Source organism: uncultured Citricoccus sp. (assembly GCF_937871995.1).
GTDB lineage: Bacteria > Actinomycetota > Actinomycetes > Actinomycetales > Micrococcaceae > Citricoccus.
The window spans coordinates 1-55,039 of sequence record NZ_CALMQR010000114.1; the positions used below are offsets into that span (position 1 = coordinate 1).

Below are 55,039 nucleotides of genomic sequence, written 5' to 3' on the forward strand. Positions count from 1 at the left end.
GCCGCCGGGATCGCCCGGCGGCTGGGGCTGGACCCGGTGACCGTCGAGCGGGTCGACGTCCTCGGGACCGGTGCCGGTCCGGAGGCAGACGCCCGCACGGCCCGGTACGCCGCGCTCCGGGCCGCGGCGCGGCGTGCAGGTGCCCAGGCCGTGCTGCTCGCGCACACCCGCGACGACCAGGCGGAGCAGGTCCTGCTCGGCCTGGCCCGGGGTTCGGGGACGCGCTCCCTGGCCGGGATGCCCGCCAGCCGCGGACTGCTGGTGCGACCCCTGCTGGGGCTGGCCCGTCAGGACACGGAGGCCATCTGCCGCTGGGCCGGGATCCGGTGGTGGCAGGACCCGGCCAATGCCGACCCGGCCTTCCTGCGCTCGCGCGTCCGCACCCGCGTGATGCCGTTGCTGGAGGACCCGGTGGCGGGGATCGGCCCCGGTATCGCGGCCGCCCTCGCCCGCAGCGCGGAGATCGCGGCCGAGGACGCCGACGCCCTCGAGCAGTGGAGCCGGCGGGAGTACGACCGGCTCTCGGACACCGCGACGGTGGGACCCTCCTCCGAGGGCCCCGAGCGTGGGATCGGTCACGTCAGCCTCCCCCTCGAGGAGCTGGCCGCGTTGCCGACGGCGGTCCGGCTGCGGGTGATCGGCCTGGCCGTCGTGGCGGCCGGGGGAGAACGCCCCAGCCGGGAGCGGGTCCTGGCCGTGGAGAGGCTGGTCTCCACTCGGTCCGCGGGCGGCGGATCGGCCGGTCCTGTCGAGCTGGCCGGGGGCGTCACCGCACGCCGTCATCGTGAGGCCGGGTGTGCGAGACTGGTCCTTGACGCTGGCCGGTAGCCACCGCCGCCGACCGGCGGAGCGGTCCCGTCCGCCGCGTCCGACCGGTATCAGACACCCAGCAGGAGCAGACCGCATGGAAGCACAGGACGTGCAGGGCGACCTGGAGCACGTGCTCATGACCACAGAGCAGATCCAGTCCACCATCAAGGACCTCGCAGCCCAGATCGACCGGGACTACCAGGACAAGGACGTGCTGCTGGTGGCCGTCCTCAAGGGCGCGGTCATGGTCATGGCGGACCTGTCCCGGGCCCTGAGCTCCCACGTCACCCTGGACTTCATGGCAGTGTCCTCCTACGGCTCGGGGACCCAGTCCTCCGGCGTGGTGCGGATCCTCAAGGACCTCGACGCCGACCTGATGGGCCGGCACGTGCTGATCGTCGAGGACATCATCGACTCCGGCCTGACCCTGTCCTGGCTGAAGACCAACCTCGAGTCCCGCGGTCCCGCCTCCGTGGAGATCTGCGCGTTCCTGCGCAAGCCCGAGGCGATGAAGGTGGACATCGACGTCAAGTACGTCGGCAAGGACATCCCGAACGAGTTCGTGGTCGGCTACGGGCTGGACTTCGACGAGAAGTACCGCAACCTGGACTTCATCGGCACCCTCGCCCCGCACGTCTACTCCTGACCCCGGCCGGCGGGGAGCCCCCGCTCCTCCGGCACCCCCGGATCCGTCCCCTCGTGCCGCACGAGGGCGGAGGACCGGGGGACGGGGCCGCCGCGGGCATTCCACCGCTCGCGAAAAGCGGTCTCCCGGACCCCCGGCATAGATCGGCGCCCGGTACCGTTGAAGGGTACGGCTGTGCCCCGGGCCAGCCACACCGCCGCGGACGCCACGCCCGCGCCGCAGGCCACAGTCAGGAGAGTTGTTGAAAGCCAAGAAGGTCTTCAAGGGCCCGATCATCTGGATCGTCCTGGCCGCCCTGTTCCTGGTGCTGATCATCCCGGCCCTCACCCAGGGTTCCAGCGCACGCGTCGACACGAACGTCGGCCTGGCCCTGCTGCAGGAGAACAAGGCCGAGCAGGCCCGCATCCAGGACGGCGACCAGCGCGTCGACCTGACACTGCGGGACCCGTACACCCAGGACGGGCGCGAGCTCGGCACGGAGGTGTACTTCTACTACTCCACCGCGCGCGCCGAGAAGGTCGTGGAGGCCATCGACGCCTCCTCCCTGGACGGCTTCACGGACCAGCCGGTGCAGAACAACTGGTTGCTGTCCCTGCTCGGGTTCATGATCCCGTTCCTGCTCATCGCCCTGGTCTTCTGGTTCCTGATGTCCCGGATGCAGGGCGGCGGCGGCAAGGTCATGCAGTTCGGCAAGTCCAAGGCCAAGCTGATCTCGAAGGACATGCCGCAGGTGACGTTCGAGGACGTGGCCGGCGCCGAGGAGGCCGTGGAGGAACTCCACGAGATCAAGGAGTTCCTCTCCGAGCCCGCCAAGTTCCAGGCCGTCGGCGCCAAGATCCCCAAGGGCGTGCTGCTCTACGGTCCTCCCGGCACCGGCAAGACCCTGCTGGCCAAGGCCGTGGCCGGTGAGGCCGGCGTGCCGTTCTACTCCATCTCCGGTTCGGACTTCGTGGAGATGTTCGTCGGCGTCGGCGCCTCCCGGGTGCGCGACCTCTTCGAACAGGCCAAGAACAACTCCCCGGCCATCATCTTCGTCGACGAGATCGACGCCGTCGGTCGCCACCGCGGTGCCGGCGTGGGCGGCGGCAACGACGAGCGCGAGCAGACCCTCAACCAGCTCCTGGTGGAGATGGACGGCTTCGACGCGACCACCAACGTCATCCTGATCGCGGCCACCAACCGCCCGGACGTCCTGGACCCGGCCCTGCTGCGGCCCGGCCGCTTCGACCGCCAGATCCCGGTGGAGGCACCGGACCTGGAGGGCCGGAACCAGATCCTGCAGGTGCACGCCCAGGGCAAGCCGATGGCGCCCGGCGTGGACCTGCGCTCCCTGGCCAAGCGCACCCCCGGCTTCACCGGTGCCGACCTGGCCAACGTGCTCAACGAGGCGGCCCTGCTCACGGCGCGCTCCAACGCCCAGCTGATCGACGACCGCGCCCTCGACGAGGCCGTGGACCGCGTCATGGCCGGCCCGCAGAAGCGCTCCCGGCTCATGAAGGAGCACGAGCGCAAGGTCACCGCCTACCACGAGGGCGGGCACGCCCTGGTGGCCGCGGGGCTGCGGAACTCGGCCCCGGTCACGAAGATCACCATCCTGCCCCGCGGGCGTGCCCTGGGCTACACCATGGTGGTCCCGGAGGACGACAAGTACTCCGTCACACGCAACGAGCTGCTGGACCAGCTGGCCTACGCGATGGGCGGCCGGGTGGCCGAGGAGATCATCTTCCACGACCCGTCCACGGGCGCCTCGAACGACATCTCCAAGGCCACGGAGACGGCCCGCAAGATGGTCACGGAGTACGGCATGAGCGAGCGCGTGGGCGCCGTGAAGCTCGGTTCCGGCAGCGGTGAGCCCTTCATGGGCCGTGACATGGGCAGCGGCCGGGAGTATTCGGAGCGCGTGGCCGCCGTGGTGGACGAGGAGGTCCGCGGACTGCTGGACCAGGCCCACGACGAGGCCTACTGGATCCTGAACGAGAACCGGGACATCCTGGACCGGCTCGCCTACGAGCTGCTGGAGCGGGAGACGCTGAACCAGGCCGAGATCGCCGAGATCTTCGCGGACATCCGCAAGCGCGAGGCCCGTGAGGTCTGGCTCTCCAGCGAGGACCGGCCGGTCTCGGACCAGCCCCCGGTGCTGTCCCCGGCGGAGCGCCGGGCCCTCGCCGCGAAGAACGGGCACGACGCCGGCCCCGTCGACCCGGAGTCGACGTCCGACTCGCTGACCCCCGCCGTGGACCCGACGCCGGGCAGCCAGCTCCCCGGGGAGAGCCCCGGCGGTTCCGGCGGTGGCCCGGGGGCCGGACCCACGGACGTGCCCGCCGGGCCCCACCGCTAGGATCGGGACCGTGGACACTTCTCCTGAACGCGCACCCGAGACGGTGAGCCAACCACCCACTGACGTGGACGTGCTGGCGGCAGACCCCGAGGCGGAACTGCCCCCGGTCGGCGTGGACCAGCCGCGCATCCGGGCCGCGGTGCGCGAGATCCTCGAGGCCGTCGGCGAGGACCCGGACCGCGAGGGCCTGCAGGACACCCCGTCGCGGGTGGCCAAGGCCTACGCGGAGTTCTTCGCCGGGCTCCAGCAGGACCCGGCCGAGGTCCTGGGCACCACCTTCGACATCTCCCACGAGGAGCTCGTGCTGGTGAAGGACATCTCGTTCTACTCCACCTGCGAGCACCACCTCGTCCCCTTCCACGGCACCGTGCACATCGGCTACATCCCCTCGCTGGAGGGCCGCGTCACCGGACTGAGCAAGCTGGCCCGGCTGGTCGAGATCTACGCCCGGCGCCCCCAGGTCCAGGAGCGGCTGACCACCCAGGTCGTCGAGGCGCTCATGACGCACCTGCACCCGCGCGGGGCGATCGTGGTGGTGGAGGCCGAGCACCTGTGCATGTCCATGCGCGGCGTGCGCAAGCCCGGTGCCAAGACCGTGACCTCGGCGGTGCGCGGACAACTGCGCGACGCCTCCACCCGGGCCGAGGCGATGAGCCTGATCCTCCACGGCTGACCCCTGGAACGGGCGGCCGTGCGGCCCTCGTCCCGGACGAGGCCTGCGCGACCGCCCGGGACACCCGGCCACGCCCCGACCGACCGCAGACGAAAGGACCACCGATGGACTCGATGGCAGCACAGGCAGGGACGGGGCCGGCCACCGGACCACTCACCGTCATCCGGAAGGTGCGGCGGCGGCGGCTGGCGGACCTGCCCACGGACCGCACGCTGGTGATGGGCATCCTGAACGTCACCCACAACTCGTTCTCGGACGGCGGTGACTACCTGGACACGGAGACCGCCATCGAACAGGGCCTGCGCCTGCACTACTCGGGTGCGGACCTGATCGACGTCGGCGGGGAGTCCACCCGGCCCGGTGCGGAGCCCATCGACCCGCTCACCGAGCAGAACCGCGTGCTGCCGGTCATCGAGGCACTGCTCAAGGCCGGTGCCGTGGTCTCGGTGGACACCATGCACACCGCCACCGCGGAGGCGGCCCTGAAGCTGGGCGACGTCATCATCAACGACGTCTCGGGGCTCAACCACGAGCCGGACATGCCCGAGCTGATCGCCCGGACCGGCGCCCCCTACATCCTGATGCACAATCGCGGCAACGCCCAGACGATGGACTCCCTGGCCGTCTACGACGACGTGGTCGAGGAGGTCATCCAGGAACTGACCCGGCTCAAGGACACCTTCCTGGCCGCCGGGGTGAAGCCCGAGCAGCTCATCCTGGACCCCGGCCTGGGCTTCGCCAAGTCCGGGGAGCAGAACTGGGAGCTGCTGCGGGGCCTGCCCCGGCTGATGGCCCTGGGCCTGCCCGTGCTGGTGGCCGCCTCGCGCAAGCGCTTCCTGGGCACGCTGCTGGCCACGGACTCCGGGGCCGAACCGGTCGCCACGGCCCGCGACCACGCCACCGCCGCCGTCTCGGCGCTGTCGGCCTCGCACGGCGTGTGGGGGGTGCGCGTGCACGACGTGGAGTCCTCCCTGCACGCCGTGAAGACCGCCCAGGCCTGGGCCGGTCCCGCCGCGGTCCCGTCCCGGCGCCACCCGGGGGCGTGACCGCCGTGCCGGACCGCATCGCGCTGACCGGCCTGCGGGCCCGCGGCTTCCACGGGGTGTTCCCCGCGGAGAAGCGCGACGGGCAGGAGTTCATCACCGACGTCGTCGTGCACCTCGACGCCGCCCCGGCCGCCGCCACGGACGACCTGGCCCTCACCGTCAACTACGCCGAGGTCGCGGACGCCGTCCTCACCGTGGTCACCGGCGAGCCGTTCGACCTCATCGAGACCGTCGCGGAGCGGATCGCCCAGTCCGTCCTGGACGCGCAACCGGTGGCCGCCGCCGTCGAGGTGACCGTGCACAAGCCGGGGGCGCCGATCGAGGCCGACTTCGCCGACGTCGCGGTCACGGTGCACCGGAGCCGGGCATGAGCCTGCCGGAACCGGGTGAGCCGGCCGCGGATCCCCTGGACCGCGTCCCCGCGGCGCCCGTCCCGGCCGTCCTGGCCCTCGGCGCCAACCTCGGTGACCCAGCGGCCACCCTGCAGGCCGCGGTGCGGGAGCTGGCGGAGCACGCGGGCATCGAGCTGACCGGTGTCTCGCCGGTCGCGGTGACCGCCGCCGTCGGGGGACCGGCCGGCCAGCCGGACTACCTGAACCTGGTGCTGTCCGTGGAGACGACCCTGACCCCGCGGCAGCTGCTCGCCGCCTGCCAGGCGGTGGAGCAGGCCCATCACCGCACCCGTGAGGTGCGCTGGGGGCCGCGCACCCTGGACGTGGACGTCATCACCTACGCCGACCTCTCCTCGGATCACCCGGAACTGACCCTGCCCCACCCCCGGGCCCACGAGCGGGCGTTCGTGCTCGCGCCGTGGTCCTGGCTCGATCCGCAGGCGACCCTCGGCGGCGTGAGCGTGGCCGGGCTCGCGGCGCGGGCCGCCGACGCCGGCACGGTCCGCCGGCTGCCCGGTGCGCAGGAGACCGGGACGGGGGCGCCGACGCCGTGACCTCCATCCGTCCGCTGTGGCTGCTGCTGGTCTTCGCCGGGACCGCCGTGGTGGGCTGGCTGTCCGCGCTGGTTGCCGCCGGCGCGGGGCTGGTCTCGCCGGTGCTGGCCGCGTCATCGGCGATCACCGTGACCGCGGTGGCGGTGCTGGTGCTGGCGCTGGGGATCCGCGTGCAGCGGGACAAGAAGCGCCCGCCGGCCGCCCGGATGAATCCCGTGGCCTCGGCCCGGACCCTGGTGCTGGCCCAGGCCGGGGCGTATGCGGGAGCGCTGATCGCCGGTTGGCACGCCGGGGTGCTGGTGCACCTGGTCTCGGCCACCGGATTCGGCACGCCCACCGTCAACGACGCCCTGCTGATGATCATCGGCGGGTTGGTACTGGTTATCGTGGGATTCGTGGTGGAGCAGTTCTGCCGCCTCCCCCCTGAGGACGGAGCAGACGGGCCGTCCGCGAACGGTGGCCCGGACAAGGAGATCAATGGACCCGAACGTGGCACCGGACCCGTCTACGGCCGAGGTGCCGGACCGGGCCGTTCCCGGCCCGGTCCGGCCCGGCGGTGAGGGTCCGGCCGCTGTGGCGTCCCCGGCCGCCGACCGCCGCGCCCCGGCCGGTGACGGCCGCGGCCTGGCCCCCATCGAGGCGGCCGGGGTGGAGTGGACCGCGGTGTCCCCGCGGCTCGTCCCGGTCAGGCTGATCAGCAAGACCATCGGCTGGGTGGTGTGGCTGGCCATCGTCTCCGTTCCCCTCGTGCTGCGCCTGGGCGGCGTCTGGGAGGGCTACCCGGGCTGGCTGGCCTGGCTGCTGCCCGCGGTGATGCTGCTCTGGGCCGTCATCGACCTGGCCCTGGTGCCACGCCGGGTCCGGGCCCTGGGCTACTCCGAGCAGGACGACGAACTGCTGTTGCGCTCGGGGATCATCTCCCGCCAGATCACCGCCGTGCCCTACGGCCGGTTGCAGTACCTGGACGTGAACGAGGGCCCGTTGCAGCGCCGCTTCGGGATCCGGACGCTGACCATCAAGACGGCCTCGGGCAGCACCGACGCCAGCATCGACGGCATCGAGCCCACCGAGAGCGACCGCCTGCGCGAGGAGCTGATGGCCCGCGGCCAGGCGAGATTGGCGGGGCTGTGACGCCGCGGCCCGCGGCCGTCGACGGCGACTGGCACCGGGTCCATCCCGTCAGTCCCCTGGTGCGGGGCTGGGTCGCGCTCGTCGCCGTGCTCTTCATCATCGGTCAGAACGCCTTCGAGGACATCTACCGGGCGGCCACCACCGGTGCCCTGTTCGCGAACACCGGCGCCCTCGGGCTGGGGGCGGCGATCGTCGGGGGAGTCTTCCTGCTCATCCTCGGCGGGTTCTTCCTGTCCTGGCGGTTCACCCGGTACCGCATGGGCGCGGACAAGGTCGAGGTCCGGTCCGGCGTCGTGTTCCGGCAGCACCGCCACGCCCGGCTGGACCGGGTCCAGGCGGTGGACATCAAGCAGCCCCTGCTGGCGCGGATCGCCGGGCTGGCGGAGCTGAAGTTCGAGACGGCCGACGGCGGTGACTCGGCGATGAGCCTGTCCTTCCTGCGGATGGATGAGGCCCGGATGCTGCGCCAGGAGATCATGCGCCGGGCCGCCGGGATCCAGTCCGGACAGGACCCGGTCGAGGCCGCGGAGGCCCCGGCGGATGAGGGACCGGGCCTCGTCCCCGACGCCGCGGACCCGGCGATACCGTCACCCCCGGCACGGCCGTCAGCACCGTCTGCGGGGTCGCACCCGTCAGGCAGGCCTGGTCCCGTGGTCGCGTCCGGCATCGGCTACGACTACGAGGAGGAGACCGAACGGGTCATGCTGCGGGTGCCGCCCGGCCGGCTGATCGGTGCGACGCTGACCGGATCCGGTCTCGTCTCGGCCGTGCTGGTCTTCGGGATCCTCTACGGGGCCGGCCTGCTGGCGATCCGCTGGTGGATGCCCGAGAGCGTGGCGCAGGAGTTCTTCGCCGAGGTGGGCTCAGCCCTGAGCGTGCCGGCGCTGCTCGGCATCCTGTTCGGCGTCGGCAGCAGCATCTGGTCCTCCGTCAACGGTGGGTGGAACTTCACCGTCGCCTCGATCCCGGACGGCCTGCGCCTGCGCTACGGCCTGCTGGACACCACCTCGCAGACCGTGCCCCCGGGCCGGATCCAGGCCGTGAAGGTGAGCCGCCCCCTGCTCTGGAGGCTGTTCGGCTGGTACCGGATGGCCGTGACGGTGGCCGGGTACGGGGAGTCCCCCGACGGCACCACCGGGAAGTCCAGGCTGCTGCCGGTGGGCACCTTCGACGACGTGCTGCGCGTCCTCACGGTGGTGGCACCGGATCCCGGGGTGGGGACGGTCGAGGAGGCCCGGGAGCTGGTGCACGCGGCCCTCGACGGTTCCGGGGCTGACCACGGTTTCGTGACCACCACCCCGCGGATGCGCTGGTTCTCCCCCCTGGTCTGGCGCCGGCACGGCTTCCGTTCCACGCGGTCCCTGCTGATGATCCGCTCGGGACGGCTCAACCGCGAACTGGTCCTGCTGCCCCACGAGCGCATCCAGTCGCTGCAGTTGCTCCAGGGACCGGTCGAACGCTGGCGCGGAGCGGCCACCGTGACGTTCCACATCCCACCCGGCCCGATCAGCCCGAGGGTGGACCAGCTGGACGCGGCCGTGGCCATGGAACTGTTCCGCGCAGAACGTGAGGTCGCCGCGCAGGCCCGCCGGCTGCGGGACCGGAACGAGTGGATGCGGCCGGACGAGCTGGCCCGGTTCGAACAGCGCACCCGGCAGGTCGTCGAATGACCTCGCCGTTCAGCGGGGCGCCCGCGGGCCGTCCGGGCCGGCTGGGGATCGGGATCATCGGCGCCGGCAAGGTCGGTGCCGTGCTCGGGGCCGCCCTGCGCAATGCCGGCCACGCCGTCACGGGGGTGCACGCGGTCTCCGAGGCCTCCCGGAGCCGTGCGGAGTCCCTGCTGCCCGAGGTGCCCGTACTCGAGATCCCGGAGATCCTGCGCCGGTCCGAGCTGGTGCTGTTCGCCGTCCCGGACGACGTGCTGCCGGAGCTGATCTCCGGGCTCGCTGACGCCGGGCACTTCCAGACCGGCCACCTGGTGGTCCACACCTCCGGACGGCATGGGGTGTCCGTGCTCGATCCGGTGCGCGCCGCCGGGGCGATCCCGCTGGCCATCCACCCGGCGATGTCCTTCACCGGCCTGAGCCTGGACATCGCCCGGCTGGCGGACTGCATGTTCGGGGTCACGGCGGACTCCATCGTGCTGCCGGTCGCCCAGGCGCTCGTCGTGGAGATGGGTGGGGAGCCCGCGGTCATCGCCGAGGCGGACCGCGGCACCTACCACGCGGCGCTGGCGCACGCCTCGAACCACCTCGTCACCCTCACCGCCCAGTCCGCCCAGCTGCTGGCCTCGATCGGCGTGGAGCAGACCGACCGGATGCTCTCGCCGCTCATGCACGCCTCCCTGGAGAACGCCCTCGCCAACGGGGACGGTGCCCTGACCGGGCCGGTGGCCCGCGGGGACGTGGGGACCGTGCGGCGGCACCTGGAGGTGCTGGGCGCCGAGGGCGTCCCGGCCGACGTCGGGCAGGCGTACCGGGCCATGGCGCGGGCGACGGCGGTGCGCGCCCTGATGCGCGGTGCCCTGTCCGAGGCGACGGTGGCCGAGCTGCTGGACGCGCTGGGGGACTGAGCGCCCCCGGGCGTCCGGCAGCCGATGAGGGGTACCCACGCCCGGGGGATCCCGGGCTACAGTCGCGCCCACAGGGCCCGTCCACATCCAGGACGTCGGCCGTGAACGGGAAGGAAATTCCATGACGCTGAACCCGGATTATCCGACGACCTCCGAGGGGGGCACCAAGGAGACGGCGAGGCAGGAGGCCGGGCGCCTCGGCGCCGAGGCCCAGGGCGCCGCCCGTGACGTGGCCGGCACGGCCAGGGACGAGGCGCGGCACGTCAAGGACGAAGCGGTGGGCCAGGCCAGGAGCCTGGCCGAGTCGGCCAAACAGGAGGCCACCTCGCAGCTGTCCACGCAGAAGGACCGGCTGGCCGTCCAGTCGCGCGGGATCTCCGAGGACCTCGAGCGCATCTCCCGCGGGGAGAGGCCCGAGTCCGACCTGGTCAACCAGGCCGTGGCGATGCTCTCCGACCGGGCCCGCCGGGTCACCCACCACCTGGAGTCCCGGGAGCCGATGGACCTGCTCGACGACGTGCGCCGGTTCGCGGCCCGCCGGCCCGGGACGTTCCTGGCCATCGCCGCCGGCATTGGCCTCGTCGCCGGCCGGATGACGCGGGGCCTGAAGGACGCTCACGACGACGGCCCCCGTCACGCACCGACGCGCACCCCCACCTCACCGGGCCCGGTCCCGGTCGGCAGGGTTCCGGGCACCGTCTACCCGGAGGACGCAGCAATCACCGGCGGCAGGGGAGGCGTCGGACAGGTCCCCGTGCCTCCGGCCGTGCCGCCGACGATCCCGCCAACCGTCGCCGGGACCGACCTCGGCACCGGTGCTCCCGCAGCGGACGAGATCCTTGGCACGCCGGCAGCGCAGAGGCCCTATGACGCCGGCCGACCCGATGCGGGGGGACGCCCGTGACCACCGATCCTCACCAGCACCGGCCGACGCCCGCCGGCGCCGTCCCGGGCGCGGGAGCCGCGGGTGTCACCGGTGCCGCGGGTGCCGGCCGGCCGGCGTCGGGCACGGGGTCCACCGAGGCCCCGATGCCGGAGGCCGAGGTCCGGGCTCGGACCGAGACCCTCGGCGAGATGTTCGCCAGCTTCTCCGAGAACCTCAGCACCCTGGTGCGGCAGGAGATCCAGCTGGCCAAGGCCGAGGCGACCGTGGAGGCGAAGAAGGCCGGTACGGGGGCGGGGCTGCTCGCCGGCGCGGCCCTGGCCGCCGTCTTCGTGCTGCTGTTCCTGTCCACGGCCCTGATGTGGGCCCTGGGGTCCGTGATGCACCTGGGCTGGGCGGCCCTGATCGTCGCCGTGCTCTGGGGCGTGGCGGCCGCCGTGCTCGGCGTGATGGGCAAGAAGTACTTCGATCGGATCAAGGGTCTGCCCCAGACCCAGGAGACGGTTCAGGAGATCCCGGCGACCCTGAACCCGAACAAGGAGACCCCATGAGCAACAACCCCGATGAGATCCGCGCCGACATCGAGCGCACCCGGCACGAGCTCAGCGCCGACGTGGACGCGCTGGCCGAGAAGGCCAACCCCACCCGCGCCGTCCACCGGCAGGGTGACCGCGTCCGCGAGCGCATGACCACCGTCAAGGAGTCCATCATGGGCAGTCCCGACCCGTACGCCGCCAGGTCCGGACCCGGGCTCAAAGACCGCGCCCAGGACGTGGCCCACGACGTCCAGCACCGGGCGGAGGACGCCGTGCACGCCGTCCAGCAGGCCCCGGCACGGGTCCGCCGCGGTACGCGCGGCAATCCGCTGGCCGCCGGACTGATCGCGCTGGGTGCCGGCTGGCTGGTGGGATCGCTCATCCCGGCCTCATCGGCCGAGCAGGAGGCCGCCGAGAAGGTCAAGGACCGGGCGGCCCCGGTGGTGGACGAGGCCGAGTCCGTGGCGCAGGAGATGGGGGAGAGCCTCAAACCACAGGCCCAGGAGGCCATGGAGTCCGTCAAGGACACCGCCACCACCGGCGTGGAGCACGTCAAGGCCGAGGGACAGGACAAGGCGGGCCAGCTCAAGGACGAGTCCGCCCAGTCGGCGCGCCACGTCCAGGGAACCACGGAGCGCTATTGATCCGCCCCTGAGCCGTACGGCTCGACCCACCCGCCCCGGGGCATCGACGCCTCAGCGCCGGTGCCCCGGGGCACGTCCACGCTCCTGGCGGACGGGAGCGGCTGGATCTCACACCGGGCGGTGCCCGCTCCGGATGCTCCCGGCGCACCGGGTGTCCAGAACCTGCTGCAGCGTGCCGTCCCGCAGGGACCGGACCAGGCCGTCGACGGCATCCTCGATCTGGTCGTACATGGACACGAACGCGCTCTCGGGAAGGCCGTAGGGGTCCGGTACGTCACGGACGCCCCGGCCGGCCACGTCACTGGCGAAGGCACCGAGGCGCACCACCTTCCGCTCGTCGTCGGCGCCGCGGGCCAGCGCCCGCACGTCGCGGTCGTTGGCGCCGTCCATCACCAGGATCAGGTCGGCGGTGTCGAAGTCCTCCACCGCGAACTGGGCGCCCACGGAGGTGAACGCGTAACCGCGGGCCTCACCCTCGGTGCTGCTCATGACGTGGGGCGGTTCGCCCAGGTGGTAGTCCGAGGTCCCCGCGGAGCTGACGGTCACGTCATCCAGGCCGGCCTCGCGCAACCGGTGGACCAGCACCGCCTCGGCGGCGGGCGAGCGGCAGATGTTTCCCAGGCAGACGGTCATGAGGTGCATGCCCCCAGTCTGTCCGGTCCGCCGAGGGGTCTCCACTTTCGTAGACTCGCCTGCGTGAGCCCACTCGACCGCGTCCCCGACCGCACCCCCGTCCCCCCCGGCACGGGCCTGACCCTGGAGGACACCGCCCGGCACGCCACGGGCGACCAGGACCTGCCCGCCGTGCACCGCACCCGGGCCGGGTTCCGGGCGGCGCTCGCGGAGAAGGTGCACGCGGCCGTCCTCTCCGGGGTGCCGGCGCCCACCGTGGGCCTGGTCCCCACCATGGGTGCCCTGCACGGCGGGCACGCCGCCCTGGTCCGGCAGGCCCGCGCCGAGACCGACATCGTGGTGGCCTCCGTCTTCGTCAACCCGCTGCAGTTCGGCGACCCCGCCGACCTGGAGAACTACCCCCGCACGCTCGAGGCGGACCGGGAGATCCTCGGCGCGGAGGGGTGCGAGCTGGTGTTCGCCCCGGACCTGGCGGAGATGTATCCCGGGTACCCGGACGCCCCGATCGTCACGGTCTCGGCCGGGCGCATGGGCGAGGTCCTGGAGGGAGCCAGCCGGCCCGGTCACTTCGACGGTGTCTGCACCGTCGTCGCCAAGCTCTGGCACACCGCCCTTCCCCCGGCCCCGGCGCGGCTGCTCAGCTACTTCGGGCAGAAGGACGCCCAACAACTGGCCGTGCTGCGCCGCATGCGCGCCGACCTGGACTTCGACCTGGAGATCCGGGCCGTGCCGCTCGTGCGCTCCCCGGAGGGGCTGGCGCTGTCCAGCCGCAACACGCGACTGTCCCCGGAGGCGCTCGAGGCGGCCCTCGTGCTCCACCGCTCGCTGGGGACCCTCCGGCGGGCCGCGGAGGAGGGCCGGCCGCTCGACGTCGGCGCGGCCCGGGCGATGATCGAGGCCGAACCGCTGGCCGGGCTCGACTACCTCGAGGTGGTGGACCATGCCACCCTCGAGCCGCTGACCCCGGAGGAGTGGGGACGCCCGCTGGAGCGCGAGGCCCTCGCGCTGGTGGCCGCGGAGTTCGACCCGGTCCGGCTCATCGACAACATGGTGCTGCCCGCCTCGTCCTGAGCGCACGGTGGGCGGCCTCCGCCCCGATCCCGGACCGGGCGGCGCTCGGGCGCCGCCCCGGATAGGATCGGACGCAAGCTGCGGTCCGGTGCCCACCGGACCGGTACCCCGGCGCCGCTGGGCACCCGCTCCCCGGCGCCGCCGTCGACCCCCGACTGCCCCAGGAGCCCGCGTGAGCCAGACCGTGACCGCCACCAGCCAGCCGACCGCCCGCGAGGACCTCTACCGGCACGTCAACGGCGCCTGGATGGAGTCCACGACCATCCCCGCGGACCAGGGGACCTACGGTGCCTTCATGGAGCTGCGCGACGCCTCCGAGGCCGCGGTCCGCCGACTGGCCGAGGACGCCGCCGCCCACTTCTGGTCCGGCCCCGGGGCCGGCAGGGAGTCCGGTCCGTTCACCGCCGGCGCCGACGACGAGGGCGCCCGCCGGCGCATCGGCGCGCTCTACGCCTCCTTCATGGACGAGTCCAGCGTGGAGGACCGGGGACTGGAGCCGATCGTGGCCGACCTGGCCGAGATCGAGGCCGTGGAGGACGTCGAGGAGTTCCTCGAGCTCTCCGGCCGTCTGCAGCGCACCGGGGTCAGCGGCCTGATCCAGACCGGTGCCCTCAACGACGCCGGGAACCCGGAGCGCATGCTGCTGCACCTGCTCCAGGACGGACTGGGCCTGCCGGACGAGTCCTACTACCGGGAGGAGAAGTTCGCGGAGCTGCTGGGTGACTACCGGCAGCACGTGGGCAACCTCTTCCAGCTGGCCGGCATCGGCGGTGACACCCCGGAGACCCGGGCGTACGCGGACCGCGTGGTGGACCTGGAGGTGAAGATCGCCGCCGCCCACTGGGACGTGGTGAAGTGCCGGGATGCGGTGGCCCGCTACAACCTGCTGGACCGCGCGACCCTGCTGGAGTCCTTCCCGCTGGCCGAGCGCTGGCTGGAGGGCATCGGGGCGCAGGACTCCCGCAGCGCCGAGGTGGTGGCCTGGCAGCCGGACTTCCTGGCCGCCATGCAGCAGCTGCTGCTCGCCGAGGACCTGGAGGACTGGAAGCTGTGGCTGCAGCTGCAGGTGCTGCGCTCGGCCGCCCCCTACCTGACCGAGGCCTTCGTCAACGAGCACTTCGCCTTCTACGGCCGCAAGCTCGCGGGCACCGAGGAGGTCAAGCCCCGCTGGAAGCGCGGGGTGGCCTTCGTCAACGGGGCCGTGGGCGAGGACGTGGGCCGGCTGTACGTGGCCCGGCACTTCCCCGAGGGCCACAAGGCGACCATGGACCAGCTCGTGTCCACCCTGCTGGAGGCCTACCGCCGGTCCATCTCCACGCTCGAGTGGATGGGGGAGGAGACCCGGCAGCGGGCGCTGGAGAAGCTGTCCATGTTCAAGCCCATGGTCGGCTACCCGGTGAAGTGGATCGACTACTCCTCCCTCGAGGTGGATCCCGACGACCTGGTGGCCAACGTGCGTGCGGCCTCCGCGTTCGAGTTCGAACGGGACCTGACCAAGATCGAGACCGGCCCGGATCCCGAGGAATGGCACATGACCCCGCAGACGGTCAACGCCTACTACTCCCCGCTGGAGAACGCGATCGTCTTCCCCGCGGCCATCCTGCAGCCGCCGTTCTTCGACCCCGGCCGGGACCCGGCCGAGAACTTCGGGGCCATCGGCGCCGTCATCGGACACGAGATCGGCCACGGCTTCGACGACCAGGGTTCCCAGTACACCGGGGACGGCACCCTGCGGAACTGGTGGACCGACGCCGACCGCGCCGCCTTCGAGGAGCGCACCGCCAGGCTCGTGGAACAGTTCGAGGTGCTGCGCCCCAGCGAGGCGCCGGAGCACTGCGTCAACGGCCGGCTCACCCTGGGCGAGAACATCGGTGACCTGGGCGGGCTGGGCATCGCCTACAAGGCGCTGGAGATCTGGCGCGAGGAGAATGCCGACGCCGACCGCACCGGTGACACCGCCGGCCCGGCCCGGGCGGCGGGAGCCGAGGGGGCGGCCGCCCGGTCCGAGGCGACCGGCCGCCCGGTCGGGGCCCACCCCGAGGCCGGAGGGCCGGTGGAGGCCTCCGCGGCCGATGAGGCCCAGGTGGAGCAGGACCGCGCGTTCTTCGCGTCCTGGGCGGAGTGCTGGCGCCAGTTGTCCCGCCCGGAGACCACGATCACGCGGATCACCTCCGACCCGCACTCGCCCAACGAGTTCCGCTGCAACCAGGTGGTGAGGAACCTCGACGCCTTCCACGAGGCCTACGGGACCCGGCCGGGTGACGGCATGTGGCTGGATCCGGCCGAGCGCGTCACCATCTGGTGAGCCGTAGACTGGTTGACCGTGACGACCCAGAACTCCCCGGTCCAGCCGGCAACGGTGGACGGACAGCCCAGCGACCCCACGACCAGTGACCAGCGGCAGGTCCGCCAGGACAAGCGCGACGAGATCCTGGCCTCCGGGCGCGAGGCCTACCCGGTCGCCGTGGACCGCACGCACTCCCTGGCACGCGTCCGGGCCGACTTCCCGGACCTGGAGCCGGGGGCCGAGACCGGCCAGCGGGTCGGCGTGGCCGGGCGCGTGGTGTTCCTGCGCAACACCGGCAAGCTCTGCTTCGCCACGCTGCAGGAGGGTGGCGACGACGGCGCCGGCACCCGGCTGCAGGTCATGGTCTCGCTGGCCAACGTGGGCGAGGAGTCCCTCGCGGACTGGAAGCACCTCGTGGACCTGGGCGACCACATCGCCGTCCAGGGCGAGGTGATCGCCTCCCGCCGCGGGGAGCTGTCCATCATGGCCGACGGCTGGCAGATGGCCTCCAAGGCGCTGCGTCCGCTGCCCGTGCTGCACGCCGGACTCAACGAGGAGACCCGGGTGCGCCAGCGCTACGCGGACCTCATCGTGCGTCCCGAGGCACGGCAGATGGTCCACACCCGGGCCGCCATCATCCGCTCCATCCGCCGCACCCTCGAGGACCGCGGGTACGTGGAGGTGGAGACCCCGGTCCTGCAGCTGATCCACGGCGGCGCCCATGCCCGTCCGTTCGAGACCCACCTGAACGCGTTCGACCAGGGGATGACCCTGCGGATCGCCACCGAGCTCTACCTGAAGCGTGCCGTGGTTGGCGGGATCGACCGGGTCTTCGAGATCGGCCGCGTGTTCCGCAACGAGGGCGTGGACTCCACCCACTCCCCGGAGTTCACCACCCTGGAGTCCTACGAGGCGTGGGCGGACATGCACGTCATGGCCGAGCGGATGCAGGAGATGATCCTCAATGCCGCGGACGCCATCGGTGCGGGCCGCCGGATCGAGACGCCCCGGGGCACCATCGACCTGGACGGGGAATGGCGCTGGCTGGAGGTCTACCCCGGCCTGTCGGAGGCCGTGGGCCGGGAGATCACGCCGGACACCACGGTGGAGGAGCTGCGCGCCATCGCCGAGGAGCACGAGGTGGCCTATGACGGGTTCTGGGACGCGGAGAAGCTCGTGATCGAGCTGTTCGGCGAGATCGTGGAGCCCACGCTCATCGATCCGACCTTCGTCTACAACTACCCCCCGGCCGCCCAGCCGCTGGCCCGCCCGCACCGGTCCAAGCCCGGTGTGATCGAGGCCTGGGACCTCATCATCGGCGGCATGGAACGCGGCACGGCCTTCTCCGAACTGATCGACCCGGTCATCCAGCGTGATCGGCTCACCGCGCAGTCGGAGGCGTCCGCCGCGGGTGACGACGAGGCGATGCAGCTGGACGACGACTTCCTGCGCGCCCTGGAGTACGGCGCCCCGCCGATGGGCGGCATCGGGCTCGGGATCGACCGCCTCGTCATGCTGTTCACCGGGGCCGGGATCCGGGAGACCATCCTGTTCCCGCTGCTCAAGCCGGAGGCCCAGGGGTCGGGCAGCTGATGGACACGTTCTGGGAGTACTTCTCCGTCCTGGCCCCCTCCGTGGGGTTGGGGCTGATCTTCTGGCTCGTCATGCGCTCCCTGTTCCGGGCGGACAGCGGCGAGCGGAACGCGCGCGCCGAATTGGAGGAGCGCGAGGCGGAGGAATGGGCCCGGTTGCGGGCGGAGCGCGGCTCCCGGGACGGTGCCGGTGGAACCGCCGGCGAGACGACCGCCGGCGATGCCGGTGACGGCCGCGGGGCCGGTCCCACGACCGCTTCGTGACGGCGCCTTCCCGCATTTCATCGAGGGGATATCCCGATTCCCAAGCTGTGAGTTCGCCGTGAGAGCAGGGCACGCGTCGACCTTCAGTTGGTAAACATAATAGGGATCCGGGATACTCTGAACTGGGCGCCGGATCGGAAGAAGGCAATAGGGATTCCCTGGTTGAGGATATCCGGACTGTCGGTGCCGGGAACATCCGTTCCGAAAGCTCCGTTGACATATCGAAGGGGAATGGCCGTGGCGCAGAAAGTAGAAGTGGTCTTGGTTGACGATCTAGACGGAACACCGGCCGACGAGACCCTCCAGTTCGCCTTGGACGGCCGGCACTACGAGATCGACCTCTCGTCCGAGCACGCGAAGGAATTGCGGTCCACGCTCAAGCCGTACCTCCGCAAGGCCCGGGCCGTGGCCCCGCCGACCCCGGGGAACGAGGCCGCCAAGATCCGCGAGTGGGCTGCCGAGAACGGCTACGAGGTCTCCCAGCGCGGCCGGCTGCACCGGGACATCGTCGAGGCCTACCGCAACGCCAAGAAGTGACGCGGGGCGGCGCACAGACCTGACGGAACCGAGGCCACGCAGCGGTGCCGGGCGGTTGTTCTCCCTACGGCGAACAGCCGCCCGAACTCGTCCCCCGGTGCGTAGCATCGGAGGCACAGTCAGCAAGGAGTGTGCCCATGTTTGAGAGATTCACGGACCGTGCCCGGCGGGTGGTGGTACTCGCGCAGGAAGAGGCGCGGATGCTCAACCACAGCTACATCGGTACCGAGCACATCCTGCTCGGCCTGATCCATGAGGGCGAGGGAGTGGCCGCCAAGGCCCTCGAGTCGCTCAGCATCTCCCTGGGGGCCGTGCGCGAGCAGGTCCAGGAGATCATTGGCCAGGGACAGCAGACGCCCTCGGGCCACATCCCCTTCACGCCGCGCGCCAAGAAGGTCCTCGAGCTGTCGCTGCGCGAGGCCCTCCAGCTGGGCCACAACTACATCGGCACGGAGCACATCCTGCTCGGCCTCATCCGCGAGGGCGAGGGCGTCGCGGCCCAGGTCCTCGTGAAGCTCGGCGCGGACCTGAACCGCGTCCGCCAGACCGTCATCCAGCTGCTGTCCGGCTACCAGGGCGGTGCCGGCGGCAAGGAGACCGCGGGCGCCGGTGTGTCCTCCGGCGGCCAGTCCGAGGGCGCCCCGGCCGGCTCCGTGGTCCTGGACCAGTTCGGCCGCAACCTCACCGCCGCCGCCCGCGAGGGCAAGCTGGACCCGGTGATCGGCCGCGCCCAGGAGATGGAGCGGGTCATGCAGGTGCTGTCCCGCCGCACCAAGAACAACCCGGTGCTCATCGGCGAGCCCGGCGTCGGCAAGACCGCCGTCGTCGAGGGCCTGGCCCAGGCGATCGTGCGCGGCGACGTGCCCGAGACGCTGACGGACAAGCAGCTCTACACCCTGGACCTCGGGTCCCTCGTGGCCGGCTCCCGGTACCGCGGTGACTTCGAGGAGCGCCTGAAGAAGGTGCTCAAGGAGATCCGCACCCGCGGGGACATCATCCTGTTCATCGACGAGATCCACACGCTCGTCGGCGCCGGCGCGGCCGAGGGCGCGATCGACGCGGCCTCCATCCTGAAGCCGATGCTGGCCCGCGGCGAACTGCAGACCATCGGTGCCACCACCCTGGACGAGTACCGCAAGCACATCGAGAAGGACGCGGCGCTGGAGCGCCGGTTCCAGCCGATCCAGGTCAACGAGCCCACCGTGGAGGAGACCACCGAGATCCTGCGCGGGCTGCGGGACCGGTACGAGGCCCACCACCGGGTCTCGATCACCGAGGACGCGCTCAAGGCCGCGGCCTCGCTGGCGGACCGCTACGTCTCGGACCGGTTCCTGCCGGACAAGGCGATCGACCTGATCGACGAGGCCGGGGCCCGGTTGCGCATCAAGCGCATGACCACCCCGCCGGAGATCAAGGAGTACGACTCCCGGATCGCCGAGGTCCGCGCCGAGAAGGAAGCGGCCATCGACGGCCAGGACTTCGAGGGCGCCGCCCACCTGCGCGACCAGGAGCAGAAGCTCACGGACGAGCGCAACCGCAAGGAAGAGGAGTGGCGCACGGGCGTCACCGAGGGCATCGCCGAGGTGAACGAGGACCTGATCGCCGAGGTGCTCTCCGCCTCCACCGGCATCCCGGTGTTCAAGCTCACCGAGGAGGAGACCGACCGCCTGCGCAACATGGAGGCCGAGATCCACCAGCGGGTCATCGGCCAGGACGAGGCCATCAAGTCCCTGTCCCAGGCGATCCGGCGCACCCGCGCCGGCCTCAAGGACCCGAACCGGCCCTCGGGCTCGTTCATCTTCGCCGGGCCCACGGGCGTCGGCAAGACCGAGCTGGCCAAGGCCCTCGCGGAGTTCCTGTTCGGTGACGAGGACGCCCTCATCACCCTGGACATGTCCGAGTTCCAGGAGAAGCACACGGTCTCCCGGCTCTTCGGTGCCCCTCCCGGTTACGTCGGCTACGAAGAGGGCGGCCAGCTGACCGAGAAGGTCCGCCGCCGGCCGTTCTCCGTGGTGCTCTTCGACGAGGTCGAGAAGGCCCACGCGGACCTGTTCAACTCGCTGCTGCAGATCCTGGAGGACGGTCGCCTGACCGACTCCCAGGGGCGCGTGGTGGACTTCAAGAACACCGTGATCATCATGACCACGAACCTCGGCACCAAGGACATCTCCAAGGGCGTCATGACGGGCTTCCAGTCCGCCGCGGACACCCAGACCGGTTACGACCGGATGAAGGGCAAGGTCCAGGAGGAGCTGCGCCAGCACTTCCGGCCCGAGTTCCTCAACCGCGTGGACGACGTCATCGTCTTCCCGCAGCTGTCCAAGGACGAGATCGTGCAGATCGTCGACCTGTTCGTGGCCCGCCTGCAGAAGCGGCTGGACGACCAGGACCTGACCATCACCATCACGAAGCCGGCCAAGGAGTTCCTGGCCGACCGCGGGTACGACCCCGCGTTCGGTGCCCGACCGCTGCGCCGCACCATCCAGCACCTGGTGGAGGACCAGCTCTCCGAGAAGATCCTCTTCGGGGAGATCACCCCCGGGTCCAGCATCACCGTGGACCTCGAGGGTGAGGGTGAGACGGCCAAGCTCACCTTCTCCACCACCAGCCGTCCCGAGGCGATCGAGGCGACGCCGGTGGCCGGGGAGATCGAGGCCCAGACCACCGGCCAGTGACACCGTGACGACGCCGGCCTGCCGGGCAGGCGTCGTCGGCCCCGTGGGTCCGACGATCCGTCGGACCGGGCCCACGGGCGTCTGGGGAACAGGGCAACTGAGCCCCGCCGACCGCCCCGGTCGCCATCGACGTGCACGGACCCGTTCCCGGACAGGGGGCGGGTCCTTCGCCGTCCGGGCCCACGCCGGGTCCTTCGCCCGACCGGCCCGGTCGCGGCGCCGCCGGACCCCGGGTGGCGGGCACGGCAGAGGGGTGAACGCCGCACGGTCCTAGACTGAACCGATGGAACCCACGCAGCTGCTCATCCGGCCCGCACGGACACAGGACGTCCCGGCGATCCGTGACCACGTGGAGCCCCTGGCACAACGACGGGTCCTGCTGCAGAAGGAGGCCGTGGCCTACTACGAGTCGATCCAGGAGTTCATGGTGGCCGAGGCGCCGGACGGGTCACTGGCCGGGTTCGGCGCCCTGCACGTGATCTGGGAGGACATCGCCGAGGTCCGCACCCTGGCCACGGCCTCGGACTGGCGCGGGCACGGGGTGGGACACAAGCTCCTCGACCGGTTGCTGGACCGGGCCCGGGACGTGGGCGTGAGCCGCGTGTTCTGCCTGACCTTCGAGGTCGACTTCTTCACCCGCCACGGCTTCGAGGTGATGGAGGACCAGTCCGCCGTGGATCCGGAGGTCTATTCCGAGCTCCTCCGCTCCCACGACGAGGGCGTGGCCGAGTTCCTCGACCTGGCGCGCGTGAAGCCCAACACCCTCGGCAACACCCGGATGATCCATCACCTCTGACGGCTTGCCCTGCCGGGTGCCGACGAGGATGATTCCTGGGACAGGCCGCCGGCAGCGGGCCGGGGCCGGTGAGATCAGGGAGGGCCACATGGGCACCGGAGATCGCATGGAGAACAGCGCCGAGGAAGCCAAGGGCAAGCTCAAGCAGGGCCTCGGCGAGGCGACGGACAATGACCGCCTGAAGGCCGAGGGCAAGGCCGACGAGGTCAAGGGCAACCTCAAGAACGCCGGTGAGGACATTAAGGACGCGGCCAAGCGCGTCTTCGGCGGCGACAAGCACTGACGTCCCCTCCCGGTGCACCCCCGTCCCCGGTGACGGCCCCGCCACCGCAGGCAGGGACGGTACCCCCGGTCCGACGGCCCGGACGCCCCTCAGCGAGGCAGGCTGAGCGCGGCCTCCGGGCCGTCGTCGTCCCTGCGGGCCAGGCCGTCGGCGACGAGACCCGCCACGCAGCGCTCCCACTGGGCCTCGGCCGGGCGGTGGGCACCCAGCCGGGCGACCGCCGTCGGGTGCTGGGGAAGGGCGGCGACGAGTACGGAGCCCTGCTCGCGCAACACGGCCATCACGGCACCTCGCACCTGGCGGTCGGTGCCGGACCAGGCCTGGCCGCTCGGCCGGTAGTGGGGCTCCGGCATGCCCGCGGCGCGCCAGGCGCAGAGATCGGCCACGGGGCACTCCCCGCAGCGCGGGGAGCGGGCGGTGCAGACCAGCGCCCCGAGTTCCATGACGGAGGCGTTCCACCGGCAGGCCTCCTCGCGCTGGATCGGCATGAGGTCGCGGGCCAGCGCCGTCTCCGCTGCCGTCAGGGACTTCTCCGGCAGCGCCCGGCCGGACACCAGCCGGGCGTGGACCCGCCGGATGTTCGTGTCCACCACCACCTCGGGACGGCCGAAGGCGAAACAGGCGACGGCGGCCGCCGTGTACGCACCGACTCCCGGCAGGGCCAGCAGTTCACCCGCCGTCCGGGGGACCTCCCCGTCCGGGGAGGCGGCGATGGCGGCCGCCGCGGCCTGCAACCTCAGGGCACGGCGGGGATAGCCCAACCGGCCCCAGGCGCGCAGGACCTCGGCGGCCGGTGCCGCCGCCAGGTCGCGCGGGGCGGGCCAGCGGTCGAGCCAGTCGGTCCAGACCGGCAGGACGCGACTGACGGGGGTCTGCTGGAGCATGATCTCGCTGACGAGGATGCCCCAGGGGCTGCAGTCCGCAGCGCGCCACGGCAGGTCCCGGCCGTGGTCGGCGAACCAGTCGTTGATCCTGCGGTGGAGGGTGGCCGTGATCTCCGGCGTGGACATCGCGGAGCGGGGATCAGGCATGCGATCCACTGTACTGTCCGGGGCCCGTCCGGCGTGGCCGGTCCGGTCCACGGGGGATGGTCCTTAAGCTGGTGGCATGGCCGGCGACCCTCGAAACAGCGATCTGATGCGTCCGCAGTCCCCCGAGGTGTACCGGCGTCGCCGGATCGTCGCCCTGGTGCTGCTCGTGCTCGTGCTCGCGCTCGTGGTGGGACTGGTGGGATGGATCATCTCGCTGTTCCGGCCCGGGGGCGATGAGCAGTCGGGGAACCCCGGTGGCAACGCCAGCCCGTCCGTGACGGCCCCCGCTTCGCCCACCGGGGCCACGGGCACGGACACTCCCGCCCCCGCCTCGCCCACCGAGGCCACGGGCACGGACACCCCGGGTACCGCCGACCCGGCGAGCGGCGAGCCGACGGCGGACCCCTCGGACTCGGCCTCCCCGTCCGCGACGGCGGGATCCCTCGGCGCCACGGCGTGCCAGCCGGGCGACCTGGTGATCTCGGGGGCGACGGACCGCCAGTCGTACCCGGAGGGCGAGGACCCGGTGCTCGAGCTGCGGGTGGACAACACGGGGGATGAACCCTGCGCGGCCAACCTCGGGACCAGCCAGCAGGTGTTCACGGTGTACTCCGGATCGGACCGGATCTTCTCCACGCAGGACTGCCAGGTGGAGGGGGACGACGCGATGATGGAGATCTCCCCGGACGATCAGGAGCGGTCCCGGTTCACGTGGCCCCGCGTGCGCTCGGCACCGGGGTGCGCTGAGGTGGGATCCGAACCGCGAAGCGGGACCTACCGCCTCGAGGTGTCCCTGGGAGAGCTGCAGGCCCAGCCGGTGTCCTTCACGCTGCAGTAGCGCCGTCCGTCACGTCCCGTTCACCCAGGCGCGCATGGTGCCCAGCGCCTCGTTCAGGCTCGTCACCTCGGAGACCGTGACGTTCTCGGGCACATCACCCAGCGGTTCGGGGGAGACGGGCACCACCGCCCGGCGGAAGCCCAGCCGGGCCGCCTCGCGGATCCGCCGCCCGATGCCGGGGACCGGCCGCACCTCCCCGGCCAGGCCCAGCTCGCCGAAGGCGATCATGCCCGGAGGCACGGGCGCCTGGAGCTTGGCGCTGGCGATCGCCAGGGCTGCGGCGAGGTCGGAGGCCGGCTCCGTCAGGCGGACGCCGCCGACCGTGGCCACGTAGCAGTCGTCGTCCGTGAGCGGGAAGTTGGCCCGCCGCTGCAGGATGGCCAGGATCATGGTGATGCGTGCCGAGTCGAGGCCGCTGACCGTGCGCCGGGCCGCTCCCTGTCCGGACGGCGTCAGCAGTGACTGCACCTCGGCCACCAGGGGGCGTCGTCCCTCGAGGGTGACGGTCACGCAGGTGCCCTCCACCGGTTCCTTGGTGCCGGACAGGAACAGCCCGGAGGGGTCCTCGAGGGAGTGGATGCCGGCCTCACCGAGGTCGAAGCAGCCCACCTCGTCCGTGGGGCCGAACCGGTTCTTCACGGCCCGCACGAGACGCAGCCGCGAATGGCGTTCGCCCTCGAACTGGCACACCACGTCCACGAGGTGCTCGAGCAGTCTCGGCCCGGCGATGGAGCCGTCCTTGGTCACGTGCCCGACCAGCACGGTGGTCATGTTCCGCGACTTGGCCTCGTTGATCAGGCTGGCCGCCACCTCCCGGACCTGGGTGACACCGCCCCCGGTGCCCTCGACGGACTGGGACTGCAGCGTCTGGACGGAGTCCACGATGAGCAGGTCCGGATCGGCCTTCTCGATCTGTCCCAGTGCCCGGCCGAGGTCGGTCTCGGCCGCCAGGAACAGGGTGTCCGCCACCGCCCCGATGCGGTCGGCCCGCAACCGTACCTGGGCCGCCGACTCCTCGCCGGTCACGTAGAGCACGGTACGGGTGTCGCCCTCCGGGCGGCGGTGCCGGGCGACCTTGGCCGCCACGTCCAGCAGCAGCGTGGACTTGCCGATGCCCGGTTCGCCGGCCATCAGCACGACGGCGCCCGGTACCAGTCCCCCGCCCAGCACGCGGTCCAGCTCGGAGACGCCGGTGGTGTGGAAGCGTGCCTGCGAGGCGTCCACGTCACCGATGCGCACGGCGGGCACGGCGATGGTGGCCGCCGGGGTGCGGCCGGAGGTCGCGTCCGCACCGGTCTCGACCACGGTGCCCCAGGCCTGGCACTCCCCGCAGCGGCCGACCCACTTGACGGTGGTCCATCCGCATTCGCTGCAGCGGTAGCCGGGGTTCACGCGCTTGGCGGTCTTGGTAGCCATGGACCAAGGCTAATGGCGCGCACGGACGCGCTAGGGGCGCACCCGGTGGCCGTGGGCGCGCGGGAGCCTCACAGGGGCGGCAGGTAGGCCACCGCGTCGTCGTGGGAGGACCCGGTGGCCTCGATCAAGTCGACCATCATGGGCCGCAACAACATGACCAGGGCCTCCCCGTGCAGGGAGGTGGCGCCCAGCTCCGCGGGATCCAGGCGCCCCGCGGCGCCGCCCAGGGCGTCGCGGGCCACGGACAGGGACTTGTGCCGGCCGCGCGCGGCCGGTTCCCCGAGGGAGCGGCCGAGGATCTCGACGGCGTCGGCCGCCTCGTCGAACCAGTCGGCCAGCAGCAGGGTGCCCTGTTCGTCGAGGGAGTCGTGGTCGATGACGCTGATGACCCGCCGGGCCACGATGCGCAGGCTGCGCACCGCCAGGTCGGACTTCTCCACGGTCTGCGCGGTGGACTCCAGCACGGGCCGGGAGCGGCGCTGGGTGGGGGAGAAGGTCGCCACCTCCTGGGCATTGCGCACGTCCTTGTGCAGGTTGTCCACGGCGGACTGGGTTCCGCGGCAGGCCACCAGGGCCATCCAGGCCGTGCGGGACTCGTGGTTGCGCAGCGCCTCCGAGCAGTCGCGCAGCGTCCGGGTCACGGTGGCGTAGAGGTCCCGCAGCCCGGTGGCGGCCTCCTTCTGCAGGTTCTTCGGGTACAGCAGCGTCACCAGCAGGGCGATGAACCCCCCGACGACGGCGTCGACGCTGCGCGTGAAGGGACCGCCTTCCGCGGCGGGCAACAGGACGACCAGGATGGACTGCAGGCTCATCTGCAGGGTGAAGGCGGCCCCGGAGTCCAGGAAGCGGGCCACCATGATGGAGGTGAACACCACCAGGACGGCCTGCCAGTAGCCCTGGCCGAGGACGGCCTGCATGAGGTCGCCGACGAGGATGCCCAGGGTGCAGCCGGCCGCCACCTCGAGCACCTTGCGGACCTTGGGCTCGCGGTTGAAGCCGAGGGCGATGAGCGAGGCGGTGGCGGCGAACAACGGGTCCTCGTGCCCCAGGACGAACTCGGCGAAGGCGTAGGCCAGGACCGCGCACACCGCGCTCAGCGCCGCGGGGACCACCGCCGCGCGCGCCCGCGCGGCCCCGGTGCGGGCCCGCCGGGCGACGAAGGACCGGGCCCGGGACCAGCCCCCCCGCAGGGCGGTGGGGCCGGACGAACCGGTCGCTTGCTGGTGCATGAGACCAGAGTAGGGTGTGGACCGTTCGCCGACGACGGTCCCCGGCAGCCCACGCGGAACCACGGACGCTGCATGGTGAGGTTTCTCACGCTCCCGTGAGGGATGGGTCACGGGCTGGCGCTCCCTGCCCTGTCATCTCGTGAATGCACCGGTCCCGCAGCCGTGCGGGAGCCTGGAGGAACGGGCTCTCGTTAACGTCGCGTTAATCTTCGACCGCCCAGTGCTTCACCTTCCCCCCATAGGTTCGACCGCGGAACGAGGCCTGCGGCACCCGAATCCCGCGCCATGTGACCACTGGTAGCCGGGGGTAGGTCCTCTCCCGCACTGTCATCCATCCTGAAAGAGGCAATTCTGTGAAGGCTCTTCGCTTTGGCCGCTCCGCTGCGGTCCTCTCCGTCGCTGCTCTCGCCCTGACCGCCTGTGGCGGCAACGACGGTTCCTCGGACACCGCGGCCGAGGGCAACGGCTCCGTCGCGGGCAACCTGATCGGCGGTGGCGCCTCCTCGCAGGAAGCGGGCATGACCGCGTGGACCAACGGCGTGACCGAGGTCCACCCGGACCTCACCGTCTCCTACGACCCGGTGGGCTCCGGCTCCGGCCGCGAGGGCTTCCTGGCCGGACAGTACTCCTTCGCCGGCTCCGACGCCGCGATGGACGAGGAGGAGATCAGCCAGGCGGAGTCCGTCTGCGGACCGGAGGGCGTCTTCCACGTCCCGGCCTACATCTCCCCGGTCGCCGTGGCCTTCAACCTCGAGGGCGTCGACCAGGTCAACATGGACGCCGACACCATCGCCAAGGTCTTCACCGGCGAGATCACCACCTGGAACGACCCGGTCATCGCCAAGCAGAACCCGGACACCGAGCTGCCGGACACCAAGATCACCGTCGTGCACCGTGCCGATGACTCGGGCACCACGGAGAACTTCACCGACTACCTGGCCGCCGCCGCCCCGGAGTCCTGGACCTACGACGTCGTCGAGACCTGGCCCACCGAGATCACCGCCGAGTCCGCCCAGCAGACCTCCGGTGTCGTCTCCCTGGCGCAGTCCACCGACGGCGCGATCACCTACGCCGACGCCTCCCAGATCGGCAACCTGGGCACGGTGGCCGTGAAGGTCGGCGAGGAGTACGTGCCGTACTCCTCCGAGGCCGCCGCCCGCGCCGTGGAGACCGCCGGCGAGGGGCTCGCCGGGGCGCTCGAACTCGATCGCACCACCACCGAGGCCGGCGTCTACCCGGTGGTCCTGGTCACCTACGAGATCTTCTGCCACCAGTACCAGGACCAGGAGACCGCCGACATGGCCAAGGCCTTCGCCGAGTACGTCGTGTCCGAGGACGGACAGGCCACCGCCGCGGAGTCCGCGGGCAACGCCCCGATCTCCGACGCCACCCGCGAGGCCGCCCTGGAGAACATCCAGGGCATCACCGTCCAGGGCTGACATCCCCACTCACACCGGACGTGGGTAGCACGTGCTGCGGCCGCCGGTCCTTCCTCGTGAGGGCCGGCGGCTGTGCCATGCTGTGAACGCCATTTCCTCTTAGGACATCCATCCCCGGGATGCGGGAGCACCGCCCGCACCACGAACTCCGAAGGGAGTCACCGTGACTGACACAGCCACCGAGCCGTCCAGGAGGACGTCGCTCAAGGGCTCGCGCGGCGGCGAGGCGGGAGACCGCGTCTTCTCCGGCCTGGCGCTCACCGCCGGGATCGTGATCCTGCTGGTCCTCGCCTTCGTGGCGGTCTTCCTGCTCATCGAGTCGCTCCCGGCCCTGTGGCCCGAGGCGTTCTCCGACCAGGACAGCATCGAGAGCGCCGACACCTTCTGGCAGTACGTCTGGCCGTTGATGGCCGGCACCCTGATCGCCTCGATCATCGCCATCCTGCTGGCCACCCCGGTGGCCGTCGGGATCGCCCTGTACATCTCCCACTACGCGCCCCGGTCCATCGCGACTCCCGTCGGCTACGTCATCGACCTGCTCGCCGCCATCCCCTCCGTGGTCTTCGGCGCGTGGGGCATGACGGTCCTGGCCGGGGCGATGGTGCCGATCTACGCCTGGCTGAACGAGTACCTGGGCTGGATCCCGCTGTTCGGGGGGACCCCGACCACGACCGGACGCACCCTGCTGACCTCCGGCGTCGTCCTGGCCGTGATGATCCTGCCGATCATCACCTCCCTGTGCCGTGAGATCTTCCTGCAGACGCCGAAGCTGCACGAGGAGGCCGCCCTCGCCCTGGGCGCCACGCGGTGGGAGATGATCAAGATGACCGTCTTCCCGTTCGCCCGTGCCGGCATCGTCTCCTCGATCATGCTCGGCCTCGGCCGCGCCCTGGGCGAGACCATGGCCGTGACCCTGGTGCTGTCCCCGGGCATCTTCTCCTGGAGCCTGATCCAGTCCGGTCGCAATGCGACCATCCCCTCGGAGATCGCCCTGAACTTCCCCGAGGCCTTCGGCATGCGCCAGTCTGAGCTGATCGCCGCCGGCCTGATGTTGTTCATCATCACCCTCGCGGTCAACATGGTGGCCCGCTGGATCGTCAGCCGCCACAAGGAATTCTCGGGAGCGAACTGATGACCATCTCGAACGACACCGCCGCACCGCAGCGCACCTCCGTGCCCGGTGGGAAGAAGAAGAACTCCCTGACCGCGGGGCAGAAGCCGGGCTGGACCTGGATCGCCGTGCTGGCGGGTGCCCTCGTGGTGGCCGCCGGCATCACCGCGCTGCTGGGCGGAGGCAGCTTCAGCTGGGTGGGATGGCTGATCATCGCTGCGGTCCTCTACGTCCTCGGCATGTACCTGGCCACCCGGGTGATCGAGAACGCCCGGCGGGCCACGGACGGGCTGTGGCGGAACCTGGTCTGGGCGGCGTTCCTCCTGGCGCTGATCCCGCTGGTCTCGGTGATCTGGACGGTCGCGGCCAACGGACTGCCCACGCTCCTGGAGACCCCGCAACTGCTGTGGCGGGACATGCAGGGCGTCACCGGATCGGACGACATCGCCACCCAGACCGAGGGCGCCCCCCTGGCCGGCGGGTTCCTGCACGGACTGGTCGGCACCCTGATGATCACCCTGCTGGCCACCATCATCTCCGTCCCGATCGGCCTGCTGACCTCCATCTACCTGGTGGAGTACGGCCGCGGCGGCTGGTTCTCCCGGGCCATCGTGTTCTTCGTGGACGTCATGACCGGCATCCCCTCCATCGTGGCCGGCCTCTTCGCCTTCGCTGCCGTCCAGCTGGTCATCACCACGTTCATCGGGGACGGGCCGCGCCAGCTGCAGATGGTCAAGATGGGGCTCACCGCGGCCATCGCGCTGTCCGTGCTGATGATCCCGGTGGTCGTCCGCTCCACCGAGGAGATGCTGCGGGTGGTGCCGAACGAGCTGCGGGAGGCCTCCTACGCCCTCGGCGTGCGCAAGTGGCGGACCATCTTCAAGGTGGTCCTGCCGACGGCCATGTCCGGCATCGCCTCCGGCGTGACGCTGTCGATCGCCCGCGTGACGGGTGAGACGGCCCCGATCCTGGTGACGGCCGGGTATATCGCCACCACCAACTGGAACCCCTTCGACGGCTGGATGACCGCCCTGCCGGTGTACATCTACCGCCAGCTCATCAATCCCACCGCGCCCGCCGCGGCCGACCCGTCCGCTGAGCGTGCCTGGGCCGCGGCCCTGGTCCTCATCGTCATCGTGATGCTGCTCAACCTCATCGCCCGCATCGTCGCCAAGGCCTTCGCGCCGAAGAAGACCGGCCGCTGAGCCGAGCAGACCACAAGGAGAAGGAAAGACACATGTCCAAGCGCATCGACGCCGTCGACCTGAACGTCTACTACGGCAACTTCCGGGCTGTGGAGGGCGTCAACATCAACATCGAGCCGCGGTCCGTGACCGCGTTCATCGGGCCCTCCGGTTGCGGCAAGACGACCTTCCTGCGGACCATCAACCGCATGCACGAGGTCCTGCCCGGAGCCCGGGCCGAGGGCAGGCTGCTGCTGGACGGGGAGGACATCTACGACCCGGGCGTGGACCCGGTCACCGTCCGCACCATGGTCGGCATGGTCTTCCAGCGGCCCAATCCGTTCCCCACCATGTCCATCCGGGACAACATCCTGGCCGGCTACAAGCTGAACGGGACTCGCATGTCCAAGTCCACCGCGGACGGGATCGTGGAGAAGTCGCTGCGCGGCGCCAACCTGTGGAACGAGGTCAAGGACCGCCTCGACAAGCCGGGTTCCGGCCTGTCCGGCGGCCAGCAGCAGCGCCTGTGCATCGCCCGGTCGATCGCGGTGGAGCCCGACGTCATCCTGATGGACGAGCCCTGCTCGGCACTGGACCCGATCTCCACCCTGGCGATCGAGGACCTCATCAACGAGCTCAAGGACAACTACACCGTCGTCATCGTGACCCACAACATGCAGCAGGCGGCGCGCGTGGCGGACAAGACGGCGTTCTTCAACATCGCCGGCACCGGCAAGCCGGGCAAGCTCATCGAGTACGACGACACCTCGGTGATCTTCAACAACCCCTCGAACAAGCAGACCGAGGACTACGTCTCCGGCCGCTTCGGCTGATCCGGGCGCGACGCTCCACGGGGTGGGACCCAGGATGGGTCCCACCCCGTCGTCGTCCGCCGGCCGCTCAGAGCAGGGGGGAGCCGGCCGCGGTGATCAGCAGGGCGGCGCCGGCGCACACCAGCAGCGTGGCCACCCAGTAGGCCACGATCCGGGACACCGCGGGCCAGCGCACCGAGGTGTAGGGCTGGTTCTGCCCGGCCCCGACGATGGAGGCCACCGTGGCGTGCGTGGAGGACAGCGGGAGGTGCAGGGCATAGGCGCCCACGAACAGCAGTGCGGCGCTGACCAGGGACGCGATGCCGGCCCGCAGGGGATCGAGGTCGACGATCCGCTCCGTCAGGGTGTGGGCGATGCGCCATCCCCCGAACAGGGTGCCGGCCGCCAGGACCGTCCCGACGGACAGCGGGACCCACCAGTCCACGGCGGACGGTGCCCCGGCGCCGGCGAATGCCAGGAGCAGCACGAAGGTCATCCGCGTCCCGGACTGCACGCCGTGGCCGAGGGCGTTGGCGGCCGCGCTGACGGCCAGGGCCATCCGCGATCCGTGGTTCACCGTGCCGGGCGCGGCGTCCCGCGCCAGCCAGGTGGCCGGGGTGACGAGCAGCCAGGACAGGAACCAGGCCAGCAGGACGCTCAGGACCAGTCCCAGCATCATGGCGACGAGGAGCCCGGCCGACCAGTCGGCGTACAGTCCGAGGTCTCCGGTGATCGCCAGGGCGAGGCTGCCGCCGAGGACCGCGGAGATGATCGAGTGGGTCATGGAGACCGGCATGCCGCGGGACCAGGTGAACAGGCCCCAGCCCACCGCCACGAGGAACCCGACGCCGGCCAGCAGCAGTCCCTGCCCGCCTCCGTGCAGCTCCTCCGGGAGGCCCTGCCAGGCGGCCGTCATGAATCCGCCGGAGAGCACGCCGCCGACCAGGTTCATGGCCGCGGCGAGGAGGAGGGCCGCCCCGGGGGTCAGGGCCCGTTGGCGCACGGGGAGGGCGACGGCGTTGGGGGCGTCGCGCATGCCGTTGACGAGCCCGTAGACGACGGACAGTGCGAGGACGACGACCAGCATCATCGTCATGACCGCGGGCACGGGCTCAGGACTCCCGGACGAGGATGCTGCCGAGATGGGCGATGACCTCGCGCACGCTGGCGAGGGCGGCGTTGAGCGCGTGGGCGGTCTCCCGCTGGCGGTTGTAGTTGCGCTGCAGCAGGTCGTCGCTCATGCCGGCGACCCACTGGGTCATGAGCCGCTCGGACCGCTTGGACAACCGCTGGAGCTGGATCCACGTCTCCTCGAGCTCGTCGAGCTCGCGGAACTGTCCGGTGGCGTCGCGGAACAGGTCGGCCTGCCGGCCCAGGATCTCCAGGATGTCCAGGGGAGCCTCGGGAAGGCGGTACTGCTCGGTGAAGAGGATGAGGATCCCGGCGTTGCAGATCTTCTCCACGGCGTCGTTCAGGCCGTCCGCCAGCAGGTACAGGTCCTGCCGGGGCAGGGGGGTGATGAAGGCGCTGCGGAGGCTGGTCAGCAGGGCCATGTGACGGGCGGTGGCCTCCGTGTCGATCACGGTCAGCTCCTGGTCGGCTCCGGCCGCGGGCGCCGTGGGGGCGGCCATCAGCTGGGCCACGCGGTCGACGGCGGCGCGCATCCCCTGGGCGAGGGCGGCGAGATGCTCGAGGCTGACCGGGTCCGGTGCCAGCAGGCGCGAGAGAGAAAGGTTCATCACCGTGCAGGATATCCCGAAGGGTGGGGCGGTGCCGGACCGGGAACGCCTCTCGGCGAGTGGCCGCTCATGGCGGCAGAATATTGGAGCCCGGGGTTACCGCGGCCCGGCACCGGTATCCAGTGTGCGCGCCCCGGCCCCGGACTGTCCACCTCGGGTGCGGGGATCAGCCCGCCGCTGAACGCGGAATACTCAGTCGAGGGTTCCGGCCCGCCAGGCAGCGGCGGCGGCCTCGAGGTCCTCGGCCGTACCCAGCAACCGCTTGGCCTGGCGCAGCAGGGCCGTGGCCTGTGCCGGCTGGGCCGCGTCCAGCGCCTCCGCGTGGTGCGCCTGGCCCAGGCAGACCACGCGGCAGTAGGCGGCCGCGCGCTCCAGTGCCACGCCGAAGTCCCCCGTGAAGGCACCGGTGAGGATGTGGTCCGTGAGCAGCTGCAGTTCGCGCGCCCCGGGCGGCTCGATCGCCCCGGCGATGGCGCGGGCCACGTGGGCGTCATGACCGGAGCGGTACCAGGAGGCCCAGAGCTGGCCATTGCGGGTGGTCGCCGTCCGCAGGGCGTACAGGCGCCACAGGGCACCACCGAGGGACACGGCGGGAGCGTCGGCCCACAGCCGGGCCACCGTGTCGATGCCGGCGTCCTCGACCAGCGCGACCAGCCGCCCGACCGTCTCCTCGCTGGCACCGGACCGGCCGCCGTCGAGCAGGGCGTGGGCGAGCAGGGCCGCGCCCTCCGCGGTCTGTGCCGGGTCCGGACCCCCCTCGAAGGCCGCGAACTGCTCGGGGGCGAAGTGGCGGGGCCGATGGTGGCGGACGGTGCCGGCCGCCGTCGAGCTCGGGGACCGGCCGGAATGCCTCCGGGGGGACGTCACGGGCGGGGTGCCTCTCTGGAGAAGGGGGAAGGAAGATGCTGCCCTTCTACGGTACGCCTTGCGCGGGCGCGCGGGCGCGCGTGCGGGGCGTCCCGGGAGCCCCGGTGCAGCGCGGGACGGGTGGGATCTCGCTCCGCGATGGTGGATCTCCCCGGACCCCGCGGCCGCCGTCCGCTAGCATGGACTGCGGCCTCCTGCAGGCAGGCCGTGGGCCCTTAGCTCAGTTGGCAGAGCATCGGACTTTTAATCCGCGGGTCGTGGGTTCGATCCCCACAGGGCCCACCTGGGAAGGCCTCCGGCGCCGGGACGCGTGCCGGGGGCCTTCGTCGTCTCCACCGTGTCCCGGAGGCAAGGGGCAAGGGCCAGGGGCCAGGGCCAGGGGAACGGAACGCCGCCGAGCCGAATTGATCTCAGGAACGTCTCGAGCCCCCCCGGATGATCAAGATTCGATAACCCAACGGGGTGGCGTCCTCGGCCCCGAGGCGCCCGGATGCCCTTCAGGGCGGACCGCGATGGGGCCCGAATCCCGCGTGGCCGCGCGGTTTCCCCGCCGCGGTCGGCCTCCCCGCCGGCCGGGCGCCGGGTCGGGCGGCGGAGCAGCGGTCCCCCAGTCGTCATTCCGACAGGGCTGCGCAGGCCACCGGTCCGTGCCTACGCTGGTAGGCATGAGTGCTTCCCCTCGGGCGCTCCGTCAGCGGCTTCTGCGTGGCGGCGCCCTCGTGCCTGCTGCCGTCGTGGCAGCGGTCATCGGCGTACCCGCGGCGTCGGCGGCACCGGCGGGCGGGCTGGCCACCCACGCCGCGATGCACTCGGGCGTGGGGCCGATGGCCCTGTTCGGCGTCGACGAGTCCCTGCCGACCAACCCCGACCTGCTGCGGCACATGCTGTGGTCCCGTTCCGGGAAGGTGCCGGCGGCCACCGCCGGCGACCTGCGCGTGGCCACCTTCTCCGCCGGGCTGACCCGGTCCGCCCCGGGCCTGCTGGCCGATGAGCTCGCCGCACCCGGTTCGGTCCAGGCCCAGCGGGTCGCGGAGACCGTGCAGCGCGCCGCCCCGGACGTCGTGCTGCTGACGGACTTCGACGTGGACAGCGGTGAGGCCGCCGCGCGGTCCTTCCGCACGAATTACCTGGCCGTCGGTACCGGTGGGCAGGAGGGGATCGACTATCCGTACGTCTACACCGCGGAGGTCAACAACGGCGTGGACACCGGGGCCGACCTGGACAACGACGGCGTGATCGGCGGCCCGGGCGACTCGTTCGGCCCCGGTGAGTTCGCCGGGCAGCACGGCATGGTCCTGTTCTCCCGGCACCCGCTGGAGGAGGACGGGATCCGGACGTTCCGCGACCTGCGCTGGAACACGGTGCCCGGCAACGCGATCCCGGAGGGCAAGTACACGGAGCTCGAGCGGTCCGTGCTGCGCCTGTCCTCCACCGCCCACTGGGACATCCCCGTGAGGGTCGGCGACCGGACCGTGCACGTCCTCGCCGCGCAGCCCGAGGACCCCGGGGCCGGGACCGCCCCGGTCGAACGGCACCACGACGAGATGCGCTTCTGGGCCGACTACATCGCCGGGGACGCCGGGGACACCGGGTACCTCGAGGACGACGAGGGACGTGCCGGTGGACTGCCCGCCGGCAGTGACTTCGTGCTCGTCGGGGACTTCGGCCCGCGCGCCGAGCGGGCGCTCGACGGCGACCACCCCGCGGCCATCGCCTCCCTGCTGGAGTCGGAGGCCATTCAGGACCCCGCGCCCCGCTCCGCCGGCGCCCTGGCCGCGGACCCGGATGCCGCGACGGCCACCCGGGCCGTCCGGGACGGCGGCGGCGTGGAGCTGCTGCGCTCCGACTACGTGCTGCCGTCCGCGACGCTGGAGGCCACGGCAGCCGGGGTGTTCTGGCCGGCCAACGGGCAGCTGGGCTCCCACCTGACCCGGATCACCGACTCCGCCGAGGACGGGGAGGACCGCCGGGTCACCGAGCGCCGGCTCGTGTGGACCGACCTGGGAATGGACTGACCCCGCCGTGCAACGACAGACCCTCTCCAGCGGCCATCACGTCGTCTGGTCCCGTCCGGCGGGCGAACGCCGGGGGACCGACCTGGTGGTGGTCATCCACGGCTACGGCGCGAACGAGGTGAGGGCCGCCCAGGCCTATTTCGAGATGCTTCCGGAGGGGACCACGGGCCTGGCCGTGCGCGGTGGCTTCGAGATCGACGCCGGCGCCTACCCGGTGGCCGACGGCGTCGACGGACTGGGCTCCGGTCCCGGCGGCCCGGACCCGGGCGCGTGGGGCTGGTTCCTGCTGGACTACTTCCTCACCAACGACTTCGCCGAGGTGGTGGCCTCGGCTCACCGGGTGTTCGACGTGCTCGACGCCGAGGAGGTCACCGGGGCGGGATTCCGCTCGGTGGCGCTGCTCGGCCACTCCCAGGGGATGGCGATGGCCTCCACGGTGTACCGGCTGCGTCCGGAGGCCTTCGACTGCGTGGTGGGGCTCAGCGGCTTCGTGCTGTCCAATCCCCTGCTGGCGACCCTGGACAGCCCGCCGGAGGGCCCCGGGCCGCGTCCGTTCTTCTGGGGACGTGACGTCCAGGACCTGGTCATCAACCCGGACGCGATCGCCCACACGGCGGCCTGGCTCCAGGAGCACACGCACCTGACGGCCCGGACGTACGAGGGAATGGGCCACGGCACCAGCGCGGAGGAGGCCCGGGACGTGCGGATCTTCCTGAAGCACGCCCTGGCGATGAGCCGAGGTCAGTAGTCGCGGGTCTCCTTGCGCGAGATGGACTCCCCCGTGTGCGGGTCCTGGATGTTGCGGGACTCGGTGACCCGACGGCTGGCCGAACCGGAGGCGCCCATCTGGACCAGGGAGAGGACCAGCAGCAGGGCCCCGGCGGCCATCAGGATGTAGCCGGCGATCGTCAGGTCGATCCCCGGGATCACGTCCTGGACGGCGAAGGCGATGATCGCGCCGATGGCGATCAGGGCGATGGACGTGCCGAAGCGCATGGGGTCTCCTCCAGTCGGTCGTCCGGACGCGGGCGCGGTCGGACGTGGTCAGCGTAGTGTTTCATGGAGGACCACGGCCGCGCGGGACCAGACCGCGCAGCCCATCGTGTCACCGACGTGCAGGAGGCAGCCATGGTTAAGAAGAAGTCCATCATCGCCGGCGTGGCGGGCCAGAAGGCCGCCGACTTCGCGATCCAGCGCGTCGTCGACGAGCAGGGCAACCCCACCCCCGCCTTCCAGAAGGTGGTGCTCAAGGCCCTCGACGTGCAGCGGCCGCTGGTGCTGCGCAACCTGAACCGGTTGCGCCGCCAGAACCCGGAGGACACCCCCGCCCAGCTGGCGGAACGGCTGGGGAGGCAGTACCTGGCAGCGGTCACCGGCGGCGGGGCCGCCGTCGGGGGAACCGCCGTCGTGCCCGGTGTGGGAACGGCCGCGGCGCTGGGACTCTCCGCGGCCGCGACCGTGGGCTTCCTCGAGGCGACCGCGCTCTACGCCCAGTCCGTGGCCGAGCTGATGGGGATCCCCACCGACGACCCCCAGCGGGCGCAGACCCTCGTCATGGCCGTCATGCTCGGTGAGGACGGCCGCCGGATGCTGCGGGACTTCTCCAGCCAGGCCAACGGCCGCGGGATGGGCCCGCTGGCCGGGCCGCTCTCTCTGGTCAGCGGCTCCGCCGGCGTCTCCGAGGTGCTGTTCAACCAGATGAAGAGGATGTTCATCAAGCGCTTCATCGTCCGGCAGGGGGCCGGGATGCTCGGGCGGGTGGTGCCCTTCGGGGTGGGGGCCGTCGTCGGCGGCCTCGCCAACCGGGTCATGGGCAAGGGCGTGGTCAGGGCCGCGCAGAACCTCTTCGGCCCGCTCCCGGCCACGATCCCCGGAGCCCTGGCCAGCGAGCTCAAGGCCCTGCCGGCCGGCCGGAAGGGCCGCAGGGACGACGCCGGCCCCGAGGGCGACGCGGAGGAGTTCGGCGAGCTGCTGGCGGAGGACATCGAGACCGACTTCGAGCAGCTGACGGCGGACGGCACGCTCGAGGACCTGCGGCGCGAGGACCCGGAGGCCTTCGCCGCCGAGGTCGAGGCCGCCCGCGAGGCCCATCGGCGGGCCCGCGGGGACCGGTAGGGCCGCCCGCCTCAGCCGAAGACGGCGTGGGCCACGGTGTAGATCGCCAGGCCCGCCAGCGCGCCCACGATCGAGCCGTTGATGCGGATGTACTGCAGGTCCTTGCCCATGTAGAGCTCGATGGTCCGGGAGGCCTGGCGGCCGTCCCAGCGCTGGATGGTCTCCCCGATGACGCCCACCACCTCGGGGCCGTAGGCCCGGGCCAGGTGCTGGGCCGCGTCCGAGGCCCAGCCGTCCACCCGGTCCGCGAGGGCCGGGTCCTCCTGGAGCCGCCCACCGAGGTCCTGGAGGGCGGCCACCATGGCCTGGTGCAGGTCCGAGGCGGGATCGCGCAGCTGGACCAGCAGGGCCTCCTTCGTGGTCGCCCAGGCCTGTCCGGCCCACTCGCGCATCCTGGGGTCGTTGAACAGGTCCCGCTTGGCCTGCTCCACCCGGTCACGCGTGACCGGGTCCTCGCGCATGTCCCGGATCAGCTCGTCCAGCCACTGGTCCACGGAACGGCGCAGTTCGTGCTGCGGCTCGGCCCGCACCGAGGCCAGGTACTTCAGGGCCTCGGCATGGATCCGTTCGGCCAGCAGCTGGTCCACCACCTCGGGCACCCACTGCGGGGACCGGCGCCGGACGCTGCGCACGAAGAACTCGGGATTGCGGGCCACCCAGTCCCCGGTACGTGCCACCACCAGGTCCACCACCCGGTCATGGTGCCGCTCGGAGACCACCTTGCCCAGCACGGTGGACAGGGTCGGGGACCAGTCGGGCTCGACCATGTGGCGCTGCACCAGGCCGGCCAGCACGTCCCGGACCAGGACGTCGTCCAGGGCGTCCAGGATGCCCTCCGCGGTCGCGGAGACCTCGCGCGCCACCCGCTCGGCGTTCGGGCGCCGGCGCAGCCAGGCGCCCGCCCGGTCCGCCACCCGCAGGCCCTCCAGTTTCTCCCGGGCCACGTCCCCGGCCAGGAAGTTCTCCTGCACGAAGGTCCCCAGGGACTCGCCGATGGTGTCCTTCTTACGCGGGATGATCGCCGTGTGCGGGATCTTCAGGCCCATCGGGTGCCGGAACAGGGCGGTCACCGCGAACCAGTCCGCCAGCGCGCCGACCATCCCGCCCTCCGCCGCCGCCCGGACGTAGGCGAGCCACGGATAGCTCTCCTGCAGCGCGAAGGCCAGGACGAAGATCACGGCCATGACCACCAGCAGCCCGGTCGCCACCAGCTTCATCCGCTTCAGGGCGGCCTCGCGTTCGGCCTCACCGGCCCCGGCGGAGCCCGGCGTGACGGCGGGCCCGGGGGTGACGTCGGCCCGGTGCTGCGCCCGGGCGGGGCCGGGCGCGGAGGCGGGCAGGCCGGCATCGGGAAGGTTCTGGTCCATGGATCCTCCGGCCGGGGTCAAAGTGTCAGCACAAGTTAACCAGCAGGTCGCCTGCTGGCGGGCCGGCGCGTGCCCGCCGTTCCTAGGCTGGGCCCGTGTCCGACACCTCGATGCACGTCACCGGCCCGGAACACCCTCATCCTACGGATCACCGACCCCTGGTCATCGCCCACCGCGGATCCTCCGCCGCCTTCGCCGAGAACACCCGTGCCGCGTTCCTGCACGCGCTCGCCGAGGGGGCCGACGGCGTGGAGGTGGACGTCCACCTCAGCCGCGACCGGCACCTGGTCTGCCTCCACGACCCGACCCTGGAACGGACCTCCGACGGTTCCGGGCCGGTCGCCGACCACACCCTGGCCCAGTTGCGCCGGCTGGACTTCCACGGCTGGAAGGGGGCACGCCTTCCCGGCGAGTACGGTCCGGCCTCGGCGCAACTGCTCACGCTGCCGGAGCTGGTCGAACTGCTCGCGGCGGCCGGCCGCCCGGTGCGGCTGGCCCTGGAGCTCAAGCATCCGAGCCCGTTCGGCCACGAGCTGGAGGAGCGCGCCCTGTCCTGCCTGCTGCAGGCGGGCTGGGATCCGGAGACCTCCCGGATCGGGGCGGTGGAGGTCTCCTTCATGAGCTTCTATGCCGGATCCCTGCAGTACCTGGCCCCGGTGGTGGACACCGACCACCTCTGCCCGCTGGTGTCCACCGTGCCGGACGCACCGGTGGCCGGCCGGTTCGGCCTCGGACCGCTGAGCCGTGCCGCGCTGCGGGCGGCGCTGCGCCAGGCCGTGGCGGACGCCGAGCGGCTGATCTGGGAGGGCCGGGCCGGGATGGCGGGCCCGGGCGTGGACTACGTCCGTCACCACCTGGCGGACGTGAAGGCCTGGCTCGCCGCTGGCCGCACCCTGCGGGTGTGGACCGTGGACCGGTCCGAGGACGTGGAGCTGCTGCGGGCCGTGGGCGTCCAGGAGATCACCACGAACCGGCCGGGACCGGTGCTGGCCCAGGTGGTCCGGCGCGGCGCGCCCGTCCCGGCGTACGCCGGGCACTGAGGCGGGTCCGGGCCGGTCGCCGCCGCGCCACGGGCCGGTGGCGGAGAAGTCGACGAGGGGCGTTCTCGGGCCTTCGCGGGCGTCCGCGGGTGGGCCCCGCGGGGTGCGGCCCCGCGGGATGTGTGCATGATCTGGGGCGATGCGGTTATGCTCTCCCCTATCCCTCGTGACGTGATCCCTGTCACGATGATCACTCGACACCCTCGGGAGCAACCATGTCCTCATTCCTCCGGCGACGCATCGCCGCGGTGACCGCAGCGGGGGCCGCGGTCGCCCTGGTCCTGTCCGGCTGTGCGCAGAGCCAGCGCGACGACGCCGGCGGGGAGGCGAGCGGGGGCGAGGGCGACGCGTCCTCGGTGGACAGCCAGTTCATCTTCGCCGCCTCCTCCGACCCCAAGTCCCTGGACCCGGCCTTCGCCAACGACGGCGAGACGTTCCGGGTCTCCCGCCAGATCTTCGAGGGCCTGGTGGGCACCGAACCGGGCACCCCGGACCCGGCCCCGCTGCTGGCGGAGTCCTGGGAGACCAGTGAGGACGGGCTCACCTACGACTTCCAGCTCAAGCAGGGCGTGACCTTCCACGACGGCACGGACTTCAACGCCGAGGCCGTCTGCGCCAACTTCGACCGCTGGTACAACTTCACGGGCATCCAGCAGGCCGAGACGATGTCCTACTACTACGGCAAGCTGTTCCGCGGGTTCGCGGACTCGCCCGAGGACGCGGTCTACGAGTCCTGTGAGGCGGTGGACGAGCACCAGGCCCGGATCACCCTGGCCCAGCCGTTCGCCGGTTTCATCGCCTCCCTGTCCCTGCCGGCCTTCGCCATGCAGTCCCCGGCCGCGATGGAGGAGTTCGGGGCGGACGAGGCCGGTGGCACCGCCGAGTCCCCGGAACTGAGCGAGTATGCCCGCGCGCACCCCACCGGGACCGGCCCGTTCGCCTTCGAGTCCTGGAACGTGGGCCAGGACATCTCCCTGAGCGCCTACCAGGACTACTGGGGTGAGCAGGGTGACGTCCAGGAGATCACCTTCCGGGTGATCGACGACCCGGTGGCCCGCCGCCAGTCCCTCGAGGCCGGCCAGATCGACGGCTATGACCTGGTGGCCCCGGCCGACGTGGCCGACCTGGAGCAGGCCGGGTTCAAGATCTTCACCCGGGATCCGTTCACCATCCTCTACCTGGGCCTGAACCAGGAGGTCGAGGAGCTCAAGGACCCCAAGGTCCGCCAGGCGATCTCCTACGCGATCGACAAGGACGCCCTGATCCGGCAGACGCTCCCGGAGGGCACCAAGCCCGCCACCCAGTTCATCCCGGACTCGGTCAACGGCTACACCGAGGACGTGGAGACCTACGACTACGACCCGGCGAGGGCCAAGGAGCTGCTGGCCGAGGCGGGCTACGAGAACGGCTTCACGGTGGACTTCAACTACCCCACCGGCGTCTCGCGTCCGTACATGCCCACCCCCGAACAGGTCTTCTCGAACCTCTCCGGCCAGCTGGCCGAGGTCGGGATCGAGGTCACGGCGGTCCCGGAGAAGTGGAGCCCGGACTACCTGGACCGCGTCAACGGCACCGCCGACCACGGCATCCACCTGCTGGGCTGGACCGGTGACTACAACGACACCGACAACTTCGTGGGCGTGTTCTTCGGCCAGCAGAAGCCGGAGTTCGGCTTCGACAACCCGGAGCTGTTCGAGGCCCTCAGCGAGGCCCGGCAGGAACCGGTGCTGGAGGAGCAGACGCCCATGTACGAGGAGGTCAACAGGATGGTCTCCGAGTACGTCCCCGCCGTCCCGCTGGCCCACCCGGCCCCCTCGCTGGCCTTCGCCGAGCGAGTGGACGACTACCCGGCCAGCCCGGTCAACGACGAGGTCTACAACCAGATCGAACTGAACAAGTGATCCGACCGTCCCTGGAGCGGGACCGGGTCCACCCCGGTCCCGCCCCGGTCCGCCTGCCCTCCGCGAAGGGACGCTGAGTGTTCCGCCTCATCGGCAACCGACTGCTGCTGCTGGCCCCCACCATCATCGGGCTCTCCGTCCTGCTCTTCCTGTGGGTCCGGGCGCTGCCCGGGGGGCCGGCCACCGCCCTGCTGGGGGACAAGGCCACCCCGGAGGCCGTGGCCAGGGTCAACGAGGCCTACGGCTTCGACCGCCCGATCCTGGAGCAGTACTTCATCTACATGGGCCGGATCCTCTCCGGTGACTTCGGCAACTCCCTGCTGACCAGCCGGCCGGTGCTGGAGGAGTTCGCGGCCCGGTTCCCGGCCACGCTGGAACTGACCGCGTTCGCCCTCCTCTTCGCCGTGGGCTTCGGGATCCCGCTGGGCTACTGGGCCGCTCGGCACGTGGGCCGCTGGCAGGACCAGGCCGCCGTGCTGCTGTCCCTGATGGGTGTGGTGGTGCCCGTGTTCTTCCTGGCCTTCATCCTCAAGTGGGTGTTCGCCGTCCAGTTGGGCTGGCTGCCCACCGACGGTCGCCAGGATCCCCGGATCGACGCCACCCACTACACGAACTTCTTCGTCTGGGACGGGATGATCACCGGGGAGTACGACGCCGCCTGGGATGCCCTGACGCACCTCGTGCTGCCCGGGGTGGCGCTCGGGACCATCCCGCTGGCCATCATCGCCCGGATCACCCGGGCCTCGGTGCTCGAGGTGCAGAACGCGGACTACGTGCGCACCGCCCGGGCCAAGGGCCTGGCCCCCCGGCTGATCCGCAACCGGTTCGTGATGCGCAACGCGCTGCTGCCGGTGACCACCACGCTGGGCCTGCAGCTGGGCCTGCTGATCTCCGGGGCGGTGCTGACCGAGACGGTGTTCGCGTTCAACGGGATCGGCAGCTTCCTGTGGGATGCCATCTTCAACCTCGACTTCCCGGTGCTGCAGGGGTTCATCATCTTCATCGCCGTCATCTACTCCCTGATCAACCTGCTGGTGGACGTCTCGTACGGCCTCATCGACCCCAGGGTGCGTGTCTCATGAGCGTGAACCTGCCTCCCGCCGCCGGCGGTCCCACGGAGGGCCGGACGCCCGGTGGTCCGCCCGCTTCCGACCCGGCGTCCGGGGGCCTGCTGCCCGGGACGACCGGGACGGTCGTGACAGCGGGGCCCCGGCGGGACGATGGCGGTCCCGTGAAGGGCACCTCCGTCTGGAAGGACGCCTTCCTGCGGTTGCGGCGCAACCCCGCCGCGATCGCCGGTGCGGTGATCGTGGCGCTGTTCCTGCTGGTGGCCGTGCTGGCCCCGCTGATCGCCCCGTACCCGGGGGAGGCGGTGCCGGGGGCCCGGGAGATCACTCCGGGCCACATCCCCGGCCCGGGCGAGCTGCCGCAGTTCCCCCTGGGCCTGGACCGCTTCGGCGGGGACGTGCTGTCCAAGCTCATCTGGGGAGCGCAGTCCTCGCTGATGATCGGCGTGGTCTCCACGGCGCTCGGCCTGGCCGGGGGCATGGTGCTGGGCCTGCTGGCCGGTGCGTTCGGCGGCTGGGTCGACGGGGTGGTGATGCGGATCGTGGACATCCTGCTGTCCGTGCCGAACCTGCTGCTGGCCGTGTCGATCGCCGCCGTGCTGGGCCAGGGACCGTACGCGGTGATGATCGCGATCGGCGTCTCCCAGGTGCCGATCTTCGCGCGGTTGCTGCGCTCGTCCATGCTCAGCCAGAAGAGCGCGGACTACGTGCTGGCCGCCCAGACCCTCGGGCTGAGCCGGCGGACCATCACCATGAGCCACGTGCTGCCGAACTCGGTGGGACCCGTGATCGTCCAGGCCACGCTGACCCTGGCGACCGCCGTCATCGATGCCGCCGCCCTGTCCTTCCTGGGCCTGGGTGGTGGCCGCCCGGAGACGGCCGAGTGGGGACGCATGCTCACCTACGCGCAGTCCGAGCTGGGCATCGCCCCGTGGCTGGCCTTCCTGCCCGGCCTCTGCATCGCCGTCACGGCGCTGGGATTCACCCTGCTGGGCGAGTCGCTGCGCGAGGCGCTGGACCCGAAGTCGAGGGCACGGTGAACGGGATGGGTGACGTGCGCACCGAGGACGAGAGGACACCCCGCGTGGAGCCTGAACCCCTGCTGCAGATCCGGGACCTGCAGGTCGACTTCACCACCATGCACGGTTCCGTGCGGGCCGTGGAGGACGCCTCGCTGTCCCTGGAGGCCGGACGCACCCTGGCCGTCGTGGGCGAGTCCGGTTCCGGCAAGTCCACCACCGCGATGGCCGCGATCGGGCTGCTGGCGGGCAACGGGAAGGTGACCGGCGGGTCCATCCGGTTCAACGGCCAGGACCTGGTGGGTCTGCCCGAGTCGAGGATGCGGGACATCCGGGGCCGCCAGATCGGCCTGGTCCCGCAGGACCCCATGTCCAACCTGAATCCCGTGTCCCGGATCGGCACGCAGGTCGCCGAGACCCTGCTGACCCACCGGCTGGCCACCCGCAGGGACGTGGACGCCCGGGTGGTGGAGGTCCTGGAGGCCGCCGGGATCCCCGAGGCCGGACGGCGGTCGAGGCAGTACCCGCACGAGCTCTCCGGGGGGTTGCGCCAGCGTGCCCTGATCGCCGTGGCGCTGGCCTGCCGGCCGCGGCTGCTCATCGCGGACGAGCCGACCTCCGCGCTGGACGTGACCGTCCAGCAGGTGATCCTGGACCAGATCGAGCAGATGACCGACGAACTGGGCACCGCCATCCTGCTCATCACCCACGACCTCGGACTGGCCGCCGAGCGCGCCCAGGACCTGGTGGTGATGCACCGCGGGAAGGTGGTGGAGTCCGGACCGGCGGCCCAGTTGCTGGAGGACCCCCAGCACCCGTACACCCGGTCCCTCGTGCGGGCGGCGCCCTCCGTGGCCGCGGTCCGGCTGGCCCCGGACGCCTTCACCGGAGCGCGCGGCGAAGGCCACCCGGCCCCGGGGCACCGGGAGGACCACCCGGGTGCCCGCCCGCTTCCCGACGGCGGCACGGCCGGTTCACTGCCGGCGTCGGCCCCCGTCCGTGCCGGGGACGGTCGGGGCAGGGGGTGGGGTGCCGGGGCGGACACGGAGCCGCTGGTGACCATCACCGACCTGACCAAGGTCTACCCCGTCCGCGGCGGGGACGACTTCTACGCCGCGAGGAACGTCAGCCTGGAGATCCCCCGCGGCACCACCGTGTCCATCGTGGGGGAGTCCGGCTCGGGCAAGACGACCACGGCGAGGATGCTATTGAGGCTGATCGAGCCGACGTCGGGATCCATCAGCTTCGACGGCCGTGACGTGCTGACCCTGGACCGCCGCGGACTGCGGGACTTCCGCCAGCGCGTGCAGGCGGTCTTCCAGGACCCCTACTCCTCCCTGAACCCGATGTTCACGGTGGGACGCATCATCGAGGAGCCGCTCATCGCCTACAAGCGGGGCGGGGCCCGGGAGCGGCGGGACCGGGTGGCGGAGCTGATGGACCAGGTGGCGCTGCCGTCGAGCATGCACCGCCGGTATCCGGCCGAGCTCTCGGGAGGCCAGCGGCAGCGGGTCGCGATCGCCCGGGCCCTGGCCCTGCGCCCGGAACTGATCGTGTGCGACGAACCGGTCTCCGCCCTGGACGTGCTGGTCCAGGACCAGATCCTGACGCTGCTGGGCGACCTGCAGCAGGAGCTGGGGCTGAGCTACCTGTTCATCTCCCACGACCTGGCCGTGGTCCGGCTGATCTCGGACTACGTCTGCGTGATGAAGGACGGGGAACTGGTCGAGGCCGCCACGAGCGAGGAGATCTTCACCAATCCGCGGCACGCCTACACGCGCAGGCTGCTGGCCTCGATCCCGGGCAACGAACTGGGGATCGAGACCGGCGTGGCCTGAGGGCCCGTCACGCCCGGCGGGGCGGGCCGTCAGAGCGCGCCCTGCTGCCGGGCGACCTTCAGCGTGAGCTGGGCGATCGCCATCTCCTCGTTGGTCGGCACCACCAGCACCGGGATGGCGGACTCCTCGGTGGAGATCACCCGGGGCGCGTGCGAGCGCTCGAGGTTCTTCTCGGCGTCGTACTCCACGCCCAGCGGCTCCAGCCGGTCCAGCACGGTGGCGCGGAACGGGGCGGAGTTCTCCCCGATCCCCGCGGTGAACACGATCGCCTGCGCCCCGCCGACGGCCACGTGGTAGCCGCCCACGTACTTGGCCAGCCGGTAGGAGGCGACCTTGATGGCGGTCCGGGCGCGGCGGTGGCCGGCGTGGGCGGAGTCCAGCACCTGGCGCATGTCCGCGTTGCCGGACATCCCCAGCAGCCCCGACTCGTTGTTCAGCAGCCGGTCCATCTGCTCGGCGTCGTAGTGGTGGTTCCGGATCAGGTGCGTGATGATCGACGGGTCCACGTCCCCGGAGCGCGTGCCCATGACGAGACCGGCCAGCGGGGTGTAACCCATGGAGGTGTCCACGGACCTCCCGCCGCGGATGGCGGTGGCCGAGGCGCCGTTGCCCAGGTGCAGGATCACCGCGTTGAAGTCGTCCCGGTCGATGCCGAGGGTCTCGGCCGCGATCCCGGTGACCAGGTCGTGGCTGGTGCCGTGGAAGCCGTAGCGGCGGATGCCGTTCTCGGTGTAGAGCGCGTCCGGCAGGGCGTAGCGCCAGGCCTCCTCCGGCATGGTCTGGTGGAAGGAGGTGTCGAAGACGACCACCTGGGGCATGTCCGGCCACCGGTCCGCGATGGCCCGCAGGCCCTGGGCGGCCGCCGGGTTGTGCAGCGGGGCCAGCGGGGCCAGCCGCTCGATCGCCCGGATGACCTCCATGGTCACCAGGGCCGGGGCCTTGAAGCGCTCGCCGCCGTGCACCACGCGGTGGCCGGCGGCGGCGATCTGACGGTCCCCGAGAATCTCCTCCAGTTCCTCGTTGACCCGTTCCAGCGCCTCGACGTGGTTGTCGATCCCGGAGCCGGGCACCCCGATGCGCTCCACCAGGCCCTTCGCCACCACCGGGTCCGCCGGCTCCGTGCCGTCGGCATTGACCTCACGAACCTGGTACTTCAGTGAGGAGGAGCCGGAGTTGATGACGAGGATGAGCATGTCTGGGAGAGCCTTTCTGGGGAGGCGGGGGCCGGAGCCGGTGGTCAGTCGCCCTGGGCCTGGATGGCGGTGATGGCCACGGTGTTGACGATGTCGTCCACCGTGCACCCGCGGGAGAGGTCGTTGACCGGCTTGTTCAGTCCCTGCAGCACCGGCCCGACGGCCACGGCCCCGGAGGACTGCTGGACCGCCTTGTACGTGTTGTTGCCCGTGTTCAGGTCCGGGAAGATGAACACGGTCGCCTGGCCGGCCACCTCGGAGTCCGGCATCTTCGAGGCGGCCACGGAGGCGTTCACCGCCGCGTCGTACTGCAGCGGGCCGTCCACCTTCAGCTCCGGGTGGGCCGCCCGGACCAGTTCGGTGGCGGTGCGGACCTTGTCCACCGCCTCCCCGGAGCCGGAGCCGCCGGTGGAGTAGGACAGCATGGCCACCCGCGGGTCCACGCCGAACTGGTGGGCGGTCACGGACGAGGCGTAGGCGATGTCGGCCAGCTGGTCGGCGTCCGGGTCCGGGTTCACGGCGCAGTCGCCGTAGACCAGGGCGCGGTCCGGCAGCAGCATGAAGAACACGGAGGAGACGATCGAGACCCCGGGACGGGTCTTCACGAACTCCAGTGCCGGGCGGATGGTGTTGGCGGTGGTGTGTGCCGCCCCGGAGACCATGCCGTCCACGTCTCCCAGGTGGACCATCATCGTGCCGAAGTACGCGCCCTCGGTCATCACCTCGCGCGCCCGGTCGATGTCCACCCCCTTGTGGGAGCGCAGCCGGGCGTACTCCTCGGCGTAGCGCTCACGGGCCGGCGCGGTGGCGGGGTCCAGCAGTTCCAGGCCGGTCAGGTCCACGCCCTCGCGGGCCGCCACGTCGCGCACCAGGGCCTCGTCGCCGAGCACCACGAGGTCGCACACGTCCCGGCGGCGCAGGATCTCGGCGGCGCGCAGGATGCGGGGGTCCTCGCCCTCCGGGAGCACGATCCGCTTCCGGTCGGCCCGGGCCCGCTCGATCAGCCCGTGCAGGAAGCGCAGCGGGGTGGTCCGCTCGGCGCGCGGCAGCTGGATGCGCTCGAACAACTCGTTGCCGTCCACGCGCTGGTGCCAGGCGCCCAGGGCTGCGGCGGTCTTGCGGGGCTGGGCGCTGGAGAGCTCGCTGCGCACCGTGGCGACGGACCGGGCCGTGCTGAAGGTGTCGGCGAAAGTGCTGAAGATCGGGAAGGTCGCCCCGGCGTAGAGTCGGCGGATCTGCTCGTTGGGCTCGATCCCGTTGGTCAGGATCATCCCGGAGGCCACGGGGAACTCCGGGGCCAGGGACGAGGCGACGGTGGCGAGCACGGCGTCCGAGCGGTCCCCGGAGACCAGCACGAGGGCGCCCTCACGCAGGATCTGCAGGAAGTTCCCGCCCTCCATGGACACGGCCCTGACCTCGGAGACGTCACGGTCCAGGTTCGTGTTGCCGGCCACCTGGGTCAGGCCGAGGGCGGCGGCGATCTCCGCCACCGAGGGCAGCGCCAGCTCGGGCAGCTCGGGCAGGACGTACACCGGCCAGGCGTGGCGGCCGGGGCGGATGGCCTCGGTGACCGTGTCCAGGCGTGCCGGGTCGGCCCGGTTGACCATCATCGCCAGCAGCTCGACGCCGGACTCGTCCAGGGTGCGCCGGGCCAGGTCCACGGCATCGGCGACGCCGGTCCCGTCCAGCCCGGCAGCGGAGACCACGCCCACCACGGGCGTGCCCAGGTGGCGGGCCAGCGAGGCGTTGAGGTCGAGCTCGATCGCCGGGTCTGCCCCGGTCAGGTCCGTGCCCTCGACCACGATGATCGCGCAGGCCGCAGCCATCTCGTCGAACTGGGCCACGCAGCGCTCGTGCAGTTCGTCGGAACGGCCCTCGGCCAGCATGCCCCGCGCCTCGGCGGCCGTCACCCCGCCCCGGGACCGGCCGGCGTCGAGCCCGTAGCTCTCCCGCATCAGCTGGACCATGGGGTCGGCCTCCACCGAGTCACCCGGGACCACCGGGCGGAAGAAGCCGATCGAACCGGTGCGCTTGTACAGCGAGTCCGCCAGCCCGAGCGTCACGAGGGACTTGCCGGCCCCGTTGGTGGTGGTGGTGACGAAGATGCCCTGGGTCATGTCGCGTTCCAAGCCTTCCCGTGGACGGTGTGCCTCGGATCCCACTCTAGGCGCGCGCTCCGCGGGCTCCGGCCACGTGGGCGCTTTGGGAGCGGCCCTGATCACCGGCTACCGTGTCCTACGCCATTCTCCTGTCATCCCATCGCACCTCACCTAGGGGACACCATGTCACGTCACGACCCCGTGGACCGCCATCATCCGGTCCACAACCCCGAGATCGTCGGGTTCACGCAGGCCGAGATCGACGAGACGCCGGTCAAGGTCAAGTGGAACTCGCTGGGTCCCGGCATCGTCGCCGCCGCCACCGGCGTGGGCGCCGCGGACCTCGTCGCCACCCTGACGGCGGGCTCGCGCTACGGCTACGGGCTCATGTGGGCCGTGGTGCTGGGCGTCATCTTCAAGATCGTGCTCGTGGAGGGCACCGGCCGGTACTACCTGTCCACCGGCAAGACCATCTTCCAGGGCTGGCGCACCCTGGGCGTCTGGACCAGCTGGTACTTCGGCATCTACATCATGATCTGGGGCTTCGTCTACGGGGCCACCGCCATGAGCTCGGTGGCGCTGCCCCTCTCGGCGCTGTTCCCGGAGGTCGACTCCAAGATCTTCGCGATCGTCTCCGGGCTGATCGGCCTGGGCCTGGTGTGGATCAACAAGTACGGGCTCATCGAGAAGCTCATGACCGTGCTCATCGGCATCATGTTCTTCGCCGTGCTGGTCTCGGCGGCCCTGACCGCGCCGAACCTCGGGGAGATCCTCACCGGGCTGATCCCCATGATCCCCGCGGAGGAGGGCGCCATGTTCTACGTCCTCGGACTGGCCGGCGGCGTCGGCGGCACCATCACCCTGGCCGCCTACGGCTACTGGCTGCGCGAGAAGGGCTGGAACACGCCCAAGTGGATGAAGGTCATGCGCTACGACAACGCCACGGCCTACGTCCTCACCGGCATCTTCGTGATCGCCACCATGATCATGGGCGTGGAGCTGCTGCACTCGGCCGGGCTGGCCATCTCCGCCGGTGACCGCGGGCTGCTGGACGTGGGCAACGTGCTGGCCGACCGCTACGGCCAGGCGTTCTCCATCATCTTCCTGATCGGCTTCTTCGCCGCCTCCTTCTCCTCCCTGCTGGGCGTGTGGCACGGCGTCTCGCTGATGTTCGCCGACTTCTGGACGAACTTCCGCAAGCCGGCCGACAGCCTGGACCAGGACGACGCCCCCTCGCTGGAGTCGAAGCCGGCCCGGTTCTACCTGATCTGGCTGACCATCCTGCCGATGTCCCTGCTGTTCCTGGAGCGGCCGATCTTCCTGATCCTGCTCTACGGCACGCTCGGGGCGCTCTTCATGCCGTTCCTGGCCGTCACGCTGCTGTTCCTGAACAACCAGCGCAAGCTCGTCCCGGCGAAGTTCCGCAACCGCTGGTTCCACAACGCCCTGCTGGGCCTCACCGCCCTCGTCTTCGTGGTCCTCGGCGGTTACGAGCTCATCAAGGCGGTGGCGCCGCTCTTCGGCGGCGGCGCATAGCCCACCCCTTGGGCCCCCGGCGGCGGTGGGGCAGACTGGATGCATGATCGTCGCCTTCTCCGTCGCCCCCTCCGGAACGCCCCGCCCCGGGGATCCCGGTACGCAGCACCAGGCCGAGGACGGTTCGGTGCACGACGCCGTGGCCGCCGCCGTGCAGGTGGTCCGGGACTCCGGGCTGCCCAACCGCACCTCCTCGATGTTCACCGAGATCGAGGGGGAGTGGGACGAGGTCATGGCGGTCGTCAAGGACGCCGTGGACGCCGTGGCCCCGTTCGGCTCACGGATCTCGCTGGTGCTCAAGGCGGACATCCGGCCCGGGCACACCGGTGAGCTCGACGGCAAGGTCGAGCGCCTGGAAGCGGCCCTGAAGAACCGGTGAGCGGGTCCGGGAACCAGGCCCGCTTCTACGTCCGCGACGCCGCCCAGGCCGACCTCGAGGCCGTGCTGGCCATGAAGGCCGTCGCCTGGCGCGAGGCCTACGGCCACCTGAGGGACGAACCGTTCTTCACCGCCGCCGAGGCGACCCTGCCGCAACAGGTCGAGCACTGGCGCCGGGAACTGGCGCGGGGCACCGAGCTGTGGCTGGCCGAGGACGCCCGCGGCCGCTGCGTGGGCCTGGCCTCGGCCGGTCCCCTCGTCACCGCGGATGCCCCGGACCCGGCAGCCGGGCCCGGGGCCACCGGGTCCTGGGAGGCGGGGGTCGTTGGGTCGGTCGATGCCGGGTTGCCCCCACTCGAGCTCCGCGCGCTCTACGTGCTGGCCGAGGCCCAGGGGTCCGGCGTGGCCGACGCCCTCCTGGCCCGGGCCGTCGGCAGTTCACCCTGCCGGGTCCGGATCGTCTCGGCCGACGAGTGCGCCCGCGCCTTCTACCGCCGGCACGGTTTCGCCGAGGTCGGCGCCCCCGTCCCGATGACCGGCCCCTGGGCCGGGCTGGACGAGCAGCTCATGGTGCGCCGTGGCGCGTGAGCGTTCCGGCCGGAAGTCCGCGGGCAGGAAGGGCGGTGCCGGGGGCCGCCCGGCCTCGCGCGGCGGGGAGGTTCCGGGGATCGAACCCGGCGTCTTCACCATCGACTCGGGCACCGCGGAGATCCTGCGCGATCCCTTCACCGACGGGGCCTGGCTGCTCAAGCTCAACGGCGCGGAGTCCTCCCAGCTCAACCCGGAGGACCCGCTGGACCTGGGCTTCGAGTACATGCGCTGGATCGCGGCGGTCATCATGCACCGCTGGGCACCGGAGGAGCCACTGCGGATCCTGCACCTGGGCGCCGCCGGGTGCACGCTGGCCCGCTGGGCGGCGGCCTGGTACCCGGACTCCCGGCAGACGGCCGTGGAGCTCGACGCCGGCCTGGCCGCGCTGGCCCGCGACCGCTTCGCCCTGCCCCGCGCCCCGCGGCTGCGGATCCGCGTGGGTGAGGCCGGAGAGGTACTGGGCGGTGCCCATGAGCACAGCCGGGACGTGATCGTCCGGGACGTCTTCGCCGGGACCACGCCCGAGGACCAGGTCACCCCGGATCACCTGGTCGGCCTGGACGCGGCCCGCCACGCCCGGCGGGTGCTGGGCGCGGACGGGGTCTACCTGGTGAACCACGGCGGGGGCCCGGACCTGACCGCCGCACGGCGGGAGGCGGCCACGCTCCGCGCCGTCTTCGGCACCGTGGTGGCGATCGCCGACCCGCAGATGCTCAAGGGCCGGCGTCGCGGCAACATCGTCTTCGCCGCCACGGACGGCCGGCTCACGGCCCGGGACGGGGGAGGGGCCCTCAGCCGGGACGGCCTGGTGCGGCACCTGCTCGCCGACCCGCTCCCGGCCCGCCTCGTGGACCCCGTCACGGACTTCGCGGCAGGGGCCCGGCCCTTAGCCGAACCGCTCCCGGGAACTAAACTGGGATCATCATCCGCCCGTGTCAACGACGACACCGGCGAGAACGACAGGAGGCCGTCATGACCGGTTCACAGGACCACGACAACAGCCCGATCACTCCCGAACAGGCCACCACCCACGGCATCGTGGTGGGCGTGGACGGCTCCGAACAGTCCGTCTCGGCGGCGAAGTGGGGAGCCCGGGAGGCGGAACTGCGCGGCCTGCCCCTGACCCTGGTCACCGCCTACACGATGCCCGTGTTCGCGGCCTCCGCGCTGGAGGCCGGGTACGGCATCCCGGACGACACCATGATCCGCGACGGCGCCATGCAGGTGCTGCAGGGCGTGGTGAACCAACTGGGCAACCTCAACGTGCCGCTGGTGCACCGGGTGGAGATGGGCGACGCCGCCGGGGTGCTGGTGGACTACTCGGCCAATGCCAACCTGCTGGTGGCCGGCACGCGCGGCCGCGGCGGGTTCCTCGGACGACTGCTGGGCTCGGTGGCGGGAGCGCTCCCGGCCCACGCGAAGTGCCCCGTGGTGATCGTGCCCAAGGGTGAACACGCCAGCCGGGCCGCCGAGGGGATCCCCGTGGTGGTCGGCGTGGACGGATCCGAACAGGGCCGCGTGGCGGCGCTGGCCGCGGCCCTGGAGGCCGACGTCCGCCGGTCCCCGCTGCGGGTGGTCATCGCCATGCCGCCGATCTCCGGTGCGGTCGCCTGGCTGCCGGCCACCGTGGACGAGCAGGCCATGATCGAGGAGATGCAGGAGAAGCTCGAGGCTGGGGTCGAGTGGCTGCGTTCCGAGTTCCCGGGGCTGGAGGTCAGCTCCGAGATCATCGACGGCGTGCCGGTGGACGTCCTGGTCGGGGAGTCGAAGACCGCCCGGCTGACCGTCGTCGGCACCCGCGGCCACGGCGGATTCACCGGCGCCCTGCTGGGGTCCACGAGCCAGGGCATCATCTCGCACGCCCACGGTCCCGTCATGGTGGTGCCCTACCTCAAGGACAGCCGCCTGGCGACGCGGGCGAGCTTCGGCCCGATGTACTCCTGACCCGCGCAGCCTGAGGGGGCACCTCATCCCCAGCCGAGATCGTGCAGCGTGGCGTCGTCGATCCCGAAGAAGTGCGCCACCTCGTGGACGACCGTCACCGTGATCTCCTCCACCAGTTCCTCCCGGTCCCGGCACATCCGCAGCAGCGGACCCCGGAAGATCACGATGCGATCGGGGAGCTGCCAGGGCATCTCCGCGCGTTCGGTCAGCGGGATGCCGTCGTAGAGCCCGAGCAGTTCCGTGCCGGGGTCCTCCCAGGGCTCCGGCTCATACTCCTCCTCGACGAAGACCGCCACGTTGGACAGGCGCTCGGTCAGGGCCGGCGGGATCGCCTCGAGGGCGTCGGAGACGGCACGGTCGAAGTCCTCCTCGGACATCTCGGCGGGCTCGGGAGGGTCGGGGTGGTGATCGGATGGGTCCACCCGTCCATCGTGCCCGTTCCCGGGGGGGGTCTTCGGGCATCGCCCCGGTTTGCGGTTCGGCATGGGAAGCCTCTAGACTCTTGCAGGTCCACTTCGGGAACCCGAAGTGTTCAGGCCCCCATCGTCTAGAGGCCTAGGACACCGCCCTTTCACGGCGGCGACACGGGTTCGAATCCCGTTGGGGGTACGCAGGAAACGCTGGTCCAGCCGTCAGGCCGGGCCGCCGGACGAAGTGGTCAAACCACTGCAAAACGTCTGGTAGAGTGGTTTCTCGCACACTGGCCCTGTAGCGCAGTTGGTTAGCGCGCCGCCCTGTCACGGCGGAGGTCGCGGGTTCGAGTCCCGTCAGGGTCGCTCGGATGTTCCGATTGCCGGATAACACCGGCACGGAGGATCTTGGTGATCACCGGTCTAGCCACCGGATGGTGCCAGGCTCTGTAGCTCAGTTGGTAGAGCGTTCGACTGAAAATCGAAAGGTCACCGGA

Annotated in this window: 52 protein-coding genes and 3 tRNA genes; 43 read left to right on the top strand and 12 right to left on the bottom strand. The window is 71.6% G+C overall.

The features are described 5' to 3' along the window. From tilS to Q0283_RS13305, 14 genes are all read left to right on the top strand, one after another. On the top strand, positions 1 to 828 hold an 828-nt coding region (tilS, locus tag Q0283_RS13240; protein WP_298045069.1), incomplete at its 5' end, for a tRNA lysidine(34) synthetase TilS. 76 nt (positions 829 to 904) lie between these two features. Further along, positions 905 to 1,456 carry a hypoxanthine phosphoribosyltransferase gene (hpt, locus tag Q0283_RS13245; protein ID WP_183530321.1) on the top strand — a complete coding sequence of 184 codons (552 nt, stop codon included), beginning with the start codon at positions 905 to 907 and terminating at the stop codon, positions 1,454 to 1,456. A gap of 241 nt (positions 1,457 to 1,697) precedes the next feature. Next, positions 1,698 to 3,794 carry an ATP-dependent zinc metalloprotease FtsH gene (ftsH, locus tag Q0283_RS13250; protein ID WP_298045070.1) on the top strand — a complete coding sequence of 699 codons (2,097 nt, stop codon included), beginning with the start codon at positions 1,698 to 1,700 and terminating at the stop codon, positions 3,792 to 3,794. A gap of 64 nt (positions 3,795 to 3,858) precedes the next feature. Then, positions 3,859 to 4,467, top strand: coding sequence for a GTP cyclohydrolase I FolE (gene folE / locus Q0283_RS13255; protein ID WP_183530339.1), 609 nt, complete (start codon positions 3,859 to 3,861; stop codon positions 4,465 to 4,467). A 104-nt stretch (positions 4,468 to 4,571) separates the two neighbouring features. Then, on the top strand, positions 4,572 to 5,513 hold the full coding sequence (gene folP, locus Q0283_RS13260; protein WP_298045071.1) for a dihydropteroate synthase: 942 nt from the start codon (positions 4,572 to 4,574) through the stop codon (positions 5,511 to 5,513). Then, a complete protein-coding gene (gene folB, locus Q0283_RS13265) occupies positions 5,510 to 5,884 on the top strand; it encodes a dihydroneopterin aldolase (RefSeq protein ID WP_298045073.1) in 375 nt (124 codons plus the stop codon). The genes folP and folB overlap by 4 nt, the downstream gene beginning before the upstream one ends. Next, on the top strand, positions 5,881 to 6,459 hold the full coding sequence (folK, locus tag Q0283_RS13270; RefSeq protein WP_298045075.1) for a 2-amino-4-hydroxy-6-hydroxymethyldihydropteridine diphosphokinase: 579 nt from the start codon (positions 5,881 to 5,883) through the stop codon (positions 6,457 to 6,459). The genes folB and folK overlap by 4 nt, the downstream gene beginning before the upstream one ends. Continuing rightward, entirely contained in the window at positions 6,456 to 7,019 is a 564-nt protein-coding gene (locus tag Q0283_RS13275) for a DUF3180 domain-containing protein (RefSeq protein ID WP_183530329.1), read from the top strand. The genes folK and Q0283_RS13275 overlap by 4 nt, the downstream gene beginning before the upstream one ends. After that, complete coding sequence (locus tag Q0283_RS13280) at positions 6,937 to 7,590, top strand: PH domain-containing protein (protein WP_366134533.1); 654 nt, start codon at positions 6,937 to 6,939, stop codon at positions 7,588 to 7,590. Before Q0283_RS13275 ends, Q0283_RS13280 begins: the two co-directional genes overlap by 83 nt. Continuing rightward, a complete protein-coding gene (locus tag Q0283_RS13285) occupies positions 7,587 to 9,260 on the top strand; it encodes a PH domain-containing protein (RefSeq protein WP_298045077.1) in 1,674 nt (557 codons plus the stop codon). The genes Q0283_RS13280 and Q0283_RS13285 overlap by 4 nt, the downstream gene beginning before the upstream one ends. Next, a complete protein-coding gene (locus tag Q0283_RS13290) occupies positions 9,257 to 10,162 on the top strand; it encodes a Rossmann-like and DUF2520 domain-containing protein (RefSeq protein WP_298045079.1) in 906 nt (301 codons plus the stop codon). Before Q0283_RS13285 ends, Q0283_RS13290 begins: the two co-directional genes overlap by 4 nt. Positions 10,163 to 10,283: 121 nt before the next feature. Beyond that, positions 10,284 to 11,066 carry a hypothetical protein gene (locus tag Q0283_RS13295; protein WP_298045080.1) on the top strand — a complete coding sequence of 261 codons (783 nt, stop codon included), beginning with the start codon at positions 10,284 to 10,286 and terminating at the stop codon, positions 11,064 to 11,066. A gap of 125 nt (positions 11,067 to 11,191) precedes the next feature. Further along, complete coding sequence (locus Q0283_RS13300) at positions 11,192 to 11,596, top strand: phage holin family protein (protein WP_298045111.1); 405 nt, start codon at positions 11,192 to 11,194, stop codon at positions 11,594 to 11,596. Continuing rightward, the gene (locus tag Q0283_RS13305; RefSeq protein WP_298045082.1) at positions 11,593 to 12,225 is read left to right on the top strand and encodes a DUF3618 domain-containing protein; all 633 of its coding nucleotides are present in this window, start codon (positions 11,593 to 11,595) and stop codon (positions 12,223 to 12,225) included. Before Q0283_RS13300 ends, Q0283_RS13305 begins: the two co-directional genes overlap by 4 nt. A gap of 108 nt (positions 12,226 to 12,333) precedes the next feature. Here the strand turns inward: Q0283_RS13305 and Q0283_RS13310 are convergent, their stop codons facing one another. Beyond that, positions 12,334 to 12,867 (bottom strand): low molecular weight protein-tyrosine-phosphatase, encoded by a 534-nt coding sequence (locus Q0283_RS13310; protein ID WP_298045084.1) that lies wholly within the window; start codon positions 12,865 to 12,867, stop codon positions 12,334 to 12,336. Positions 12,868 to 12,921: 54 nt separating this feature from the next. On the opposite strand from Q0283_RS13310, the gene panC reads away from it, so the two are divergent. The 8 genes from panC (at position 12,922) to Q0283_RS13350 (ending at position 22,363) form a co-directional block, all read left to right on the top strand. After that, positions 12,922 to 13,929, top strand: coding sequence for a pantoate--beta-alanine ligase (panC, locus tag Q0283_RS13315; protein WP_298045085.1), 1,008 nt, complete (start codon positions 12,922 to 12,924; stop codon positions 13,927 to 13,929). Between the two features lie 172 nt (positions 13,930 to 14,101). Next, positions 14,102 to 16,234: a M13 family metallopeptidase gene (locus Q0283_RS13320; RefSeq protein WP_298045086.1), complete on the top strand. Its 2,133-nt coding sequence runs from the start codon at positions 14,102 to 14,104 to the stop codon at positions 16,232 to 16,234. A 54-nt stretch (positions 16,235 to 16,288) separates the two neighbouring features. Next, positions 16,289 to 17,809: a lysine--tRNA ligase gene (gene lysS / locus Q0283_RS13325; protein ID WP_298045112.1), complete on the top strand. Its 1,521-nt coding sequence runs from the start codon at positions 16,289 to 16,291 to the stop codon at positions 17,807 to 17,809. Continuing rightward, on the top strand, positions 17,809 to 18,072 hold the full coding sequence (locus Q0283_RS13330) for a hypothetical protein (RefSeq protein WP_298045087.1): 264 nt from the start codon (positions 17,809 to 17,811) through the stop codon (positions 18,070 to 18,072). Before lysS ends, Q0283_RS13330 begins: the two co-directional genes overlap by 1 nt. Before the next feature lie 237 nt (positions 18,073 to 18,309). Beyond that, on the top strand, positions 18,310 to 18,609 hold the full coding sequence (locus tag Q0283_RS13335; RefSeq protein ID WP_029139062.1) for an Lsr2 family protein: 300 nt from the start codon (positions 18,310 to 18,312) through the stop codon (positions 18,607 to 18,609). 137 nt (positions 18,610 to 18,746) lie between these two features. Beyond that, positions 18,747 to 21,284: an ATP-dependent Clp protease ATP-binding subunit gene (locus Q0283_RS13340; protein ID WP_183530236.1), complete on the top strand. Its 2,538-nt coding sequence runs from the start codon at positions 18,747 to 18,749 to the stop codon at positions 21,282 to 21,284. 283 nt (positions 21,285 to 21,567) lie between these two features. Further along, positions 21,568 to 22,080, top strand: a complete 513-nt coding sequence (locus Q0283_RS13345) for an amino-acid N-acetyltransferase (protein ID WP_183530234.1) — start codon at positions 21,568 to 21,570, stop codon at positions 22,078 to 22,080. Between the two features lie 88 nt (positions 22,081 to 22,168). Further along, on the top strand, positions 22,169 to 22,363 hold the full coding sequence (locus Q0283_RS13350) for a CsbD family protein (protein ID WP_298045089.1): 195 nt from the start codon (positions 22,169 to 22,171) through the stop codon (positions 22,361 to 22,363). Between the two features lie 89 nt (positions 22,364 to 22,452). On the opposite strand, the gene Q0283_RS13355 is transcribed toward Q0283_RS13350, so the two are convergent. Then, positions 22,453 to 23,394 carry an A/G-specific adenine glycosylase gene (locus Q0283_RS13355; RefSeq protein ID WP_183530232.1) on the bottom strand — a complete coding sequence of 314 codons (942 nt, stop codon included), beginning with the start codon at positions 23,392 to 23,394 and terminating at the stop codon, positions 22,453 to 22,455. Between the two features lie 106 nt (positions 23,395 to 23,500). Here Q0283_RS13355 and Q0283_RS13360 point away from each other — a divergent pair, with 106 nt between their 5' ends. Further along, positions 23,501 to 24,232 carry a hypothetical protein gene (locus Q0283_RS13360; RefSeq protein WP_298045090.1) on the top strand — a complete coding sequence of 244 codons (732 nt, stop codon included), beginning with the start codon at positions 23,501 to 23,503 and terminating at the stop codon, positions 24,230 to 24,232. 9 nt (positions 24,233 to 24,241) lie between these two features. On the opposite strand, the gene radA is transcribed toward Q0283_RS13360, so the two are convergent. Both radA and Q0283_RS13370 read right to left on the bottom strand, forming a co-directional pair. Continuing rightward, complete coding sequence (gene radA / locus Q0283_RS13365) at positions 24,242 to 25,648, bottom strand: DNA repair protein RadA (protein ID WP_010143605.1); 1,407 nt, start codon at positions 25,646 to 25,648, stop codon at positions 24,242 to 24,244. Between the two features lie 68 nt (positions 25,649 to 25,716). Beyond that, positions 25,717 to 26,877, bottom strand: coding sequence for an aromatic acid exporter family protein (locus Q0283_RS13370; RefSeq protein ID WP_183530230.1), 1,161 nt, complete (start codon positions 26,875 to 26,877; stop codon positions 25,717 to 25,719). Between the two features lie 353 nt (positions 26,878 to 27,230). On the opposite strand from Q0283_RS13370, the gene Q0283_RS13375 reads away from it, so the two are divergent. The 4 genes from Q0283_RS13375 (at position 27,231) to pstB (ending at position 31,444) form a co-directional block, all read left to right on the top strand. Continuing rightward, positions 27,231 to 28,316 carry a phosphate ABC transporter substrate-binding protein PstS gene (locus Q0283_RS13375; RefSeq protein ID WP_183530228.1) on the top strand — a complete coding sequence of 362 codons (1,086 nt, stop codon included), beginning with the start codon at positions 27,231 to 27,233 and terminating at the stop codon, positions 28,314 to 28,316. A 163-nt stretch (positions 28,317 to 28,479) separates the two neighbouring features. Next, on the top strand, positions 28,480 to 29,448 hold the full coding sequence (gene pstC, locus Q0283_RS13380) for a phosphate ABC transporter permease subunit PstC (RefSeq protein WP_183530226.1): 969 nt from the start codon (positions 28,480 to 28,482) through the stop codon (positions 29,446 to 29,448). Continuing rightward, the gene (gene pstA / locus Q0283_RS13385; protein WP_183530224.1) at positions 29,448 to 30,632 is read left to right on the top strand and encodes a phosphate ABC transporter permease PstA; all 1,185 of its coding nucleotides are present in this window, start codon (positions 29,448 to 29,450) and stop codon (positions 30,630 to 30,632) included. Before pstC ends, pstA begins: the two co-directional genes overlap by 1 nt. Positions 30,633 to 30,664: 32 nt before the next feature. Then, positions 30,665 to 31,444, top strand: a complete 780-nt coding sequence (gene pstB, locus Q0283_RS13390) for a phosphate ABC transporter ATP-binding protein PstB (protein ID WP_010143600.1) — start codon at positions 30,665 to 30,667, stop codon at positions 31,442 to 31,444. 67 nt (positions 31,445 to 31,511) lie between these two features. Here the strand turns inward: pstB and Q0283_RS13395 are convergent, their stop codons facing one another. From Q0283_RS13395 to Q0283_RS13405, 3 genes are all read right to left on the bottom strand, one after another. Beyond that, positions 31,512 to 32,519, bottom strand: a complete 1,008-nt coding sequence (locus tag Q0283_RS13395) for an inorganic phosphate transporter (RefSeq protein WP_298045093.1) — start codon at positions 32,517 to 32,519, stop codon at positions 31,512 to 31,514. Between the two features lie 16 nt (positions 32,520 to 32,535). Next, positions 32,536 to 33,162 (bottom strand): hypothetical protein, encoded by a 627-nt coding sequence (locus tag Q0283_RS13400; RefSeq protein ID WP_298045095.1) that lies wholly within the window; start codon positions 33,160 to 33,162, stop codon positions 32,536 to 32,538. 192 nt (positions 33,163 to 33,354) lie between these two features. After that, positions 33,355 to 34,029, bottom strand: a complete 675-nt coding sequence (locus Q0283_RS13405; protein ID WP_183530218.1) for a hypothetical protein — start codon at positions 34,027 to 34,029, stop codon at positions 33,355 to 33,357. Positions 34,030 to 34,238: 209 nt separating this feature from the next. Between Q0283_RS13405 and Q0283_RS13410 the strand changes: the two genes are divergently transcribed. The 3 genes from Q0283_RS13410 to Q0283_RS13420 all read left to right on the top strand — a co-directional run bounded on the left by Q0283_RS13410 (position 34,239) and on the right by Q0283_RS13420 (position 36,792). Beyond that, positions 34,239 to 34,311: transfer RNA gene (locus tag Q0283_RS13410), tRNA-Lys, on the top strand. 383 nt (positions 34,312 to 34,694) lie between these two features. Continuing rightward, positions 34,695 to 36,044 carry an endonuclease/exonuclease/phosphatase family protein gene (locus tag Q0283_RS13415; protein WP_183530216.1) on the top strand — a complete coding sequence of 450 codons (1,350 nt, stop codon included), beginning with the start codon at positions 34,695 to 34,697 and terminating at the stop codon, positions 36,042 to 36,044. Between the two features lie 7 nt (positions 36,045 to 36,051). Beyond that, on the top strand, positions 36,052 to 36,792 hold the full coding sequence (locus tag Q0283_RS13420) for an alpha/beta hydrolase (protein WP_183530214.1): 741 nt from the start codon (positions 36,052 to 36,054) through the stop codon (positions 36,790 to 36,792). On the opposite strand, the gene Q0283_RS13425 is transcribed toward Q0283_RS13420, so the two are convergent. Further along, complete coding sequence (locus tag Q0283_RS13425; protein WP_183530212.1) at positions 36,786 to 37,040, bottom strand: DUF6458 family protein; 255 nt, start codon at positions 37,038 to 37,040, stop codon at positions 36,786 to 36,788. The two genes, Q0283_RS13420 and Q0283_RS13425, sit on opposite strands and share 7 nt — an antisense overlap. Before the next feature lie 132 nt (positions 37,041 to 37,172). On the opposite strand from Q0283_RS13425, the gene Q0283_RS13430 reads away from it, so the two are divergent. Continuing rightward, positions 37,173 to 38,159, top strand: a complete 987-nt coding sequence (locus tag Q0283_RS13430; RefSeq protein ID WP_183530210.1) for a hypothetical protein — start codon at positions 37,173 to 37,175, stop codon at positions 38,157 to 38,159. A gap of 11 nt (positions 38,160 to 38,170) precedes the next feature. On the opposite strand, the gene Q0283_RS13435 is transcribed toward Q0283_RS13430, so the two are convergent. After that, positions 38,171 to 39,526 (bottom strand): DUF445 domain-containing protein, encoded by a 1,356-nt coding sequence (locus Q0283_RS13435; protein WP_183530208.1) that lies wholly within the window; start codon positions 39,524 to 39,526, stop codon positions 38,171 to 38,173. 95 nt (positions 39,527 to 39,621) lie between these two features. Between Q0283_RS13435 and Q0283_RS13440 the strand changes: the two genes are divergently transcribed. From Q0283_RS13440 to Q0283_RS13460, 5 genes are all read left to right on the top strand, one after another. Continuing rightward, positions 39,622 to 40,566, top strand: coding sequence for a glycerophosphodiester phosphodiesterase family protein (locus tag Q0283_RS13440; RefSeq protein ID WP_298045097.1), 945 nt, complete (start codon positions 39,622 to 39,624; stop codon positions 40,564 to 40,566). A 215-nt stretch (positions 40,567 to 40,781) separates the two neighbouring features. Further along, complete coding sequence (locus Q0283_RS13445) at positions 40,782 to 42,467, top strand: ABC transporter substrate-binding protein (RefSeq protein ID WP_298045098.1); 1,686 nt, start codon at positions 40,782 to 40,784, stop codon at positions 42,465 to 42,467. A 77-nt stretch (positions 42,468 to 42,544) separates the two neighbouring features. Beyond that, positions 42,545 to 43,549 (top strand): ABC transporter permease, encoded by a 1,005-nt coding sequence (locus Q0283_RS13450; RefSeq protein ID WP_298045099.1) that lies wholly within the window; start codon positions 42,545 to 42,547, stop codon positions 43,547 to 43,549. Next, positions 43,546 to 44,574, top strand: a complete 1,029-nt coding sequence (locus tag Q0283_RS13455) for an ABC transporter permease (RefSeq protein WP_298045100.1) — start codon at positions 43,546 to 43,548, stop codon at positions 44,572 to 44,574. Before Q0283_RS13450 ends, Q0283_RS13455 begins: the two co-directional genes overlap by 4 nt. Before the next feature lie 5 nt (positions 44,575 to 44,579). After that, a complete protein-coding gene (locus tag Q0283_RS13460; protein ID WP_298045101.1) occupies positions 44,580 to 46,391 on the top strand; it encodes an ABC transporter ATP-binding protein in 1,812 nt (603 codons plus the stop codon). 29 nt (positions 46,392 to 46,420) lie between these two features. Here Q0283_RS13460 and Q0283_RS13465 read toward each other — a convergent pair whose 3' ends face one another. Beyond that, positions 46,421 to 47,584 carry an acetate/propionate family kinase gene (locus Q0283_RS13465; protein ID WP_298045102.1) on the bottom strand — a complete coding sequence of 388 codons (1,164 nt, stop codon included), beginning with the start codon at positions 47,582 to 47,584 and terminating at the stop codon, positions 46,421 to 46,423. A gap of 44 nt (positions 47,585 to 47,628) precedes the next feature. Next, positions 47,629 to 49,701: a phosphate acetyltransferase gene (pta, locus tag Q0283_RS13470; RefSeq protein WP_183529431.1), complete on the bottom strand. Its 2,073-nt coding sequence runs from the start codon at positions 49,699 to 49,701 to the stop codon at positions 47,629 to 47,631. Positions 49,702 to 49,866: 165 nt separating this feature from the next. Between pta and Q0283_RS13475 the strand changes: the two genes are divergently transcribed. The 5 genes from Q0283_RS13475 to Q0283_RS13495 are packed head-to-tail and all read left to right on the top strand — an operon-like array spanning position 49,867 to position 54,132. Continuing rightward, positions 49,867 to 51,219: an Nramp family divalent metal transporter gene (locus Q0283_RS13475; protein ID WP_298045104.1), complete on the top strand. Its 1,353-nt coding sequence runs from the start codon at positions 49,867 to 49,869 to the stop codon at positions 51,217 to 51,219. A 43-nt stretch (positions 51,220 to 51,262) separates the two neighbouring features. Further along, the gene (locus Q0283_RS13480; RefSeq protein ID WP_010143582.1) at positions 51,263 to 51,598 is read left to right on the top strand and encodes a thiamine-binding protein; all 336 of its coding nucleotides are present in this window, start codon (positions 51,263 to 51,265) and stop codon (positions 51,596 to 51,598) included. Continuing rightward, the gene (locus tag Q0283_RS13485) at positions 51,595 to 52,185 is read left to right on the top strand and encodes a GNAT family N-acetyltransferase (RefSeq protein WP_298045106.1); all 591 of its coding nucleotides are present in this window, start codon (positions 51,595 to 51,597) and stop codon (positions 52,183 to 52,185) included. The genes Q0283_RS13480 and Q0283_RS13485 overlap by 4 nt, the downstream gene beginning before the upstream one ends. Continuing rightward, complete coding sequence (locus tag Q0283_RS13490; RefSeq protein WP_183529427.1) at positions 52,175 to 53,164, top strand: spermidine synthase; 990 nt, start codon at positions 52,175 to 52,177, stop codon at positions 53,162 to 53,164. The genes Q0283_RS13485 and Q0283_RS13490 overlap by 11 nt, the downstream gene beginning before the upstream one ends. Further along, a complete protein-coding gene (locus Q0283_RS13495; RefSeq protein ID WP_183529425.1) occupies positions 53,161 to 54,132 on the top strand; it encodes a universal stress protein in 972 nt (323 codons plus the stop codon). Before Q0283_RS13490 ends, Q0283_RS13495 begins: the two co-directional genes overlap by 4 nt. 23 nt (positions 54,133 to 54,155) lie before the next feature. Here Q0283_RS13495 and Q0283_RS13500 read toward each other — a convergent pair whose 3' ends face one another. Next, positions 54,156 to 54,554 carry a metallopeptidase family protein gene (locus Q0283_RS13500; RefSeq protein ID WP_298045108.1) on the bottom strand — a complete coding sequence of 133 codons (399 nt, stop codon included), beginning with the start codon at positions 54,552 to 54,554 and terminating at the stop codon, positions 54,156 to 54,158. A 114-nt stretch (positions 54,555 to 54,668) separates the two neighbouring features. Here Q0283_RS13500 and Q0283_RS13505 point away from each other — a divergent pair. Together Q0283_RS13505 and Q0283_RS13510 are read left to right on the top strand one after the other, a co-directional pair. After that, positions 54,669 to 54,741, top strand: a tRNA-Glu gene (locus Q0283_RS13505). A 93-nt stretch (positions 54,742 to 54,834) separates the two neighbouring features. Further along, positions 54,835 to 54,908, top strand: a tRNA-Asp gene (locus Q0283_RS13510). The last annotated feature ends 131 nt before the right edge of the window (positions 54,909 to 55,039 follow it).

Bases quoted from the DNA above. Each gene is read 5' to 3' on its own strand.
- hpt (WP_183530321.1), top strand. From the start codon at position 905: ATGGAAGCACAGGACGTGCAGGGCGACCTGGAGCACGTGCTCATGACC.
- folP (WP_298045071.1), top strand. From the start codon at position 4,572: ATGGACTCGATGGCAGCACAGGCAGGGACGGGGCCGGCCACCGGACCA.
- folK (WP_298045075.1), top strand. From the start codon at position 5,881: ATGAGCCTGCCGGAACCGGGTGAGCCGGCCGCGGATCCCCTGGACCGC.
- Q0283_RS13280 (WP_366134533.1), top strand. From the start codon at position 6,937: ATGGACCCGAACGTGGCACCGGACCCGTCTACGGCCGAGGTGCCGGAC.
- Q0283_RS13290 (WP_298045079.1), top strand. From the start codon at position 9,257: ATGACCTCGCCGTTCAGCGGGGCGCCCGCGGGCCGTCCGGGCCGGCTG.
- Q0283_RS13295 (WP_298045080.1), top strand. From the start codon at position 10,284: ATGACGCTGAACCCGGATTATCCGACGACCTCCGAGGGGGGCACCAAG.
- Q0283_RS13300 (WP_298045111.1), top strand. From the start codon at position 11,192: ATGCCGGAGGCCGAGGTCCGGGCTCGGACCGAGACCCTCGGCGAGATG.
- Q0283_RS13305 (WP_298045082.1), top strand. From the start codon at position 11,593: ATGAGCAACAACCCCGATGAGATCCGCGCCGACATCGAGCGCACCCGG.
- Q0283_RS13310 (WP_298045084.1), bottom strand. From the start codon at position 12,867: ATGCACCTCATGACCGTCTGCCTGGGAAACATCTGCCGCTCGCCCGCC.
- Q0283_RS13330 (WP_298045087.1), top strand. From the start codon at position 17,809: ATGGACACGTTCTGGGAGTACTTCTCCGTCCTGGCCCCCTCCGTGGGG.
- Q0283_RS13340 (WP_183530236.1), top strand. From the start codon at position 18,747: ATGTTTGAGAGATTCACGGACCGTGCCCGGCGGGTGGTGGTACTCGCG.
- Q0283_RS13345 (WP_183530234.1), top strand. From the start codon at position 21,568: ATGGAACCCACGCAGCTGCTCATCCGGCCCGCACGGACACAGGACGTC.
- Q0283_RS13350 (WP_298045089.1), top strand. From the start codon at position 22,169: ATGGGCACCGGAGATCGCATGGAGAACAGCGCCGAGGAAGCCAAGGGC.
- Q0283_RS13355 (WP_183530232.1), bottom strand. From the start codon at position 23,394: ATGCCTGATCCCCGCTCCGCGATGTCCACGCCGGAGATCACGGCCACC.
- Q0283_RS13360 (WP_298045090.1), top strand. From the start codon at position 23,501: ATGCGTCCGCAGTCCCCCGAGGTGTACCGGCGTCGCCGGATCGTCGCC.
- radA (WP_010143605.1), bottom strand. From the start codon at position 25,648: ATGGCTACCAAGACCGCCAAGCGCGTGAACCCCGGCTACCGCTGCAGC.
- Q0283_RS13370 (WP_183530230.1), bottom strand. From the start codon at position 26,877: ATGCACCAGCAAGCGACCGGTTCGTCCGGCCCCACCGCCCTGCGGGGG.
- pstA (WP_183530224.1), top strand. From the start codon at position 29,448: ATGACCATCTCGAACGACACCGCCGCACCGCAGCGCACCTCCGTGCCC.
- pstB (WP_010143600.1), top strand. From the start codon at position 30,665: ATGTCCAAGCGCATCGACGCCGTCGACCTGAACGTCTACTACGGCAAC.
- Q0283_RS13395 (WP_298045093.1), bottom strand. From the start codon at position 32,519: ATGACGATGATGCTGGTCGTCGTCCTCGCACTGTCCGTCGTCTACGGG.
- Q0283_RS13400 (WP_298045095.1), bottom strand. From the start codon at position 33,162: ATGAACCTTTCTCTCTCGCGCCTGCTGGCACCGGACCCGGTCAGCCTC.
- Q0283_RS13415 (WP_183530216.1), top strand. From the start codon at position 34,695: ATGAGTGCTTCCCCTCGGGCGCTCCGTCAGCGGCTTCTGCGTGGCGGC.
- Q0283_RS13425 (WP_183530212.1), bottom strand. From the start codon at position 37,040: ATGCGCTTCGGCACGTCCATCGCCCTGATCGCCATCGGCGCGATCATC.
- Q0283_RS13430 (WP_183530210.1), top strand. From the start codon at position 37,173: ATGGTTAAGAAGAAGTCCATCATCGCCGGCGTGGCGGGCCAGAAGGCC.
- Q0283_RS13435 (WP_183530208.1), bottom strand. From the start codon at position 39,526: ATGGACCAGAACCTTCCCGATGCCGGCCTGCCCGCCTCCGCGCCCGGC.
- Q0283_RS13445 (WP_298045098.1), top strand. From the start codon at position 40,782: ATGTCCTCATTCCTCCGGCGACGCATCGCCGCGGTGACCGCAGCGGGG.
- Q0283_RS13455 (WP_298045100.1), top strand. From the start codon at position 43,546: ATGAGCGTGAACCTGCCTCCCGCCGCCGGCGGTCCCACGGAGGGCCGG.
- Q0283_RS13460 (WP_298045101.1), top strand. From the start codon at position 44,580: ATGGGTGACGTGCGCACCGAGGACGAGAGGACACCCCGCGTGGAGCCT.
- Q0283_RS13465 (WP_298045102.1), bottom strand. From the start codon at position 47,584: ATGCTCATCCTCGTCATCAACTCCGGCTCCTCCTCACTGAAGTACCAG.
- pta (WP_183529431.1), bottom strand. From the start codon at position 49,701: ATGACCCAGGGCATCTTCGTCACCACCACCACCAACGGGGCCGGCAAG.
- Q0283_RS13475 (WP_298045104.1), top strand. From the start codon at position 49,867: ATGTCACGTCACGACCCCGTGGACCGCCATCATCCGGTCCACAACCCC.
- Q0283_RS13480 (WP_010143582.1), top strand. From the start codon at position 51,263: ATGATCGTCGCCTTCTCCGTCGCCCCCTCCGGAACGCCCCGCCCCGGG.
- Q0283_RS13495 (WP_183529425.1), top strand. From the start codon at position 53,161: ATGACCGGTTCACAGGACCACGACAACAGCCCGATCACTCCCGAACAG.